This is a genomic window from Azospirillum brasilense, from assembly GCF_001315015.1.
Classification (GTDB): Bacteria; Pseudomonadota; Alphaproteobacteria; order Azospirillales; family Azospirillaceae; genus Azospirillum; species Azospirillum brasilense.
The window spans coordinates 2520603-2575264 of sequence record NZ_CP012914.1 but is presented as its reverse complement, the minus strand read 5'-3'; the positions used below and the strand labels follow the sequence as shown (position 1 = coordinate 2575264).

57 protein-coding genes, 1 tRNA gene and 1 other RNA gene (2 of these 59 cut by a window edge) are annotated in these 54662 nt (G+C 69.2%); 28 read left to right on the top strand and 31 right to left on the bottom strand.

Translation table 11 applies throughout. From position 1 onward, the window contains the following. Positions 1-897, bottom strand: the 5' portion of a protein-coding gene (locus tag AMK58_RS11940) for an extracellular solute-binding protein (protein WP_236778122.1). 915 nt of this gene lie to the left of the window's left edge; only the first 897 of its 1812 coding nucleotides appear in the window; the start codon lies at positions 895-897; its stop codon lies beyond the left edge, outside the window. A 230-nt stretch (positions 898-1127) separates the two neighbouring features. On the opposite strand from AMK58_RS11940, the gene aqpZ reads away from it, so the two are divergent. After that, a complete protein-coding gene (gene aqpZ, locus AMK58_RS11935) occupies positions 1128-1868 on the top strand; it encodes an aquaporin Z (RefSeq protein ID WP_035671367.1) in 741 nt (246 codons plus the stop codon). Between the two features lie 267 nt (positions 1869-2135). Here the strand turns inward: aqpZ and AMK58_RS11930 are convergent, their stop codons facing one another. Next, entirely contained in the window at positions 2136-2663 is a 528-nt protein-coding gene (locus AMK58_RS11930) for a hypothetical protein (RefSeq protein WP_035671369.1), read from the bottom strand. 18 nt (positions 2664-2681) lie between these two features. Continuing rightward, positions 2682-3464, bottom strand: a complete 783-nt coding sequence (hisN, locus tag AMK58_RS11925; protein ID WP_035671372.1) for a histidinol-phosphatase — start codon at positions 3462-3464, stop codon at positions 2682-2684. Between the two features lie 158 nt (positions 3465-3622). Here hisN and nudC point away from each other — a divergent pair, with 158 nt between their 5' ends. Next, complete coding sequence (gene nudC, locus AMK58_RS11920) at positions 3623-4576, top strand: NAD(+) diphosphatase (RefSeq protein WP_051140088.1); 954 nt, start codon at positions 3623-3625, stop codon at positions 4574-4576. 150 nt (positions 4577-4726) lie between these two features. Here nudC and AMK58_RS11915 read toward each other — a convergent pair whose 3' ends face one another. Together AMK58_RS11915 and AMK58_RS11910 are read right to left on the bottom strand one after the other, a co-directional pair. Further along, positions 4727-5611: a prephenate dehydratase gene (locus AMK58_RS11915; protein WP_035671375.1), complete on the bottom strand. Its 885-nt coding sequence runs from the start codon at positions 5609-5611 to the stop codon at positions 4727-4729. A gap of 14 nt (positions 5612-5625) precedes the next feature. Then, a complete protein-coding gene (locus AMK58_RS11910) occupies positions 5626-6414 on the bottom strand; it encodes a 3-deoxy-manno-octulosonate cytidylyltransferase (protein ID WP_051140089.1) in 789 nt (262 codons plus the stop codon). Between the two features lie 250 nt (positions 6415-6664). On the opposite strand from AMK58_RS11910, the gene AMK58_RS11905 reads away from it, so the two are divergent. The 5 genes from AMK58_RS11905 to recR all read left to right on the top strand — a co-directional run bounded on the left by AMK58_RS11905 (position 6665) and on the right by recR (position 10384). After that, positions 6665-7204, top strand: a complete 540-nt coding sequence (locus AMK58_RS11905) for a c-type cytochrome (protein WP_035671377.1) — start codon at positions 6665-6667, stop codon at positions 7202-7204. Positions 7205-7339: 135 nt separating this feature from the next. After that, positions 7340-7437: signal recognition particle sRNA small type (gene ffs, locus AMK58_RS11900), an RNA gene on the top strand. Positions 7438-7535: 98 nt separating this feature from the next. Further along, positions 7536-9401, top strand: coding sequence for a DNA polymerase III subunit gamma/tau (locus AMK58_RS11895; RefSeq protein ID WP_059398921.1), 1866 nt, complete (start codon positions 7536-7538; stop codon positions 9399-9401). 3 nt (positions 9402-9404) lie between these two features. Further along, positions 9405-9728 (top strand): YbaB/EbfC family nucleoid-associated protein, encoded by a 324-nt coding sequence (locus AMK58_RS11890; protein WP_014239409.1) that lies wholly within the window; start codon positions 9405-9407, stop codon positions 9726-9728. A 62-nt stretch (positions 9729-9790) separates the two neighbouring features. Continuing rightward, the gene (gene recR, locus AMK58_RS11885) at positions 9791-10384 is read left to right on the top strand and encodes a recombination mediator RecR (RefSeq protein ID WP_014239410.1); all 594 of its coding nucleotides are present in this window, start codon (positions 9791-9793) and stop codon (positions 10382-10384) included. Positions 10385-10544: 160 nt separating this feature from the next. Here recR and AMK58_RS11880 read toward each other — a convergent pair whose 3' ends face one another. Further along, a complete protein-coding gene (locus AMK58_RS11880) occupies positions 10545-11741 on the bottom strand; it encodes a phosphoglycerate kinase (protein ID WP_035671381.1) in 1197 nt (398 codons plus the stop codon). Between the two features lie 149 nt (positions 11742-11890). On the opposite strand from AMK58_RS11880, the gene AMK58_RS11875 reads away from it, so the two are divergent. The 4 genes from AMK58_RS11875 to AMK58_RS11860 all read left to right on the top strand — a co-directional run bounded on the left by AMK58_RS11875 (position 11891) and on the right by AMK58_RS11860 (position 15948). Further along, entirely contained in the window at positions 11891-12973 is a 1083-nt protein-coding gene (locus tag AMK58_RS11875; protein WP_035671384.1) for a class I SAM-dependent methyltransferase, read from the top strand. Positions 12974-13068: 95 nt separating this feature from the next. After that, positions 13069-14676: a CYTH and CHAD domain-containing protein gene (locus AMK58_RS11870; RefSeq protein ID WP_035671387.1), complete on the top strand. Its 1608-nt coding sequence runs from the start codon at positions 13069-13071 to the stop codon at positions 14674-14676. 11 nt (positions 14677-14687) lie between these two features. Further along, on the top strand, positions 14688-15311 hold the full coding sequence (locus AMK58_RS11865; RefSeq protein ID WP_014239415.1) for a ParA family protein: 624 nt from the start codon (positions 14688-14690) through the stop codon (positions 15309-15311). Positions 15312-15426: 115 nt separating this feature from the next. Then, positions 15427-15948: a DUF4405 domain-containing protein gene (locus tag AMK58_RS11860; protein WP_035671390.1), complete on the top strand. Its 522-nt coding sequence runs from the start codon at positions 15427-15429 to the stop codon at positions 15946-15948. Between the two features lie 17 nt (positions 15949-15965). Here AMK58_RS11860 and AMK58_RS11855 read toward each other — a convergent pair whose 3' ends face one another. The 3 genes from AMK58_RS11855 to AMK58_RS31775 form a co-directional block, all read right to left on the bottom strand. Further along, entirely contained in the window at positions 15966-16730 is a 765-nt protein-coding gene (locus tag AMK58_RS11855) for a methyltransferase domain-containing protein (protein ID WP_035671394.1), read from the bottom strand. 33 nt (positions 16731-16763) lie between these two features. Continuing rightward, a complete protein-coding gene (locus AMK58_RS11850; protein WP_155903394.1) occupies positions 16764-16928 on the bottom strand; it encodes a hypothetical protein in 165 nt (54 codons plus the stop codon). 150 nt (positions 16929-17078) lie between these two features. After that, entirely contained in the window at positions 17079-18548 is a 1470-nt protein-coding gene (locus AMK58_RS31775) for a sensor histidine kinase (protein WP_059398920.1), read from the bottom strand. A 157-nt stretch (positions 18549-18705) separates the two neighbouring features. Here AMK58_RS31775 and AMK58_RS11840 point away from each other — a divergent pair, with 157 nt between their 5' ends. Together AMK58_RS11840 and rfaE1 are read left to right on the top strand one after the other, a co-directional pair. Further along, positions 18706-19038, top strand: coding sequence for a hypothetical protein (locus tag AMK58_RS11840; protein ID WP_035671414.1), 333 nt, complete (start codon positions 18706-18708; stop codon positions 19036-19038). A 69-nt stretch (positions 19039-19107) separates the two neighbouring features. Continuing rightward, positions 19108-20553, top strand: a complete 1446-nt coding sequence (gene rfaE1 / locus AMK58_RS11835; RefSeq protein WP_059398919.1) for a D-glycero-beta-D-manno-heptose-7-phosphate kinase — start codon at positions 19108-19110, stop codon at positions 20551-20553. A gap of 68 nt (positions 20554-20621) precedes the next feature. On the opposite strand, the gene AMK58_RS11830 is transcribed toward rfaE1, so the two are convergent. Next, positions 20622-20780 carry an entericidin A/B family lipoprotein gene (locus AMK58_RS11830; protein ID WP_035671417.1) on the bottom strand — a complete coding sequence of 53 codons (159 nt, stop codon included), beginning with the start codon at positions 20778-20780 and terminating at the stop codon, positions 20622-20624. A 125-nt stretch (positions 20781-20905) separates the two neighbouring features. On the opposite strand from AMK58_RS11830, the gene AMK58_RS11825 reads away from it, so the two are divergent. The 3 genes from AMK58_RS11825 (at position 20906) to lpdA (ending at position 24125) form a co-directional block, all read left to right on the top strand. Continuing rightward, positions 20906-21787 (top strand): alpha/beta fold hydrolase, encoded by an 882-nt coding sequence (locus AMK58_RS11825; RefSeq protein WP_035671419.1) that lies wholly within the window; start codon positions 20906-20908, stop codon positions 21785-21787. Positions 21788-21871: 84 nt separating this feature from the next. Then, positions 21872-22516, top strand: a complete 645-nt coding sequence (locus tag AMK58_RS11820) for a hypothetical protein (RefSeq protein WP_035671421.1) — start codon at positions 21872-21874, stop codon at positions 22514-22516. 208 nt (positions 22517-22724) lie between these two features. After that, a complete protein-coding gene (gene lpdA, locus AMK58_RS11815; RefSeq protein ID WP_035671424.1) occupies positions 22725-24125 on the top strand; it encodes a dihydrolipoyl dehydrogenase in 1401 nt (466 codons plus the stop codon). Positions 24126-24204: 79 nt separating this feature from the next. Here the strand turns inward: lpdA and AMK58_RS11810 are convergent, their stop codons facing one another. From AMK58_RS11810 to fsa, 3 genes are read right to left on the bottom strand one after another with little or no spacing between them, the layout of a single operon-like run. Next, a complete protein-coding gene (locus AMK58_RS11810; RefSeq protein WP_059398918.1) occupies positions 24205-25164 on the bottom strand; it encodes a tyrosine recombinase XerC in 960 nt (319 codons plus the stop codon). 13 nt (positions 25165-25177) lie between these two features. Then, complete coding sequence (locus tag AMK58_RS11805) at positions 25178-25891, bottom strand: DUF484 family protein (protein ID WP_035671427.1); 714 nt, start codon at positions 25889-25891, stop codon at positions 25178-25180. Positions 25892-25901: 10 nt separating this feature from the next. Then, positions 25902-26558 carry a fructose-6-phosphate aldolase gene (gene fsa, locus AMK58_RS11800; RefSeq protein WP_014239434.1) on the bottom strand — a complete coding sequence of 219 codons (657 nt, stop codon included), beginning with the start codon at positions 26556-26558 and terminating at the stop codon, positions 25902-25904. An 88-nt stretch (positions 26559-26646) separates the two neighbouring features. On the opposite strand from fsa, the gene AMK58_RS11795 reads away from it, so the two are divergent. Next, positions 26647-28911, top strand: a complete 2265-nt coding sequence (locus AMK58_RS11795) for a primosomal protein N' (protein WP_079285219.1) — start codon at positions 26647-26649, stop codon at positions 28909-28911. Between the two features lie 195 nt (positions 28912-29106). Beyond that, the gene (locus AMK58_RS11790; protein WP_236778121.1) at positions 29107-29574 is read left to right on the top strand and encodes a cache domain-containing protein; all 468 of its coding nucleotides are present in this window, start codon (positions 29107-29109) and stop codon (positions 29572-29574) included. A gap of 74 nt (positions 29575-29648) precedes the next feature. Here AMK58_RS11790 and AMK58_RS11785 read toward each other — a convergent pair whose 3' ends face one another. After that, positions 29649-29972, bottom strand: a complete 324-nt coding sequence (locus AMK58_RS11785; protein WP_035671444.1) for a hypothetical protein — start codon at positions 29970-29972, stop codon at positions 29649-29651. A gap of 426 nt (positions 29973-30398) precedes the next feature. Between AMK58_RS11785 and AMK58_RS11780 the strand changes: the two genes are divergently transcribed. The 6 genes from AMK58_RS11780 to AMK58_RS11755 all read left to right on the top strand — a co-directional run bounded on the left by AMK58_RS11780 (position 30399) and on the right by AMK58_RS11755 (position 36488). After that, a complete protein-coding gene (locus AMK58_RS11780) occupies positions 30399-30968 on the top strand; it encodes a F0F1 ATP synthase subunit delta (RefSeq protein WP_014239438.1) in 570 nt (189 codons plus the stop codon). Beyond that, entirely contained in the window at positions 30968-32497 is a 1530-nt protein-coding gene (atpA, locus tag AMK58_RS11775; protein ID WP_035671446.1) for a F0F1 ATP synthase subunit alpha, read from the top strand. Before AMK58_RS11780 ends, atpA begins: the two co-directional genes overlap by 1 nt. A 72-nt stretch (positions 32498-32569) precedes the next feature. Further along, positions 32570-33460 (top strand): F0F1 ATP synthase subunit gamma, encoded by an 891-nt coding sequence (locus tag AMK58_RS11770; protein ID WP_035671449.1) that lies wholly within the window; start codon positions 32570-32572, stop codon positions 33458-33460. A 69-nt stretch (positions 33461-33529) separates the two neighbouring features. Then, the gene (gene atpD / locus AMK58_RS11765; RefSeq protein ID WP_014239441.1) at positions 33530-34969 is read left to right on the top strand and encodes a F0F1 ATP synthase subunit beta; all 1440 of its coding nucleotides are present in this window, start codon (positions 33530-33532) and stop codon (positions 34967-34969) included. Between the two features lie 90 nt (positions 34970-35059). After that, entirely contained in the window at positions 35060-35473 is a 414-nt protein-coding gene (locus AMK58_RS11760) for a F0F1 ATP synthase subunit epsilon (RefSeq protein WP_014239442.1), read from the top strand. A gap of 196 nt (positions 35474-35669) precedes the next feature. Further along, positions 35670-36488 (top strand): acyl-ACP desaturase, encoded by an 819-nt coding sequence (locus tag AMK58_RS11755; RefSeq protein ID WP_035671452.1) that lies wholly within the window; start codon positions 35670-35672, stop codon positions 36486-36488. A gap of 22 nt (positions 36489-36510) precedes the next feature. On the opposite strand, the gene AMK58_RS11750 is transcribed toward AMK58_RS11755, so the two are convergent. From AMK58_RS11750 to AMK58_RS11710, 9 genes are all read right to left on the bottom strand, one after another. Continuing rightward, positions 36511-37008, bottom strand: a complete 498-nt coding sequence (locus AMK58_RS11750; RefSeq protein WP_035671455.1) for an RNA pyrophosphohydrolase — start codon at positions 37006-37008, stop codon at positions 36511-36513. Positions 37009-37013: 5 nt separating this feature from the next. Next, positions 37014-38255: a divergent polysaccharide deacetylase family protein gene (locus AMK58_RS11745; RefSeq protein WP_059398917.1), complete on the bottom strand. Its 1242-nt coding sequence runs from the start codon at positions 38253-38255 to the stop codon at positions 37014-37016. Positions 38256-38272: 17 nt separating this feature from the next. Then, positions 38273-39685 (bottom strand): S41 family peptidase, encoded by a 1413-nt coding sequence (locus tag AMK58_RS11740; RefSeq protein ID WP_059398916.1) that lies wholly within the window; start codon positions 39683-39685, stop codon positions 38273-38275. Further along, complete coding sequence (locus tag AMK58_RS11735) at positions 39686-41110, bottom strand: murein hydrolase activator EnvC family protein (RefSeq protein ID WP_236778120.1); 1425 nt, start codon at positions 41108-41110, stop codon at positions 39686-39688. A gap of 13 nt (positions 41111-41123) precedes the next feature. Further along, positions 41124-42689, bottom strand: coding sequence for a 2,3-bisphosphoglycerate-independent phosphoglycerate mutase (gpmI, locus tag AMK58_RS11730; RefSeq protein ID WP_035671474.1), 1566 nt, complete (start codon positions 42687-42689; stop codon positions 41124-41126). Between the two features lie 137 nt (positions 42690-42826). Continuing rightward, on the bottom strand, positions 42827-43285 hold the full coding sequence (gene rlmH, locus AMK58_RS11725; protein ID WP_014239449.1) for a 23S rRNA (pseudouridine(1915)-N(3))-methyltransferase RlmH: 459 nt from the start codon (positions 43283-43285) through the stop codon (positions 42827-42829). 41 nt (positions 43286-43326) lie between these two features. Next, positions 43327-43707 carry a ribosome silencing factor gene (gene rsfS / locus AMK58_RS11720; RefSeq protein ID WP_051140093.1) on the bottom strand — a complete coding sequence of 127 codons (381 nt, stop codon included), beginning with the start codon at positions 43705-43707 and terminating at the stop codon, positions 43327-43329. Between the two features lie 56 nt (positions 43708-43763). After that, the gene (locus AMK58_RS11715) at positions 43764-44381 is read right to left on the bottom strand and encodes a nicotinate-nucleotide adenylyltransferase (protein ID WP_035671478.1); all 618 of its coding nucleotides are present in this window, start codon (positions 44379-44381) and stop codon (positions 43764-43766) included. A 117-nt stretch (positions 44382-44498) separates the two neighbouring features. Next, positions 44499-45779 (bottom strand): glutamate-5-semialdehyde dehydrogenase, encoded by a 1281-nt coding sequence (locus AMK58_RS11710; protein ID WP_035671481.1) that lies wholly within the window; start codon positions 45777-45779, stop codon positions 44499-44501. Between the two features lie 181 nt (positions 45780-45960). Between AMK58_RS11710 and AMK58_RS11705 the strand changes: the two genes are divergently transcribed. The 3 genes from AMK58_RS11705 (at position 45961) to AMK58_RS11695 (ending at position 48979) form a co-directional block, all read left to right on the top strand. Further along, positions 45961-46812: a c-type cytochrome gene (locus AMK58_RS11705; protein WP_051140092.1), complete on the top strand. Its 852-nt coding sequence runs from the start codon at positions 45961-45963 to the stop codon at positions 46810-46812. Positions 46813-46921: 109 nt separating this feature from the next. Beyond that, positions 46922-47665, top strand: coding sequence for a sulfite exporter TauE/SafE family protein (locus AMK58_RS11700; RefSeq protein ID WP_035671483.1), 744 nt, complete (start codon positions 46922-46924; stop codon positions 47663-47665). Between the two features lie 78 nt (positions 47666-47743). Further along, positions 47744-48979, top strand: a complete 1236-nt coding sequence (locus AMK58_RS11695; protein WP_035671485.1) for a lysozyme family protein — start codon at positions 47744-47746, stop codon at positions 48977-48979. Between the two features lie 8 nt (positions 48980-48987). Here AMK58_RS11695 and AMK58_RS11690 read toward each other — a convergent pair whose 3' ends face one another. The 6 genes from AMK58_RS11690 to rplU all read right to left on the bottom strand — a co-directional run bounded on the left by AMK58_RS11690 (position 48988) and on the right by rplU (position 53429). Continuing rightward, positions 48988-49557: a hypothetical protein gene (locus AMK58_RS11690; RefSeq protein ID WP_137165122.1), complete on the bottom strand. Its 570-nt coding sequence runs from the start codon at positions 49555-49557 to the stop codon at positions 48988-48990. Between the two features lie 51 nt (positions 49558-49608). Then, positions 49609-50292: an HAD family hydrolase gene (locus tag AMK58_RS11685; protein WP_059398914.1), complete on the bottom strand. Its 684-nt coding sequence runs from the start codon at positions 50290-50292 to the stop codon at positions 49609-49611. Beyond that, complete coding sequence (gene proB / locus AMK58_RS11680; protein WP_236778119.1) at positions 50289-51497, bottom strand: glutamate 5-kinase; 1209 nt, start codon at positions 51495-51497, stop codon at positions 50289-50291. Before proB ends, AMK58_RS11685 begins: the two co-directional genes overlap by 4 nt. Next, complete coding sequence (gene obgE, locus AMK58_RS11675; protein WP_035681373.1) at positions 51430-52653, bottom strand: GTPase ObgE; 1224 nt, start codon at positions 52651-52653, stop codon at positions 51430-51432. The genes proB and obgE overlap by 68 nt, the downstream gene beginning before the upstream one ends. A 146-nt stretch (positions 52654-52799) precedes the next feature. Beyond that, entirely contained in the window at positions 52800-53078 is a 279-nt protein-coding gene (gene rpmA, locus AMK58_RS11670; protein ID WP_035681371.1) for a 50S ribosomal protein L27, read from the bottom strand. A gap of 33 nt (positions 53079-53111) precedes the next feature. Then, positions 53112-53429, bottom strand: coding sequence for a 50S ribosomal protein L21 (gene rplU, locus AMK58_RS11665; protein WP_014239459.1), 318 nt, complete (start codon positions 53427-53429; stop codon positions 53112-53114). A 209-nt stretch (positions 53430-53638) separates the two neighbouring features. Here rplU and AMK58_RS11660 point away from each other — a divergent pair. After that, positions 53639-53728 (top strand) — tRNA-Ser (locus tag AMK58_RS11660). 69 nt (positions 53729-53797) lie between these two features. Here the strand turns inward: AMK58_RS11660 and AMK58_RS11655 are convergent. Beyond that, positions 53798-54640 (bottom strand): alpha/beta hydrolase, encoded by an 843-nt coding sequence (locus AMK58_RS11655; RefSeq protein ID WP_051140848.1) that lies wholly within the window; start codon positions 54638-54640, stop codon positions 53798-53800. After that, on the bottom strand, positions 54630-54662 hold the 3' portion of the coding sequence (locus AMK58_RS11650) for an ABC transporter ATP-binding protein (RefSeq protein ID WP_035681368.1). It continues 669 nt past the right edge of the window; only the last 33 of its 702 coding nucleotides appear in the window; the start codon falls outside the window, past its right edge — the gene reads right to left on this strand; its stop codon occupies positions 54630-54632. The genes AMK58_RS11655 and AMK58_RS11650 overlap by 11 nt, the downstream gene beginning before the upstream one ends.

Sequence of the window (54662 nt, the reverse complement as noted above, 5' to 3'; positions counted from 1 at the left end):
GATGCGGTTCACCCGGCCGTCCTTGGCGGCGGGGAAGTCGTAGCCGGTGGTCCAGCGCTGCGCCCGGTGCTCGGTGCGGAAGTCGTAGGCGCCGGCCTTGAAGGCTTCGAACATCACGTCGTCGTCGCGGTAGTAATCGACCTTCACGCTGTCGAAGTTGTAGAAGCCGCGCGCCGTCGGCAGGTCGCGGCCCCACCAGTCGGCCACCCGCTCGTAGGTGATCGAGCGGCCCGCATCGACCGCCTTGATGCGGTAGGGGCCGCTGCCCAGCACCGGCTCCAGCGTCGTCTTGGAGATGTCGCGGCCGTTGGCGGTCCACCAATGCTCGGGCTGGGGGGCGATGCTGGTGGCGAAGTCGATGATCGGCTTCATCTCCCCGGTGGTCTTCAGGGTGATCTTCAGCCGGTGCTCGTCCACCGCCTCCACCGCGGCGACGCGGTCGAGGAAGGATTTCAGGAAGGGGTTGCCGTGCGCCTGGATGGAGTCCCAGGCGAAGACCACGTCGCCGGCGGTCACCGGCACGCCGTCGTGCCAGCGCGCGTCCTTGCGCAGATGGAAGACGGCCCAGCTTTTGTCGTCGGGCAGTTCCACGCTTTCCGCCAGGGACCCGTAGGCTGCGTCCATCTCCCAGCCGGAGCCGACCATCAGCGAGTCGGCGATCAGCCCCAGCGTGCGCGGGGTGACGCCGCGCAGGATGATCGGGTTCAGGCTGTCGAAGCTGCCCTGAGCGGCCAGGGTGATCTGTCCGCCCTTGGGAGCCTCCGGGTTCGCGTGCGGGAAATGGGTGAAGCCCGGCTTGAACTCCGGCTCGCCGAACTGCTTCAGGGCCGGGACGGTGACAGTCTGCGCCTGGGCTCCGTTCGCCTGGATTGGCGCCGTCAGCGCAAGGAGAGCCAAGAAAGCAGTCATCCGGGCGGTAGCGAGAACTCGGCGCATCGTCGGTCCTGATGTGGTTGGGCCTGATGTGGTTGGCCTGGGATGATAAGGCGGATCAGCCCTAGCATGTACGCGCCTTGCGGCGCGTCAAGTCCGCGTACGCAACGGTATCTTACGCCCGTGCGCTGGCGCCGGCCCGTCCGGGGGCGCAAAAAAAGGCGGAAATGCGGCAAGCCCGACGAGGTGGTGACATGTCGATGTTCCGGCGCACGAGCGCGGAGTTTCTCGGCACCTTCTGGCTGGTCTTCGGCGGCTGCGGCAGCGCCGTGCTGTCCGCCGCCTTTCCGGAGGTCGGGATCGGGCTGACCGGCGTCTCCCTGGCCTTCGGGCTGACGGTACTGACCATGGCCTATTCGGTCGGCCACATTTCCGGATGCCACCTGAACCCGGCGGTCACGGTGGGGCTGTGGGCCGGCGGACGCTTCCCGGCCAAGGACATCCTGCCCTACGTCATCGCGCAGGTGGTCGGCGCCTTCCTGGCGGCGCTGGTGCTGTACGTCATCGCCACCGGCAAGGCCGACTGGTCGCTGGCCGCCAAGGGGCTGGCCGCCAACGGGTACGGGGAGCATTCGCCGGGCGCGTACAACCTCACCTCCGGCCTGCTGATCGAGGTGGTGCTGACCTTCATGTTCCTGATCGTCATCCTGGGCTCCACCGACCGGCGGGCACCCGCGGGCTTCGCGCCGCTGGCCATCGGTCTGGCGCTGACGCTGATCCACCTCATCAGCATCCCGGTCACCAACACCTCGGTGAACCCGGCGCGCAGCACGGGGCCGGCGCTGGTCGTCGGCGGCTGGGCGCTGCAACAGCTCTGGGCCTTCTGGGTGGCGCCGCTGGTCGGCGGGCTGCTCGGCGGGCTGGCCTACCGCGCGCTGGCCGAGGAGATGCCGCCGAAGCCCGCCATCACCGGCGAGGCCCGGCCGTCGGCCTGAGTCCTTCTTGACCGTTTCCCTTCGGGTCCCTCCCGACTCAGCGGACCGTGCCCCTCCGGCGCGGTCCGTTTTTTATGGAGATGTTCACCCTCCACCCGGCTCCACCCGATGGAAGTCACGGCCTTGTCGCGGGAACTTCGCGGGCGTCAACGGTTATTCTGGGCATCCGTTGACGCACTGGGAGTAGATGATGCGGCAGTTCGACCCCGATTCCAACCCGATGACCGACGAGGATTACGGCATCGTCCTCGGCCTGTTCATCGGCATTTACCTGGGGCTGCTGGCCGTCTCGCTGCTGCCCTGACCGGCGCGGGCCGTCTTCCAGTGGTCGGCCATGCGCTCCATGAGCTGACGGTAGCGGCGGTCGGACCGCATCATCCGGCGCACCGCCTTGCCGTTGCGCGGGTCGGCGAGCATCCATTCCTCGGCGGCCATCTGGTGCTCCGGGTGGATGGACAGCATGTAGATCGCCGCCTGCTCCGGCTGCGTCACCGCCTCTTCCTTCAGCCCCTCCAGGATCGCCCCGACATAGAGCGGCAGGACGTTGCGGAAGTCCTCAGGCCCGGTGCCGTCCTGGCTGGAGACATCGTCTCCGGCGCCCATCAGGGCGCGGCGCTCCTCCGCCGGCAGGGCGAAGAAGGCGTCCAGCCCCAGCAGCAGGTCGCAGACCGTCTTCTTGCGGACCATCCAGTTCGCCCCGCCCGACACCCGGCCGGCCAGCGAGTGCAGGAAGGGGCGCAGCTTCTCCGGCGAGGTCTCGAAGACGGAGCGGGCGGGCGTGGCGATGGTTGCCATGAACGTGGTTCTCCTGTCTCAGCCGGCCAGGGCGGCCAGCGTCTCGCGGTGGGTGCGGGCGTCGCCCGCGGCGACCACGCGCCCGCTGGAGGTGGCGTCGAGCGGCCGCCCGTCCCAATCGGTCATCAGCCCGCCGGCCCCGGTCACCACCGGCACCAGCGCCGCGAAGTCGTAGAGCTTCAGCCCCGATTCGACGACGAGGTCGTAATAGCCCGCCGCCAGCAGGCCATAGCTGTAGCAGTCGCCGCCATAGACCGACACCTTGGCAGTCCCCGCCACCCGGCGGAAGGCGTCCTGGTCCGCTCCGGGGAACAGGTCGGGCGAGGTGGTCCCCAGCGTCGCCGCGGCCAGCCCTCCGGCGCAGGCGCGCACGCGGGCCGGCTGGCCGTTGAACAGGGTGGGGCGGCCCTCGACGCCCAGCCAGCGGTCCCGGACGATGGGCTGGTCGATGACGCCGAGCACCGGGCGCCCGCGGTGCAGCAGGGCGATCAGCGTGCCGAAGATCGGACGGCCGGTGATGAAGGACTTGGTGCCGTCGATGGGGTCGATCACCCAGACCCATTCGGCGTCCAGGTTCTTGGTCCCGAACTCCTCGCCATAGATACCGTCGTCGGGGCGCTCGGCCTCGATGATGGCGCGGATGGTCCGCTCCGCCTCGCGGTCGGCGATGGTGACGGGGGAGGCGTCGGCCTTGTCGTCCACCGCCACCGGCGTGCGGAAATATTGGCGGATGACCGGGCCGGAGGCGTCGGCCAGACGCTCCGCCAGGGTCACCAGGGGGGTGGGGCAGGGTTCGGTCATGGTCGCTCCGCCGGATCGCGCGTGGTTGGGACGAGGGCGGCATCCTAGTCGGGCGTTCCGTCGGCGCAAACCATCAAAGAGGGAGGAGGGCAATGAAGGAGGAGGGTTGCGCGGGACGCCGCTTCCCCGTTTCGCGGGCTTGTGGCAGCCTCTTCGCCATGCACGACCGCTCCTCCCCACCCGACCGCCCGAACGCCGGCCCGAACGCCGCCCCGAACGCCTATGCCGGCATTCCGCTCGATCGCGCCGCCGTGCGCCGCAAGGACAAGGACTGGCTGAAAGACGCCTGGGCCTCGCCGGACGCGCGCCTGCTGCCCGTGGCGAAATCGCGCAACTTCGTGACCGGCGACGCCGACTCGGCCCACGCGGTCGCCGTCGCCTGTGGTGGCGATTGGGGGGTGGAGCCGGTCTTCCTCGGTCTGCTGGACGGTGTTCCGCACTTCACCGTGGACCTGACCGGCCTGGAAGCGCCGGAGGAGCATCCGGCCCTGGCCGGGCTCGGCCGTTTCGAGGACCTGCGCGCCGTCGGCCCGGTGATGGAGGCGACGGAGGCCGGGCTGTGCGCCTACGCCCGCGGCATCACCTGGTGGAACGCCCGGCACCGCTTCTGCGGCGTCTGCGGCTCCGTCGCGGCGGGTGCCGAGGGCGGGCATGTGCGCGTCTGCACCAACCCGGATTGCGCCACCCACCATTTCCCGCGCACCGACCCGGCGGTCATCATGCTGGTCCATGACGGTGCCGGGCGGATGGTGCTGGGCCGCAACTCCCGCTTCCCGCCGGGCATGCATTCGGTGCTGGCCGGTTTCGTCGAGCCGGGCGAAAGCCTGGAGGACAGCGTGCGGCGCGAAGTGCTGGAGGAGGTGGGGCTGGAGGTCACAGACATCCGCTACCACTCGTCGCAGCCCTGGCCCTTCCCGTCCTCGCTGATGCTGGGCTTCAGCGCGCGGGCGGTGACCCTGGACATCCAGACCGACCTGGAGGAGCTGGAGACGGCCCACTGGTTCGACCGCGAGTTTCTGCGGACCTTCACGCCCAGCGAGGAATTCCGCCTCGCCCGCCCCGACAGCATCGCCCGCCGCCTGATCGACGAGTGGATCGCCGAGGGGGAGTGAGGGAGACGGCGGGTCGCTTGCCCCCTCCCTGACCCTCCCCCGCTCTCGCAGGGGAGGGGATAAAGATCCCTCTCCTGCGCAGCGGGGGAGGGAAGGGGCCCGCGGCGAAGCCGTGGGAAGGGTGGGGGCAAGCGCCGCTCGCCCCTTTCCTCAATCCTCGCCGATGCGCTGGCTTTCCTGATAGCGGAAGGGGTTGGCGGGGTAGACGCCCAGGATCTTCACCTCGCCCGCGCGGGCGAAGAAGGCCAGCTCCTCCAGCGCCAAGCGCAGGGAGCGCTCCTCCGGATGGCCCTCCACATCGGCGTAGAACTGGGTCTGGGTGAAGTGCCCGCCGACCATGTAGCTTTCCAGCTTCGTCATGTTGATGCCGTTGGTGGCGAAGCCGCCCAGCGCCTTGTAGAGGGCGGCCGGCACGCTGCGCACGCGGAAGACGAAGGTGGTGATGATCTTGGCCCCGGTCCCTTCGGCGGGCAGCGGCGGGGTCTTCGGCTCGCGGGACAGGATCAGGAAACGGGTGGTGTTGTGCTCCGCGTCCTCGATGCCGCCCTTCAGGATGTCCAGCCCGTAGATGTCGGCGGCCAGCGAGGAGGCGATGGCGGCGTGCTGCGGGTCGCCCAGCTTGGCGATCTCAGCGGCGGCGCCCGCGGTGTCGGCGTGGGAGATCGCCGTCAGCCCCAGCTCCCGCGTCATGTTGCGGCACTGGGATAGCGCCTGGATGTGGCTGCGCACCGTCTTCAGCCCGGCCAGAGTCGCGCCCTTCGGGGCGAGGAGCTGGTGGTTCACCCGCTGGAAATGCTCGCCGATGATGTGCAGGCCGCCTTCGGGCAGCAGATGGTGGTTGTCGGCCACGCGCCCGGCGATGGAGTTCTCCACCGGGATCATGGCGAGCGCCGCGCGGCCCTCGCGCACGGCGGCGAAGGCGTCCTCGAACGTGGCGCAGGGCAGCGTCGTCATCTCCGGAAAGACCGTCCGGCAGGACAGGTCCGAATAGGCGCCGGGCAGGCCCTGGAAGGCGATCACGTTCGAGGTCGTCATCGGGAGGTCTTCTTTTAAAGGGAGGTGCGCTTGGCGAGGATCGCGCGGGCGCGCTCCAGGTCGGCGGGAGTATCGACGCCGAGCGGAACCGCGTCAACGACGGCGGCATCGATGCGCATCCCGAAGGCCAGCGCGCGCAGCTGCTCCAGCCGCTCCCGCTGCTCCAGCGCCGAGGGCGGCAGCCGGACGTAGCGCTCCAGAGCGGCGCGGCGGTAGGCGTACAGCCCGATGTGGTGGAACAGCGGCCCGTCGCCCCACGGGGCGGTGGCGCGGCTGAAATAGAGGGCGCGGCCCCGCCGGGCGCCGGGCGGCAGCTCCAGGATGGCCTTCACCACGTTGGGGTCGGTGCGCTCCTCCTCCCGCGTGATCTCGACCACCAGCGTGGCGATGTCCACCTGGGGGTCGGACAGCGGGGCGAAGGCGGCGCGCACCACGGCGGGTTCGATGGTCGGCAGGTCGCCCTGCACGTTCACCACCGCGTCGTACTTCCCCTCCGGGTCAAGCAGGCTGACCGCCTCGAAGATGCGGTCGGAGCCCGAGGGATGATCGGGCCGGGTCAGCACGGCCGTGCCGCCCGCCGTCTCCACCGCCGCGGCGATCTCCGGTTCGGCGCAGGCGACCACCACCGGGCCGATCTCCGCCTCCATGGCGCGGCGCCACACCTGCACGATCATCGGCGCGCCGCCGATGTCGGCCAGCGGCTTCCCCGGCAGGCGGGTGGAGGCCATGCGGGCGGGAATGACCACGATGGGATTTGAGGGCGGCGGGTTCGCCGTGCCCCGGGTGTCTGCGCTGGCGTTCATGTCGGCGTTCATGATGGAACGGCCCCCTGTCGCATCGGAAAGGTGGCGCGGGTGAACCATGGATCGCCCTTTGCGTCAAGCGGCGTCACTCCAATATTCAACTGGCCAACAGTCGGGGAACCGATATTCCTGTGGCAAGGGAGGGGGCCGAAGCGGTGACAAGCCGCCGCGGTCACGCTATCGTGCGGCGGAGAACCAGCCAGCCCTGGCGACGGGCCCGCGGCACGACAAAAAAGGGGAACAAGACGTTATGAGCATGGAGTGGAACAAGATTTTCGGCGCCGTGCTGCTGGCGGGTCTGATCGCCATGTTGGCCGGCTTCGCCGCGGAAGTTCTGGTGCACCCGAAGACGCCTGAGAAACCCGCCTATGTGGTCGCCATGCCGGAGGGCGCCGCTCCGGCCCCCAGCGGTGGCGCCGCCCCGTCCGGCCCCGCCGAGATCGCCCCGCTGCTCGCCAAGGCCGACGCCGCCGCCGGCCAGTCCGCAGCCAAGGCCTGCGCCGCCTGCCACAGCTTCGACAAGGGCGGCCCGAACAAGGTCGGCCCGAACCTCTACGGCATCGTCGGCGCCCCGCACGGCCATCTGGACGGCTTCGCCTATTCCGACGCCATCAAGGGCAAGGCCGGCCCCTGGAACTACGACGAGCTGAACCACTTCCTCTACGACCCGAAGGCCTACGCGCCGGGCACCAAGATGACCTTCGCCGGCGTCAAGAAGGACCAGGACCGGGCGAACATCATCGCCTATCTGCGCTCGCTGTCCGACAGCCCGGCGCCGCTGCCGCAGTAACCCGCGGCGGTTCCATCCGGGAAACAGGCAAAAGCCCCGCGGTCCGCCGGACGCGGGGCTTTTTCGTTCCGCCTCAAACGGAAAGCCCGCAGATTGGCCTTGCATATGACGGCCCTATCGCCGATATAGGGCGCGGGAGGCTGGCGGCGGACGAGTCCCTCGCCAACCCGGTCAGGTCCGGAAGGAAGCAGCCGTAACGAGTTTCGGCTCGGGTCGTTCGTCCAGTCTCCCACCTTCCCCATAAAATCCGGCAGCGAATTCAAACGGCGACAGCCCCGTGCCGTGACGCTATTCTGCGCTCCGTCGTGAAGCCGATTACCGGGCCAGCCGCGTGACCGATACCACCGTTGCCGATGCATCCTCTTCCGTTTCCGGAGCGTCCGGGGGCCTTGCCTACCGGGTTCTGGCGCGGAAATACCGTCCGAAGAGCTTTGCCGAACTGATCGGGCAGGATGCGCTCGTCCGCACCCTGACCAACGCCATCCATTCGGGCCGCATCGCCCAGGCCTTCATGCTGACCGGCGTGCGCGGCGTGGGCAAGACGACCACCGCCCGCATCATCGCTCGCGCGCTGAACTGCACCGGGCCGGACGGCACCGGCGGGCCGACGGTGACGCCCTGCGGCGTCTGCGACAACTGCCGCGCCATCGCCGAGGACCGCCACGTCGACGTGATGGAGATGGACGCGGCCAGCCACACCGGCGTGGACGACATCCGCGAGATCATCGACGGCGTGCGCTACGCCCCCGTCTCGGCGCGCTACAAGCTCTACATCATCGACGAGGTCCACATGCTCTCCAAGAGCGCGTTCAACGCGCTCCTGAAGACGCTGGAGGAACCGCCGGCCCATGTGAAGTTCGTCTTCGCCACCACCGAGATCCGCAAGGTGCCGGTGACGGTGCTCTCGCGCTGCCAGCGCTTCGATCTGCGGCGCGTCGACGCCCAGGTGCTGAAGGAGCATTTCACCCGCATCACCGGCCTGGAGGGGGCGGGGATCGAGCCGGACGCAGCATCTCTGATCGCGCGGGCCGCCGACGGGTCGGTGCGCGATGGCCTGTCGCTGCTCGATCAGGCCATCGCGCTGGCCGCCGGCACGGTGACCGCGCAGCAGGTGCGCGACATGCTGGGTCTGGCCGACCGCAGCAAGGTGATCGACCTGTTCGAGGCCGCCGTCTCGGCCAAGCCGGCAGAGGCGATGGACCTGCTGTCCGACCTGCACCGCGTCGGCGCCGATCCGGTGGTGATCCTCCAGGACCTTCTCGACCTGGTGCACAACCTGACGCGGCTGAAGGTCGTGCCGGACAGCGCCAATGACCCCGGCCTGCCGGAGGCGGAGCGCACCCGCGGCGCCGCCCTGTCGGCGAAGCTCGGCATGCCGGCGCTGACCCGCGCGTGGCAGCTCCTGCTGAAGGGGCTGGGCGAGGTGCAGGCGGCCCCGGTGCCGCAGCAGGCGCTGGAGATGGTCATCGTGCGGCTGTCCTACGCCGCCGATATGCCGACTCCGGGCGACCTGATCCGCCAGTTCCAGAATTTGCAGAACGGTGGCGGGCAGGGTGGACAAAGCGGTGGCGGTGCCCCGCGTGGCCCCGGTGGCGGGCCGGTGGCGGTTGGCGGCTCCGCCGTGCGCGCCGTCGCTCACCAGGCGCAGCCAAGCCAGCAGCCGAGCCCCCAGCCCGTGCAGACCGTCGCCGTGGCCGTCGCCGTGGCGGACGAGGAGCGCGTGGCGATGCCGCGCGACTTCCGCACGCTGGTCCAGGTCTTTGCCGAGAAGCGCGAGGGCGCGCTCTACGGCCATCTGACCGGCAGCGTCCATCTGGTGCGCCTGGAGCCGGGGCGGCTGGAACTGCGCCTGACGACTCTGGCCCCATCGACCCTGCCGAATCGCGTCGGCCAGCTGTTGACGGAATGGACCGGCCAGCGCTGGGTCGTCATCGTCTCGGACGCGCCGGGCGAGCCGACGCTGATCCAGCAGGAGCAGGCCGCCCAGCGGCGCGCGCTGGAGGAGGCGGAGGCGCATCCGGTGGTGCGCGCCGTACTGGACGCCTTTCCCGGCGCGAAGATCACCGATGTCCGCGACCTCAAGGCGGCGGTCGAGGCCGAGCCCCAGGTTGCGGATGACGGGGAGAATCCCGACCTTATGGTCATGCAGCAGGACGACGGGGTTTATTACCCGCTCGACGATGAAGGAGATTTCTGACCCATGAAGAACCTCGGCCAGATGATGAAGCAGGCCCAGCAGATGCAGGCCAAGATGCAGGAGATGCAGGCCCGCCTGGGCGAGGTCGAGATGACCGGCCAGTCGGGCGCCGGCATGGTCAACGTGACGGTCAACGGCAAGGGCGAGATGAAGAAGATCAAGCTCGACAAGTCGATCGTCGATCCGGAGGACATCGAGGTCCTGGAAGACCTGATCATCGCCGCCTTCAACGACGCCAAGGCCAAGGTGGAGCAGCACGTCGCCAACGAGACCCAGAACCTGATGGGCGGGATGAAGCTGCCGCCGGGCATGAAGCTGCCGTTCTAAGCGTTGCAAGGCCGGGCCGCAGGGTCGGCCCGGCCACCCTTTTTAAAAAAACGAAGCCGTGAATGATCGGACCTGAAATCGAGCGCCTGATCCAGCTCCTGTCCAAGCTGCCGGGGCTGGGGCCGCGGTCGGCGCGGCGGGCGGCGCTGCACCTGATGAAGCGCCGCGACAGTCTGCTGGTGCCGCTGTCCGAATCCATGGCGCTTGCGGCGGAGGCCATCCGCAACTGCTCGGTCTGCGGCAACCTCGACAGCCGCGACCCCTGCTCCGTCTGTTCCGACCACAGCCGCGACCGCTCGACCATCTGCGTGGTGGAGGACGCCGGCGACCTCTGGGCGCTGGAGCGCACGCGCGCCTTCCACGGCACCTACCATGTGCTGGGCGGCACGCTGTCGGCCTTGCAGGGGGTGGGGCCGGACGATTTGAACATCCCGTCCCTGGTGGAGCGCGCGAAGGACCCGGCGGTGACCGAGGTCATCCTGGCGCTGAACGCCACGGTGGACGGGCAGACCACCGCCCATGTGGTGACCGACCGCCTGTCCGGCAGTGGGGTTTCCGTGTCCCGTCTGGCCCATGGCGTGCCGGTGGGCGGGGAACTGGACTATCTCGATGACGGGACGCTGACCGCGGCGCTGAAGGCGCGGCGGCCTTTGTAGGAAGGTGTTTGTGGGGGAGGTCTTGCCCCCTCCCTAACCCTCCCCCGCTTCGCAGGGGAGGGGATGAAGCTCCCTCTCCTGCGAAGCGGGGGAGGGAAGGGGCCCGCGAAGCGGGAAGGGTGGGGGCCCGTTCCGACCACCCACCCATTCCCCCAAACCCTTACTTCTTCTTCAGCGCGGCGACACCCGGCAGCTCCTTGCCTTCCAGCCATTCCAGGAAGGCGCCGCCGGCGGCGGAGATGTAGGTGAACTTCTCCTCCACACCGGCGTGCGCCAGCGCCGCGACGGTGTCGCCGCCGCCGGCCACCGACAGCAGGCCGCCTTCCGACGTGCGCTCGGCGACGAGGCCGGCGACGGCGTTGGTGCCGCCGTCGAAGGGCTGGATCTCGAAGGCGCCCAGCGGGCCGTTCCACACCACCGTCTTCGCACCCTGGAGCTTCAGGCCGAGGAACTCGACCGTCTTGGGGCCGACGTCCAGCGCCATCTCGTCGGCGCCGATGCCGTCCGCCGGGACGGCGCGGTTGGCCGCACCGGCCTTGAACTCCTTGGCGACGATGAAGTCCTTGGGCAGCAGCAACTCGCAGTTGGCGGCCTTGGCGGTCTCCATGATGGCACGGGCCTGATCGGCCATGTCCTTCTCGCAGAGCGAGGCGCCGACATCCACGCCCTGGGCGAAGAGGAAGGTGTTCGCCATGCCGCCGCCCAGCGCCAGCATGTCGACCTTCTTCACGAGGTTGCCGAGCAGGTCCAGCTTGGTGGAGATCTTGGCGCCGCCGACGACGGCAGCCACCGGACGCTCCGGCTTCTCCAGCGCCTTGGTCAGCGCCTCAAGCTCGGCCTGCATCAGGCGGCCCGCGGCGGCCGGCAGATACTGGGCGACGCCCTCGGTCGAGGCGTGGGCGCGGTGCGCGGCGGAGAAGGCGTCGTTGACGTAGAGGTCGCCTAGAGCGGCGATCCGCTTGGCGAAAGCCGGATCGTTCTTTTCCTCTTCCGCGTGGAAGCGGGTGTTCTCCAGCAGCACGATGGCGCCCGGCTGGACACTGTCGATGGCGGCCTTGGCCTTGTCGCCGACGCAATCCTCGCCGAAGGCGACGGTCTGGCCGACGGCGGCGCTCAGCGCGTCCAGCACGTTGCGCAGCGAGTTCTTGGCGTCCGGGCCGTTCTTCGGGCGACCGAAGTGCGACAGCACCACGACCTTCGCACCCTTCTTCGCCAGCTCGGTCAGAGTCGGCGCCAGACGGTCGATGCGGGTCGTGTCGGAGACCTTGCCGTCCTGCATCGGGACGTTGAGGTCGGCACGCACCAGCACCGTCTTGCCGTTCACGTCGAGGTCGTCGATGGTGTTGAACTCGGTCATGGCTGCTGTCCCTGCGGGTTGAACTTTTGCCGGGCAATCCAGCACAGGGACGCCCGCTTTGCAACGGCCCGCGTGGGCGACCGGTTGCCCCATGCGGCGAAAAGACAGGGCTCTGGGCGGGCGGGACCGCCGATCCCATCTCTATCTTCATGAACAGACTCACCTCGCCGTCCTCCGCCCGGCTGGCCCCCCGGCTGGCTTATGCGGCCAGCCAGTCCGCTCGCGTCGCCTGGTTCCTCGGCCAGTACATGATGGCCGCGCGGATCGGCCGACGGATCACCGGACCGCCGCGGACCACCCCGCCCGGCGGGCGTCCGGTGCCCGGCACCCGCGCGATTTTGGAGGAGTTGCGCGCCCTGCTGGCCCGCGACCTCGCCAACATCGAGGCGGGCTACTACCGGCTGCCGCACGATCTGATGCCCGACCCGCGCCGGCTGCTGACCGACGCCGCCGCCTTCTTCCGCGACGTGCCGGAGGTGTCGCGCCGCCGCCGCGACCACGCGGCGGTGGAGGTGCGCGCCAACCCGCCGCCCGGCAGCGGGGGGCTGCCCGCCTACTACCGCCAGAACTTCCATTACCAGACCGGCGGCTACCTGACCGAAGAGAGCGCCCGCCTCTACGACCATCAGGTGGAGGTGCTGTTCGGCGGCGGGGCCGATGCCATGCGCCGTCAGGTCCTGGTGCCGATCTTCGAACATTTGAAAACGCGCCGCAGCACGGACTGCCGCCTGCTCGACGTGGCCGCCGGGACAGGGCGCTTTCTGACCTTCGTGAAGGACAACCACCCGCGTCTGCCGGTCACCGCGCTCGACCTCTCCCCGGCCTATCTGCGCGAGGCGCGGCGCAACCTCGCCCCCTGGGCGCGCAGCAGCGCGCTGGTCCAGGCGGCGGCGGAGGCGATCCCGCTGGCCACCGGGTCGCAGGACATCGTGACCTGCATCTACCTGTTCCACGAACTGCCGCCGAAGATCCGCGCCCAGGCCGCCGCCGAGATGGCCCGCGTGCTGAAGCCCGGCGGCATCCTGGTCTTCATGGACAGCGTGCAGTACGGCGACAACCCGATGATGGACGGGCTGATCGACCGCTTCCCGCAGTCCTTCCACGAGCCCTTCTACGCCCATTACGCCCGCGACGACCTGCCCGTCCTGTTCGCCGCCGCCGGGTTGCGCCTGCGTGAGACGTCGCTGGCTTACATGTCCAAGCTCCTGGTGCTGGAAAAGACGGACCCCTGATTGCGGGGACTGCAACAAAAGCGTCATGGTTCTGTAACTTGACCGTGGCTGGGGCCTGTGCAAAACGGGGACCCACCGGAAACGACGGGGCACGAATGGTGGTCGAAGCGGAGTCCAACCGGGAAACCGAGCTGAAGCTGGCCGTCAGGGCCGAAGACATGGCGAAGCTCCGGTCCTGCCCGGCGGTCGCATCCCGTGCCAAGGGAAAAGCCGGCACCAAGACCCTGGAAAGCACCTATTACGACACCGCCGACCGGCGTCTGGCCGGGCGTCTGGTGACGTTGCGCGTGCGCAAGGTTGGCAACCAGTTCCTTCAGACGGTCAAGGGCGCGCCGGAACGCGGCGAGCTCGGCCGGGCGGAGTGGGAGCATCCGGTCGCCGGACCGGCCCCCGACCTGTCGGCCATCGAATCGCAGGAGGCGCTGGACCTGCTGGGCTTGGTCGGCGCGGCGGAGCTGCAGCCGCTCTTCACCACGCTCATCCAGCGCACCGTGCGCGTGGTGACGATGGGCGAGGGCGAAACCGCCAGCCGCATCGAGGTCGCCTTCGACAGCGGCGAGATCCGTGGCCCGGACGGCGCCTCCATCCCGGTGTCGGAGGTGGAGCTGGAGCTTCTCGAAGGCTCCGCCGCCGTCCTCTACGATCTGGCGCTGGAGCTGGCCCAGGCCGCTCCGCTGCGGCTCGACCCGCGCACCAAGGCGGAGCGCGGCTACGCGCTCGCCGACGGCACGGTGGACAGGGTGGTCAAGGCGGGCAAGCTGGAGCTGGACGCCGGCACTACGGTGGAAGGCGCGCTGGCCCGCATCCTGCGCTCCTGCATCGGCCACATGTTGGCGAACGAGGCCGTCACCCTGATCGGCGAGGACGCGGAGGGCGTCCACCAGATGCGCGTGGCGCTGCGCCGCCTGCGCTCGGCGCTCGCTTTGTTCAAGGACTTCATCCCCGCCGAGTCCTACGCGTGGCTGGTGGGGGAGGTGAAGTGGCTGGGCGGCAGCCTCGGCCCGGCGCGCGATTGGGACGTCTTCCTGGACGAACTGCTGGAGCCGGTGAAGGAGTCCTTCCACCGCGCCGATGGCCACGGCAAGCCGCTCCAGGAGGACATCGACGCGCTCGCCGCCGCGGCGCGCGCCCGCCGCGACCGCGCCTACGAAGGGGTGCGCGCGGCCATCCGGTCCGAGCGCTACACCACCTTCCTGCTGAAGTTCGGCGCCTGGGTCGAGTCGCGGGGCTGGCGCGACCAGCCGGTCAGCGAGCACTCCGCCCGGCTGTTCGACCCGGTGGAGGATCTGGCCGACCATCTGCTGTCGCGCCGCGCCAAGAAGGCCCGCCGCGCCGGCCATGGCTTCGCGAGCCTGTCGGTGACCGAGCGGCACGAGCTGCGCATTGCCCTGAAGAAGCTGCGTTACGCGGCGGAATTCTTCCGCAGCCTCTACGACGACAAGCCGGCCCGCCGCTACATCCAGGATCTCTCGGCCTTCCAGGACGCGCTGGGCCACCTGAACGACGTGGCGACGGCGACCCGCCTGCTGCACGAGCTGCACGACGACGGCAGCCGCCCCGAGCCGGGCGAGCCGCGCGCCGCCGGCATCGTCATCGGCTGGCACGCCCGCGGCGTGGCGGAGTCCGAACCGGCGCTCCGCGGCCTGTGGAAGGAGTTCGCCGACGCGAAAGCCTTCTGGTCAAAGCCCGACCGGGAGGGGTAATCTTCCCGCCCATGCGGACCATCCTCGTCGCCAACATCAAGGGCGGTTGCGGCAAGACCACGATCGCCACTCACCTCGCCGCGGCCTGCGCCGCCGCGGGTCACAGCACGGCGCTGGCCGACGTGGACCGCCAGCGCTCCTCGCTCGGCTGGCTGGCCCGCCGCCCGGCCACGGCCTCCGCCCTGGTCGGTCTGGACTGGGCCAAGGACCTGTCCGACGCGCCGAAGGGCATCCAGCGGCTCGTCATCGATGCGCCGGCCGCGCTGAAGACCAAGCAGATCGAGGATCTGGTGCGGATGGCCGACGTCGTCGTGCTGCCGGTGCTGCCCAGCGCCTTCGACGAGCAGGCGACGCAGCGCTTCCTCGGCAAGCTGGAGGAGCTGAAGTCGATCGCCAAGAACCGCAAGTCGGTGGCGGTGGTCGGCAACCGCCTGCGCGCCCGCACCAAGGCGGCGGACCGGCTGGACCAGTTCCTCGGCGGGGTCGGGCACAGCGTGGTGACTCGCCTGCGCGACAGCCAGATCTACGCCGACGCCGCGGCCTCCGGCCTCAGCCTGTTCGACCTGACCGGCAAGCGCGCCGCCGAGCACCGCGCCGACTGGGAACCGCTGCTGGCCTACATCGAGAAGGCGTGAGCGGGGAAGGCGCCGTTACAGTCTGTTACGTTCGAGGGTGGTGCGGGACATCAAGCGGTTACAATCCGGCCCCATTTTGGCCGCATTCCGTTCAACCCGCGAGCCATTCCCACCCATGCCCTCCATCTCCTCCACCATCACCCGGCAGATCGTCACGCCGGTGACCATCGTCCTGTTCGTCGTCTCCACGGTGACGGGACTCATGCTGCTGCTGCACTGGAACGGCAATCTGGTGCGCTTCTCCCACGAATGGCTCAGCGTCGGCTTCTCCGCCATCGGCCTGTGGCATCTGGCGCGCAACTGGACGGCCTTCCTCCAGTATTTCAAGCGCAACGTGGCCCTGTCGGCCTTCGTGGTCAGCGTCGCCGGCTCGCTGGTCTTCACGGCGATGACCGGGACCCCGGCTTCCACCGGCGGGCCCGGCGCGATGATGCGGGCGGTGGCGAACGCCCCGCTGGCGACGGTGGCGCCGGTCTTCGGGCTGGACGCCGACAAGGCCATCCAGGCGCTCAAGGCCGCCAACATCGAGGCGCAGCCCGGCGAGTCGCTGTCGGCCATCGGCACCCGCGCCGGGATGAACGCGGTGGGCGTGGCGAACATCCTCACCGCCGCCAAGCAAACCAAGCCGGCGTCGTAACGCTTTGGAGCCCCCGCCTACACCCGCGCCACGAGGAACAGCCGCTTGAAGGGAAACAGCGTGCGGCCGTCGGGGCGTCGGGGATAGGCGGCGTTCAGCCGGGCGCGGTAGGCCGCCAGGAAGGCGTCCAGCTCCGCGCCCGCCAGCGTGTCGAGGACGGGCAGCAGCGTCGTGCCGCGCGTCCATTCCAGGACCGGGTCGTCGCCCTCCAGAACCTGGAGATACTCGGTCTCCCAGAGGTCCAGGCGGCGGGTGAGCGGGGCGAGCCAGTCGTAATAGACGTCGGGCGCGTGCACCGGTGCGGTGCGCAGGACGGGCGCCAGCCGCTCGGCCCAGGGGCCGTCCGCCGCCGTCTCGTACAACAGGCGGTGCGAGGGCGCGTCGAAGTTGCGGGGCATCTGCACGGCCAGAACCCCGCCGGGGGCCAGCGCCCGCAGCAGCTCCGGGAGCAGCCGCTCGTGCCCGTCCAGCCATTGCAGGGCGGCGTTGGAGATCAGCAGATCGACCGGCCGGTCAGGGCGCCAGACCCCAAGGTCGGCCTGGAGCCAGCGCACGCGGGACGGCGTGGTCCGCGCGCGCTCCAGCATGGCGGGGGAATTGTCCACCCCCAGCACCTCGGCCTCCGGCCAGCGTTCGGCCAGCCGACGGGCGAGCTGCCCGGCCCCGCAGCCGAGATCGACCACCGTGCGCGGGGTCAGGGAGGGCAGGGCCGCCACGAGGTCGTGGGCCGGGCGGCGGCGCCAGGACTCGAACCGTGCGTATTGTTCGGGGTCCCACGGCATGCCCGGCCTCCACCGGTTGAAGGGGTGTCGCGGTTATTGCTGCTCGCGCTGGCGGGCGATCTGCTCGTCCATGTGGTTGTAGTGCTTCGTGACCATCATGAAGATCGTCCCGATGCAGCCGATGGCCAGCAGCCAGCCGCCATAATAGAACGCCGTGTCCGCCGCGCGCGACGCCGCCAGCAGGCCGATGAACGCCATGAAGCCCAGGATCCCCCCGGTGATCCACTTGCCCGTGCCTTCCAAAGTCCCGTTCCCTTCCTTCGCTGCCGGTCCCGCGCGGGGCGTGCGCCCGGCGGGATGCCGACGGGTTGACCGTGCCGCGAATTCTGGTGGAGCGGGCGCCGGAAATCAATCCGGGATGGGCGAATCCGATGTGGGCATTTCGCCCACCCGGCCGGCGCCCTCCACGACGAATCCGGGGGGAAGCTCCAGCGCGAAGACGGTGCCCGCCGCGGTGCTCTCCACCAGCCGCAGGTCGCCGCCATGGGCCCGCAGCACCTCCCGCGCGATGGCGAGGCCCAGCCCGACGCCGCCCGCCCGCGCCGAGCCGGCGAAGGGCTGGAACAGGTTGTCCCGCGCCCGCGGCGGCAGGCCCGGCCCGTCGTCGGCGACCAGCAGGAGCAGCCCGCCGCCGGGCCGCGTCTCTGCCGTCACCGTCACCGCTCCGGCCCCCGCCTGCGCGGCGTTGCGCCCCAGATTGACCAGCGCGCGGGAGAGCTGGGCGGCGTCGGCGCGGACGGTCAGTCCCTCCGGCACCCGGTTGTCCCAGCGCAGTTCCGCCCGTTCCCCATCCGGGCGCACGACGTCCGGGCGCAGGGCGGCCAGCGCGGTGGTCCCGGCCTCCTCGACCAGCGGGCGCAGCGGCAGCTCGGTCCGCGCCAGGGGCAGCAGGCCGTCGCGGGTGTAGGTCATCGTCTGGCCGCACAGCTCCACCGCCCGGTCGATGGAGGCCATCAGCCGCGGCGTGACCCGCCGCACCTCCGGATCGGCGCTCTCGGCCAGCCGCTCCGACAGCAGGGCGGCGGTGGACAGGATGGCGCGCAGGTCGTGGTTGATCTTGGCGACCGCGGTGCCCAGCGCGGCCAGCCGCTCGCGCTGGCGCAGCGCGCTGCGGATGGTGGCCTGCATGTCGGCCAGCTCGCGCTCCGCCACGCCGATCTCGTCGGTGCGGGCGCTGGGCTGGAAGGGCGGCGTGCCGTCCGGGTCGCGGCGGATGGCGACCAGCCCCTCGGTCAGGCGGCGCATCGGCCGCACCAGCAGCCGGGTCAGCGAGACGAAGACCAGAACCGCCGCGATCAGCGAGATCGCCACCGACAGCGCCAGGATGCGGCCCGAGAAATCGACCATCGCCTGGATCATCGGCCGCTCGTCGATCACCATCTCGACCTGGAAGGCGGGGTCCTTGGGCGACGGCCCGATCACCCGGATCACCCGGTCGCGCCGCTGGGCCAGCGCCATGAAGGCATCGGCGGCCAGCCGCGGCGCCATGGTGGCTCGCAGGTCGAAGACGGCGTCCACCGTCGGCGGCATGGAGCGGGACAGCATGTAGACGCGGCTGTCCGGCCGGATCAGCTCCACCGCGTGGGCGCCGACATGGGCGAGCAGCTCGTTCTGAAGCTCCATCGCCACCATCATGTCCGGCGTCGCCTCCACCGACAGGGCGGCGAGGTGGGCGGCGGCCAGCCGCTCCTCCAGATAGGTCAGGCGGTAGCGCGCGATGGACGGCGTGTAGATCAGCACCTCGGCCAGCAGGACGAACAGCACGGTCAGCACCAGCAGCTTGGCCGACAGGCTGCGCGTCACGGAGGGCAGGGGCATGGGCGGGATGTCCGGATGCGGGGGAAGCCGGAAGATAGGTCAAGCGGGGGTGGCTGCCTAGCCGACGCGGGGCGGCTGCGGGGTTTTGTCCGGTTGAGGGGGCGGCGGCGCCGGTCCATACTGGAACCTCCGAGCAGCCCGAAAAGGAGGGCAGGCCATGTCCATCCTGAGATTCGAAGCGGTCCTGCAGACCGACCGGACCGCCGCGCTGATGGCGGCGGCCGACGGCATCACCGGCAACGGCGGCTGGATCGTCGACCACACGCTGTTCTCCGACGTGATGGCGGTCATCGCCTTCTGCGTTCCCGCCAACCGGACGACGGCGCTGGGCGAGGCGCTGGCCGCCGTCGGCATTCTGGTCAGCCCATCTCTGCCGCCCTCCCTCCCGGGGACCGGCGAGGCGGCGGAGCGGGAGGTGCAGGGGCAACTGACCCTGACTTTCGCCAAGGGCACCGGCGACCTGCGCCACGAGGTGCCGGCCTTCGAATGACCGCCGCGCTCGTTCCGGGGCCGCGCTCCCCTCTGGCGCGCCACTTCCAAGATTGGTAGTAGAACCGGCATGAGCGACCTTGCCCGTCACATCGACTCCCTGTCCCGCGCCAGCGTGCTGTGCGTCGGCGACGTCATGCTCGACCGATTCATCTACGGGTCGGTCGACCGCGTGTCCCCCGAAGCGCCGATCCCCGTTCTGCGGATCGAGCGCGAGACGGCCATGCTCGGCGGTGCCGGCAACGTGGCCGCCAACGTCATGGCGCTGGGCGCCGGCTGCCGCTTCGTGTCGGTGGTGGGTGAGGACGCGGCGGGGCTGGAGCTGGTCCGCCTCGTGGCGAAGGAGACAGGCGACGGCGGCGGGCTGGTCGCCGAGCCGGGGCGCCAGACCACGGTGAAGACCCGCTTCATCGGCGGGCGCCAGCAGCTCCTGCGCGCCGACGCCGAGACCATCGCCGCCATCGGGTCGGAGGAGGAGGTGATGGTCGCCGCCCGCACCGGCCTGCTGACGGTGGGCGCGGTGATCCTGTCCGACTACGGCAAGGGCGTGCTGACCGACGCTCTGGTGGCGCAGCTCATCCAGGCGGCGCGCGAGGCCGGGTTGCCGGTCGTGGTCGATCCCAAGGGCGACGATTTTGGGCGCTACCGCGGGGCCAGCGTGATCACGCCCAACCGCAAGGAGCTGATCCAGGCGACGGGGATGCCCGCCGACAGCGACGCCGAGGTCGAGGCCGCCTGCCGCTTCCTGCTGGAAACCTGCAGCATCGACGCGGTGGTCGCCACGCGCAGCGAGCGCGGCATGTCCGTGGTGACCCGCGATGGCGCCACCCATCTGCCGGCCAACGCGCGCGAGGTCTTCGACGTGTCGGGCGCCGGCGACACGGTGGTGGCGACGCTGACCTCCGCCCTGTCGGTGGGGGTGGAGCTGACCGACGCGGCGCGGCTGGCCAATCTGGCCGCCGGGATCGTGGTGGGGAAGGTCGGCACCGCGGTGGTCCGCGCGCCGGAGCTGCTGTCCGCCCTGCACGAGCAGGAATGGCGCAGCGGCGAGGAGAAGGTCGACACGCTGGAGCAGGCCGTGGAGCGCGCGGCGCGCTGGCGTGCCCGCGGCAAGCGGGTGGGCTTCACCAACGGCTGCTTCGACCTGCTGCACCCCGGCCATATTTCGCTGCTGAACCAAGCCAAGGCGGCCTGCGACGTGCTGGTGGTGGGGCTGAACAGCGACGCCTCGGTGAAGCGGCTGAAGGGCGAGACGCGTCCGGTGCAGACCGAGACGGCGCGGGCGACGGTGCTCGCCTCGCTGGCCTGCGTCGATCTGGTGGTGATCTTCGGCGAGGACACGCCGGAGGAGCTGATCCGCGCCCTGCGGCCCGACGTGCTGGTGAAGGGGGCGGACTACACCGTCGCCACCGTGGTCGGCGCCGGATTCGTGCAGAGCTACGGCGGCAAGGTCGTGCTGGCCGACCTCGTGGACGGCCAGAGCACGACCAACACCATCAAGCGCATGCAGCGCTGAATTCGGGGTGCTGAATTCGGGGCGCTGAAACCCCGGGGCCGAAGCTCCGGCGTTTCAGCGCCGCGCGATCACATCTTCTTCTGGACGCTGTCCGACGAGCGCTCCATGGCGCGGCCGCCGGCCTGCACGTCCTCGCCCATGCCCCCGACGGTGTTGCAGGCGGCGAGGCTGGTGGTCAGGGCGGCACCCAGGGCGGCGAAAAGGACGAGCTTCTTCAGGCTACGCATGGCATTTTCCTCTTGAGGTCGAAAACAATCGGCTGAAAAACGCGAGAAACCCGCCAAAGGTTTCCGAAGCCTCGCCGTGCGGAAGGACAGTTCTCCACACTCAAACGGATAGGGGGAGGGCGCGCATGTTCGAAGGGTTCACCCGCCACCGCATCGCCACCGACGGCGCCGAGATCCACACGCTGGTCGGCGGCGAGGGGCCGCCGCTCCTTCTGCTTCATGGGTTTCCGCAGTGCCACGCCCTGTGGAACCGGGTCGCGCCGCGGCTGGCCGAGCGCTTCACCGTGGTGCTGACCGACCTGCGGGGGTACGGCCAATCGTCGAAGCCGCCGGGCGATTCCGCGCACGAGACCTACTGCAAACGCGCCAACGCGCGCGATCAGGTGGCGGTGATGGCGGCGCTGGGCTTCGACCGCTTCCGGCTGGCCGGGCACGACCGCGGCGCGCGGGTGGCCCACCGGCTCGTCCTCGACCATCCCGGCCGGGTCGAGCGCGTTGCCTTCCTCGACGTGGTGCCGACGCTGGAGGTCTTCGCCCGCATCGACCAGCGCATGGCGACCGCCTATTATCACTGGTTCTTCCTGATCCAGCCGAACCATCTGGCGGAGCGGCTGATCGGGTCGGACCCCGACTTCTACCTCGGGCAGGTGCTCGGCTCCATCGGCAGCAGCGCCGACATCTTCGAGCCGGAGGCGATGGAGGCCTACCGCACCGCCTTCCGCGACCCCGCCACCGTCCACGCCATGTGCGAGGACTACCGCGCCGCCGCCGGCATCGACCTGGAGCACGACCGCGAGGACCGGGCGGCGGGCCGCAAGGTGGAATGCCCCGCCCTGTTCCTGTGGGGCCGCAACAGCGCGGTCGGGCGCCTCTACGACGACCCGCTGGGCATCTGGCGCGGCTACGCCCCGGCCATCGAGGGTCATGTGATGCCCGCCGGCCACTTCATCCCCGAGGAGGCGCCGGAGGAGACGGCGCGGGCGCTGCTGGATTTCTTCTCCGGCTGATCCTCACGCCGCGCGTGGCGGATCCGTCCCTTTGCCGAGGCCCGGACCTTCGTCCGGCCCGGCATCGAGGAAGGAGACACCACTATGCGCTGCCAGCAGTTTCTGACCACCATCCAAGGTTGCGTCGCCAACGGCACCATCAACGGCCCGCGGGCCACGGTGCTGGCCCAGAACGCCAACATCCGCGGCGGCTGGGAGGGCTGGCTCCAGGCTGAGATCGCACACGGTTTCCTGAATGTTGCGGGCAACTGGACCTGCGACCGGGAATGGGCCTATCCATCCACCAACGTCGCGAATCCCTATCTGACCTACACGACGGTCGGCGGCCCGGCCTGGGGAGTCTCCAACAACGCCAACGCCGCCGCCCGCGCCGACTTCTACCTGCGCCGCAATGCCGGGGTGGCCGACGACGTCTACATCGAACTGAAGTGCATCCTGCCCGCCCACGCCACGCCCATCCAGGACGCCTGGAACCGCTTCAACGCCGACGTCGTGAAGCAGCAGACCCTGCGCGGCGGCAACGCCGGCCTGAACTACGTCTCGCTCCTGGCGACCTTCGGCACCTTCCAGGCCGCGGACGTGGCGGGACCCAACCCGAACCTCGGCTGGTACTGGGCGGGCGGGCGCACCGCCTATGTGTACGATGTGGCGAACAATCAGGTCACCACCCTGGCGAACGTCGCCCAGGGCGGCGCGGCGCGCCTGTTCCTGATCGCCGTTTCGGTGTGACGCGGGCCGGGGCGCGAGCCCCGGCTCCTTCCGTTCCGGCATGGGTTCCGGCTGTTCCCATGCCCGTCCTTCAACCCGGCATCCCTCCCCCCGGACGAACTGTCCCGTTGCCAGTTGGCGTGAGCGGCGGCATAAATCGGCGCGCGGCCCTCCCCGCTGGACGGGAAGGCTTTTGGCAAACACAAAAATGGCGGAAGGAAAGCCCCCAATGGCTGAAAGCACTTTCGACGTCGTCGTGGTCGGCGGCGGTCCCGGCGGGTATGTCTGCGCGATCCGTGCGGCGCAGCTCGGTTTCAAGGTCGCCTGCGTCGAGAAGCGCAGCGCGCTGGGCGGCACCTGCCTGAATGTGGGCTGCATCCCCTCCAAGGCGCTGCTCGCCGCGTCGGAGAAGTTCGAGGAGGCCAAGCACGGCCTCGCCAAGTTCGGCATCAAGGTCGGCGGCGTCGAGCTGGACCTGCCGGGCATGCTGTCCCACAAGGACAAGGTCGTCAAAGAGAACACCGGCGGCATCGAATTCCTGTTCAAGAAGAACAAGATCGCCTGGCTGAAGGGTGCCGGCCGCATCACCGCCCCGAACACCGTCGAGGTCGAGGGCGTGGGCACCATCACGGCGTCCAAGGCCATCGTCATCGCCACCGGCTCGGAAGTCACCCCGCTGCCGGGCATTGAGATCGACGAGCAGAAGATCGTCTCCTCCACCGGCGCCCTGGAGCTGCCGGAGGTGCCGAAGCGCCTCGTCGTCATCGGCGGCGGCGTGATCGGGCTTGAGCTGGGCTCGGTCTGGGGCCGCCTCGGCGCGCAGGTCACCGTGGTCGAGTTCCTGGACCGCATCCTGCCGACCATGGACGGCGAAGTGTCCAAGCAGATGCAGCGCATCCTGGGCAAGCAGGGCATGACCTTCAAGCTCGGCTCCAAGGTCACCGCCGCCAAGGTCACCAACACCGGCGTCACCCTGTCGGTCGAGCCCGCCGCGGGCGGCACCGCCGAGGAGGTCGAGGCCGACGTGGTGCTGGTCGCCATCGGCCGCCGCGCCTTCACCAACGGCCTGGGTCTCGACGCCGTCGGCGTGGAGATGGACAACCGCGGCCGCGTGAAGATCGGCAAGCATTTCGAGACCAACGTACCGGGCATCTACGCCATCGGTGACGTGGTCGAAGGCCCGATGCTGGCTCACAAGGCCGAGGAGGAGGGCGTGGCGCTCGCCGAGCTGCTGGCCGGCCAGGCGGGCCACGTCAACCACGACCTCGTCCCCGGCGTCGTCTACACCTGGCCGGAAGTGGCCGCGGTCGGCAAGACCGAGGAGGAGCTGAAGGCCGCCGGCGTCGCCTACAAGGCGGGCAAGTTCCCCTTCACCGCCAACGGCCGCGCCCGCGCCAGCGGCACCACCGACGGCTTCGTGAAGATCCTGGCCGACGCGCGCACCGACAAGGTGCTGGGCGTCCACATGGTCGGCCCGAACGTGTCGGAGATGGTCGGCGAGCTGGGTGTGGCGATGGAGTTCAGCGCCTCCGCCGAGGACATCGCCCGCACCTGCCACGCCCACCCGACCCTGTCGGAAGTGACCAAGGAAGCCGCCCTCGCCGTGGACGGCCGCGCCCTGCACATCTAAGGCGCGTCTCTCTCCTCTCCCTCCCCTGCGAAGCGGGGGAGGGCCGGGGAGGGGGCAATGCACCTCCCTCCCTCCGAATCTACGGCGTCTTCTTCGCCCGCGGGTGCGCCGAGCGGTACACCTGCATCAGCTGCTCGCTCTCCACGTCCGTGTAGCGCTGCGTCGTCGACAGCGAGGCGTGGCCCAGCAAATCCTGGATCGCCCGCAGATCGCCGCCGTCCGCCAGCAGATGCGTGGCGAAGCTGTGCCGCAGCGCGTGCGGCGTCGCGGTTTCCGGCAGCCCCATCAGCCGGCGCAGGTCGCGCATCCGCCGCTGCGCGATGGCCGGGGCGAGCTGCCCGCCGCGCACCCCGACGAACAGCGGGGCGTCCGGCCCCTGGCGGTAGGGGCAGGCGTCCATGTAGGCGCGCACCGCCTCGGTCACCGCCGGCAGCACCGGGACGATCCGTTCCTTGTTGCCCTTGCCGGTGACCCGCAGCGTCTCGCCCAGCGGTGCCTCGCGGCGCGTCAGGTTCAGCGCTTCCGAGATGCGCAGGCCGCAGCCGTAGAGCAGCGTGAACAGCGCCCGATCGCGCTTGCCGACCCACGGCTCGTCCGGCTCCTTCTCCGATTCCTCCAGCAGGCGGTCGGCGTCCAGCACGGTCAGCGGCTTCGGCGCCGGGCGCTTGATGCGCGGGCCGGAGAAGGTGTTGATCGCCGGGTTGTGCAAACGCCCGTCGCGGTCCAGCCAGCGGAAGAGGTTGCGCACCGACGACAGGGCGCGCGACCGGCTGTTGGAGCCGATCCCTTTCATGGCGAGGTGGGACAGCCAGGAGCGGAAGTCGGTGACGGTCAGCGCGGCGAGGTCGTTCATCGACGGCGGCTTCGCCTGATAGCCGGTGATGAACTCCAGGAAGGTCGCGACGTCGCCGATGTAGGCGGTCAGCGTGTGGGGCGAGACGTTGCGCTCGCTCTCCATCCAGCGGCGCCAGTGGACCAGCACGTCCTGCACGTCGGGCTGGGCGGCGAAACCGAGGACGGGGTTCTGTTTTCCGGTCATGCGTTCCGTGGGGTCAGGCCGGCAGTTCGAGCCAGCCGCGGATCACCCGCTCGACCACGCGGGCGAGGAAGCCGACCAGCTCGGTGCCCTGGCCGCCGTGGAAGCTGTCCGGCTCGCGGCTGCCGAAAGCCAGCATGCCGTCCGGAGTCTCGCTGGACACCTGGAGGCGGATCAGGACCTCCGACCGCACCAGCCCGGCGCCGGGGCCGTACAGCTCCGGGTCGCCCTGGATGTCGGCGTTCAGCGCCACGTCGGCTTTGCCCAGCCAGCGGTCGACGGTCCCCGGCGCGACCACCCGCACGCCGGAGGTCTGGACATGCGGGGTGTCCTGGCCGTTCGATTCGACGATCAGGCAGGCGACGTCCAGGTCGAGCAGCACCGCCAGATCGGTGGTGATGGTCTGGATGAGCTGCTCGAAGCTCTGGGCGTCGAGGAGGAACAGCACCGCCGCGTGGATGCGGTTCTGGCTGTTCATGTTGGCGCGCGAGGTGCCGATCAGCTCGCGCTGCTGGTCCTTCAGCAGGCGGACCTCGCCGCGCAGCCGCTCGACCATGTAGGCCTGTAGGTCCACCACCCCGCGCCCGCGGTCCTGCGACGGCGGGGTCAGGTGGTGGACCAGATCGCCGTGATGGACCAGGAAGTCGGGATGGTCCCGCAGGTAGGCGTGCACCTCCTCGGCGGTCGGCGCGTCCTTCCTCTGGGGGGTGTGTCCCGGCTCCCGGCCCATGCTGCCGTCCTCAGAGGATGGACTGGCCGGTCTTCTGCCAGTCGGCGACGAACTGGGCGAGGCCCTTGTCGGTCAGCGGATGGTTGAAGAGCTGCTTCAGCACCGACGGCGGGGCGGTGACGACATGGGCGCCCAGGCGGGCGGAGTCGACGATGTGGATCGGGTTGCGGATCGAGGCGACCAGCACCTCGGTCTTGAAGTAATCGTAGTTGCTGTAAATCTCCACGATGTCGGCGATCAGGCCCATGCCGTCCTGCCCGATGTCGTCCAGGCGGCCGACGAAGGGCGACACGAAGCTGGCGCCGGCCTTGGCGGCCAGGATCGCCTGGGCCGGGGAGAAGCACAGCGTGACGTTGACCATCGTCCCTTCGGAGGACAGCGCCTTGCAGGTCTTCAGGCCGGCCGGGGTCAGCGGAACCTTGACCGTGACGTTGTCGGCGATCTTGGCAAGCTTCTTTCCTTCCGCCAGCATGGTCTCGAAGTCGGTGGACGCCACCTCGGCGCTGACCGGGCCGTCCACCACATCACAAATTTCGGCCACGAGGTCGAGGAAGCTGCGACCGGTCTTGGCGACGAGGGAGGGGTTGGTGGTAACACCGTCCAGCAGGCCGGTGTCGGCCAGATCGCGGATCTCGGCGATGTCGGCGGTGTCAACGAAGAACTTCATGACCTGGAATCCATACTTGCTGAGGAAGACCGTGCCCTGTTTCCCGGGATTCGCTGCCCGGCGTCGCGGCCAGGGGGCACTCTAGCCGATGCGTGAAAATTCCGCCAGATCCGGGGCCAAATCCGGGGCCGCTTCCGGAGATTCCGCGCAGGCTCTTCTGCCGGGCACGGTGCCGCCGGACGCGGACCCGCGCGTCCGCGTGCTGCTGCCGCTGCCGCTGCGCGAGGCCTACGACTACCGCGTGCCCGCCGGGATGACCCTCGTCCCCGGCGATTACGTGGAGGTTCCGCTCGGGCCGCGCCGCGTGCTCGGCGTGGTGTGGGGCGACGGCGCCGGAGTCGTTGAGGCAACCCGGCTGAAGCCGGTGGTGCGCCGCTTCGACGTGCCGCCGATGCCGGAGGTCGAGCGCAAGTTCGTGGAGTGGGTTGCCGCCTACACCATGACGCCGCCGGGGCATGTGCTGCGCATGGCGATCAGCGTGCCGTCGGCGCTGGAGCCGGCGAAGGCCATGCTCGCCTACCTGCGCAAGCCGGACGCCGAACCGCCGCCCGGCTTCAAGATGACCGAGCCGCGGCGGCGCGTGCTGGCCCTGCTGGACGACGGCCCGCCGCGCACCCCGGCGGAGCTGGCGGAGGAGGCCGGCTGCGGCGTCACCGTGGTGCGCGGGCTGGCCGAGGCCGGGCTGCTGGAGCCGGTGCTGCTCCAGCCGACCAAGCTCGGGCGGCCCGACTGCCACCGCCCCGGCCCCACCCTGTCCGCCGACCAGGAGGCCGCGGCGGCGGACCTGCGCGCCCGCGTCGAGTCCGGCGTCTATTCCACCGTGCTGCTCGACGGGGTGACCGGCTCCGGCAAGACGGAGGTCTATTACGAGGCGATCGCCGCCGCCCTGAAGGCGGGCAAGCAGGCGCTGGTGTTGCTTCCGGAAATCGCCCTGTCGGCGCAGTGGCTTGAGCGCTTCGCCCGCCGCTTCGGCGCGCCGCCGGCGGAATGGCATTCCGAGCTGACCGGGGCGCAGCGCCGCGACACCTGGAGGGCGGTGGCCAACGGCGAGGTGCCGGTGGTGGTCGGCGCCCGCTCCGCCCTGTTCCTGCCCTACAAGAACCTGGGCGTCATCATCATCGACGAGGAGCACGACTCCGCCTACAAGCAGGAGGAGGGGTCGATCTACCACGCCCGCGACATGGCCGTCGCGCGGGCGCATCTCGGCGGCATCCCCACCGTGCTGGTCTCCGCCACGCCGTCGCTGGAGACCAAGGTCAACGCCGACAGCAACCGCTACGCCCGCATCGAGCTGCCGGGCCGCCACGGCGGCGCCGTGCTGCCCGACGTGGAACTGGTGGACCTGCGCAAGGACCGGCCGCCGGCGCGCCACTGGCTGGCCCCGTCGCTGAAGAAGGCCATCGAGCAGACGCTGGCGGAGAAGGAGCAGGTGATGCTGTTCCTCAACCGCCGCGGCTACGCCCCGCTGACCCTGTGCCGGGCCTGCGGGCACCGCCTGCAATGCCCCAACTGCACGGCCTGGCTGGTCGAGCACCGGCTGGCCCGCAAGCTCCAGTGCCACCATTGCGGCCTGTCGCAGCCGCTCTCCCCGACCTGCCCGGAATGCGGCGAGGAGGGCACCTTGGCCGCCTGCGGCCCCGGCGTGGAGCGCATCGCCGAGGAGGTGGCGGAGCTGTTCCCCGACGCCCGCGCCGCCATCATGGCGTCGGACACACTGTTCGGTCCCCGTGCCATCCAGGAGATGGTCCGGCGGATCGCCGACCATGAGCTGGACATCCTGATCGGCACCCAGGTCATGGCGAAGGGCCACCATTTCCCCATGCTGACACTGGTCGGGGTGGTCGACGCCGATCTGGGGCTGGCCGGCGGCGATTTGCGGGCGGGGGAGCGGACCTACCAGCTCCTCCATCAGGTGGCCGGGCGCGCCGGGCGCGGCGAGCGGCCGGGGCGGGTGATGCTGCAGACCTACATGCCCGAGCATCCGGTGATGCAGGCGCTGGCCGCCGGCGACCGTGACGGCTTCTACCAGCTGGAGGCGGAGATGCGGCTGGAGGCCGGGATGCCGCCCTTCGGACGGTTGGCCGCCCTGATCGTGTCGGGGGAGGACGCGGCGGCGGTGGAGAAGCTGTCCATCGCGCTGGGCCGCGCCGCGCCGCGCAGCGACACCGTCGCCGTGCTGGGCCCCGCCCCGGCGCCGCTCGCCCTGCTGCGGGGGCGGCACCGGCGGCGCCTGCTGCTGAAGGCGCCGCGCACCGTCCAGGTGCAACCCTTGATCGCCCGCTGGCTGGAACAGGTGGACATTCCGCCCAACGTGCGCGTGCAAGTGGACGTTGATCCCTACAGCTTCCTGTAGAGATGCCGCGCCCGCCAAGAAACGTCGGACTCTTGTAAAGGGGGGCTGCGACCGATTGTCCCTGCGCGCTCCGCAGGGCACCTGTGACGTTTGGTCCGTTGCGGCCGGCGGGTCATGGTATTACCAGAGTATGGAAGTCATCTTTCGCCGAGCGATCTCATGTCCAGGCTGCGCGGTCGTTTCCACCTCCCTACCTTGCTGACGGTTCTTCCGGTTCTCGCGCTGCTGGCGATCATCGCCCTGGCGGCGGGCGTGCCCGCCCAGACCCGGGGGACGGAATCGGACGCCAAGGCGCTCCTCGACAAGACCAGCGGCTATCTGCGCCAGCACGGCGCGGAGGGTGCGGCGGACGCCTTCGCCCAGCGGGATGGCGCGCTGATCGACCGCGACCTCTACCCGATGCTGATCGACCGCGACGGCGTGATGGTGGCCCACGGCTGGACGCCGTCGCTGAACGGCGTGAACCTCAAGGACCTGAAGGACGTTGACGGCAAGCCCTTCATCCAGGAGGCACTGGACATCGTGGCGGAGCGGGATGCGGGCGCCGTCAGCTACAAATGGACGGACCCGCTGTCCGGCCAGATCGCGCCAAAGACGATGATCGTACGCCGCATCGTCCTGGGCGGCGAGCCCTATCTGCTGTCGGTCGGCGTCTATCGCTGACCGGGTTCCCCGATGGGCGATCCGGCAGTCCGGCGGCGGCCGAATCGGACTTTTCCGAAGGGTGAAAAAGAGGCTCAGAGCACCGAGACGGAGCGGTCGGCCCGCGGACGGGGCCGCCAGATCGACAGGCATTCGGCGGCGCTGCTTCCCGACCCGATGCCGTACCAGCCGGAGCGGTCGTTGAAGGACAGGCTGTAACGCCCGCGCCCGTCGCGCTCGAACCGGAAGACGGGACGGTCCACGCCGGGCAGGAGGACAAGGAGCCGGTCATGCTCCCGGCCCGTTTCGCGGATGACCCCGGCCCAATGGCCAAGGCGCAGCTTCGGATCGGCCACCGCCTCGAACTCGTTGAGGTCGGCGGGGGTGAAGCGGGCGCAGGAGAAGGCGACGACGGTCATGATTGGCCTGGGTTTGTCCTGTCAGACGGGCTGTGAGGCGACCGTGCGCGTGAATGGTTAAACGGGTGTTAAACGGGGCGTTAGGTCACAGTCTGGTCTCTAGGACCGCCGCGCGGCGGGCTCTGGAAATCCGGCCTCGGGACGGGCCTCGGGGAGGGCAGGTCCTTCAGATGCCAAGGTGATCCGTTGCGGTTGTGAAGTGGTATGCCCATTTCCAGCACCCGCCGCCAAGAACGGACCCCACGCCGCAGGGGCGCAAAACGCCGCACGCAAGCCGCGTGCAAATTGTCCAGACCCCGTTGCGCAGGGCCTAATCCTGTGATATTGGACCGCTCGCTTTCGCGGGCTGGGCCGTCGCGATGTGGGTTTTGCCCTATTTAAGGCCCTGAAAATTCACCGTCTACCGAACTCAATTCGAGGGATCAGGTGGCAATCGAAGGTACAGGCGTTTCCGAACTCGCTACGCGCTACTCCATCGCGCTGTTCGAGCTTGCGGACGAGAACAAAGCGTTGGATCAGGTCGCGAGCGATCTGGTTGCGCTGAAGCAAATCCTGGCTGAGAGCGCCGACCTTCGCCGCCTCGTCCGCAGTCCCGTGATCAGCCGCGCCGACCAAGGCCGGGCGATGGCCGCGGTTCTGGACCGCGCCGAAGTGTCCGATCTGACCAAGCGCTTCATCGGGCTGGTGGCCAAGAACCGCCGCCTGTTCGCGCTGGAAGGCATGATCGAAGGCTATCTCGCCGAACTGGCCCGTCGTCGCGGCGAAGTGACCGCCCAGGTCACCTCCGCCCAGCCGCTGAGCGACGCTCAGCTGGCCGCGGTCACCGACACGCTGAAGGCGTCGATCGGCTCCAAGGTGTTGGTCAACACCTCGGTCGATCCCGCGCTGATCGGGGGCATGATCGTTAAGTTCGGCTCGCGCATGGTCGACACCTCGGTGCGCACGAAGCTGAACAAATTGCAACTCGCCATGAAGGCCTCAGGGGGATCAGTCTGATGGATATCCGCGCCGCAGAAATCTCTGCGATCCTCAAGCAGCAGATCGCGAATTTCGGGACCGAGGCGGACGTCGCCGAGGTCGGTCAGGTCCTCTCCGTGGGTGACGGCGTCGCCCGCGTGCACGGCCTGGACAACGTGCGCGCCGGCGAGATGGTCGAGTTCCCCGGTGGCATCAAGGGCATGGCGCTGAACCTCGAGACCGACAACGTCGGCGTCGTGATCTTCGGCACCGACAGCGAGATCAAGGAAGGCGACACCGTCAAGCGCACGGGCACCATCGTGGACGTGCCGGTCGGCAAGGGTCTGCTGGGCCGTGTCGTGGACGGCCTGGGCAACCCGATCGACGGCAAGGGCCCGCTGGTGGACGTCACCCGCACCCGCGTCGAGGTCAAGGCCCCCGGCATCATCCCGCGCAAGTCGGTGCACGAGCCGATGCAGACCGGCCTGAAGGCCGTCGACAGCCTGGTTCCGATCGGCCGCGGCCAGCGCGAGCTGATCATCGGTGACCGCCAGACCGGCAAGACCGCCGTCGTCATCGACACCTTCCTGAACCAGAAGCCGATCAACCAGGGCGACGACGAGAGCAAGAAGCTCTACTGCATCTACGTCGCCGTCGGTCAGAAGCGCTCCACCGTCGCCCAGATCGTCAAGACCCTGGAAGACGCCGGCGCCCTGGAATACTCCATCGTCGTCGCGGCCACCGCGTCGGAGCCGGCCCCGCTGCAGTTCCTGGCGCCCTACACCGGCTGCACGATGGGCGAGTACTTCCGCGACAACGGCATGCACGCCCTGATCGTGTACGATGACCTGTCCAAGCAGGCCGTCGCCTACCGTCAGATGTCGCTGCTGCTCCGCCGTCCGCCGGGCCGCGAAGCCTACCCCGGCGACGTGTTCTACCTCCACAGCCGCCTGCTCGAGCGCGCCGCCAAGATGGGCGACGCCCACGGCAACGGCTCGCTGACCGCCCTGCCGGTCATCGAGACGCAGGCCGGCGACGTGTCGGCCTACATCCCGACGAACGTGATCTCGATCACCGACGGCCAGATCTTCCTCGAGACGGGCCTGTTCTATAAGGGCATCCGTCCGGCCATCAACGTCGGCCTGTCGGTGTCGCGCGTCGGCTCCGCCGCCCAGATCAAGGCGATGAAGCAGGTCGCGGGCACCATCAAGATGGAGCTGGCCCAGTACCGCGAGATGGCCGCCTTCGCGCAGTTCGCCTCGGACCTCGACGCCGCCACCCAGCGCCTGCTGGCCCGCGGCGCCCGTCTGACCGAGCTGCTGAAGCAGCCGCAGTTCCAGCCGCTGCCGGTCGAAGAGCAGGTCGTGTCGATCTTCTCGGGCGTGAAGGGCTATCTCGACAAGATCAAGGTCGAGGACGTCAACCGCTTCGAGCAGAAGTTCCTCGCCGAGGTCCGCTCCAAGGGGGCCGACATCCTGGCGACGATCCGCAACGAGAAGCAGATCACCTCTGCGACCGAGGAGCGCCTGAAGGCCTTCCTCGACAACTTCTCCAAGGTGTTCGTCTGATCGACGGCGGGGGCGCAGTCCCTGCGCCCCGTCCGTCAACCCGAACGACCCCGAGCGGAATGAAGGGCCGGCATGCCTAACCTCAAGGACCTAAAGAACCGGATCGCCAGCGTCCAATCGACGCGGAAGATCACCTCGGCGATGAAGATGGTCGCCGCCTCCAAGCTCCGCCGTGCGCAGGAGCAGGCGGAAGCCGGTCGTCCCTACGCCGAGCGCATGGGCCGCATGCTGGCCTCTCTCGCGGCCAACGTGCAGGACTCGGGCAACGGCCCGAAGCTGATGACCGGCACCGGTTCCGATCAGGTGCATCTCCTCGTCATCATCAGCTCCGACCGCGGCCTGTGCGGCGCCTTCAACGGCGCCATCGTCCGTGAGTCCCGCCGCCAGATCCTGCGCCTCCAGTCGGAAGGCAAGACGGTCAAGCTGCTCACCGTCGGCCGCAAGGCCCGCGACCAGCTGCGCCGCGAGTTCGGCTCGCTGATCGTCGAGACCTACGAGGATGTGGGTCGCCGCAAGCTGTCCTTCGCCGACGCCGATGTCGTCGCGCAGAAGGTTCTGGCGATGTACGACGCGGGCGAGTTCGACGTCTGCTCGGTGATCTTCAACAAGTTCAAGTCGGCGATCTCCCAGATCGTGACCGTCCAGCAGCTCGTTCCCTTCGCCGTCGAGGCGCAGGCGGACGAGGAGGCCGCGGGCGCCGAGGTCAAGGCGATCTACGAGTTCGAGCCCGACGAGGAGCAGATCCTCGCCGAGCTGCTGCCGCGCAACCTGTCGATCCAGGTTTATCGCGCCCTCCTGGAAAGCGCCGCGTCCGAACAGGGCGCCCGCATGACCGCGATGGACAACGCGACGCGCAACGCCGGCGACATGATCAACAAGCTGACGATCACCTACAACCGCACGCGCCAGGCCTACATCACCAAGGAGCTGATCGAGATCATCTCCGGCGCCGAGGCGGTTTAACGGCGCAGCGTTCGCGGTCGATACGACGGCACATCCGACAATTATCGAGTTCCGAGGGAGCTTTACTCCATGGCCACCACCACCCAGGCGACGAACGCCGTCGGCAAGATCACGCAGGTCACGGGCGCCGTTGTCGACGTCCAGTTCGACGGCGAGCTGCCGGCCATTCTGAACGCTCTGCACACCCAGAACGACGGCAAGGTCCTCGTGCTCGAGGTTGCCCAGCACCTCGGCGAGAGCACCGTCCGCGCCATCGCCATGGACAGCACCGACGGCCTGGTCCGCGGCGCCGAAGTGACGGACACCGGCGCCCCGATCGCCGTGCCGGTCGGCCCGGCCACCCTCGGCCGCATCATCAACGTGATCGGCGAGCCGATCGACGAGCGCGGCGACGTCGGCGCCGAGCGCACCCTGCCGATCCACCGTGCGGCCCCGGACTTCGTCGAGCAGTCGACGGACGCCGAAGTGCTGATCACCGGCATCAAGGTCATCGACCTGCTGGCTCCCTACGCCAAGGGCGGCAAGATCGGCCTGTTCGGCGGCGCCGGCGTGGGCAAGACCGTGACCATCATGGAGCTGATCAACAACGTCGCGAAGGCGCACGGCGGCGTGTCCGTGTTCGCGGGCGTGGGCGAGCGCACCCGTGAGGGCAACGACCTCTACCACGAGATGATCGAATCGGGCGTCATCAAGCTCGACGGCCCGGGCTCCAAGGTGGCCCTGGTGTACGGCCAGATGAACGAGCCGCCGGGCGCCCGCGCCCGCGTCGCCCTGTCGGGTCTGACCCTCGCGGAGTACTTCCGCGACGAGGAAGGCCAGGACGTGCTGTTCTTCGTGGACAACATCTTCCGCTTCACGCAGGCCGGTTCGGAAGTGTCGGCTCTGCTGGGCCGCATCCCGTCGGCGGTGGGTTACCAGCCGACGCTGGCCACCGACATGGGCGCCCTGCAGGAGCGCATCACCTCCACGAAGAAGGGGTCGATCACCTCGGTGCAGGCCATTTACGTGCCCGCCGACGATCTGACCGACCCGGCCCCGGCCACCTCCTTCGCCCACCTGGACGCCACCACGGTGCTGTCGCGCTCGATCGCCGAAATGGCGATCTTCCCGGCGGTGGACCCGCTGGACTCGACCAGCCGCATCCTGGACCCGCGCGTCGTCGGTGAGGAGCACTACACCGTCGCCCGTTCGGTGCAGCGCGTCCTCCAGACCTACAAGTCGCTGCAGGACATCATCGCGATCCTGGGCATGGACGAGCTGTCGGAAGAGGACAAGCTGGTCGTGGCCCGCGCCCGCAAGATCCAGCGCTTCCTGTCGCAGCCGTTCCACGTCGCCGAGGTGTTCACCGGCACCCCGGGCGTGCTCGTCAGCCTGGAAGACACCATCAAGGGCTTCAAGGGCATCGTGAACGGCGACTACGACCACCTGCCGGAAGCGGCCTTCTACATGGTCGGCACCATCGACGAAGCCATCGCCAAGGCGAAGAAGCTGGCCGCCGAAGCCGCCTGATCAAGGTCGGCTGAGGTTCGGTAACGAGGCTAACCCTCTCCTCCGCCCGCGCGGGGGAGGGGGTTCTTATGAAGAGGCACCAGGAAACCCATGGCCGATAAAGTCGAATTCGAGCTGGTCTCTCCGGAGAAGCTGCTGACCTCGCAGCCCGTCGACATGGTCGTGGTGCCGGGTTCGGAAGGTGACTTCGGCGTCCTCGCCGGCCACTCGCCGATGATTTCGACCGTCCGTCCGGGCGTGATCGACGTCTACGAGGCCGACCGCGTGGTCGACCGGGTGTTCGTCGCCGGCGGATTCGCCGAGGTGACCGAGACCCGCTGCACCGTCCTGGCCGAGGAGGCCATCGCGGTCGCCGAGATCGACCGCGCCAAGGTCGAGCAGCAGATCCGCGACCTGGGCGAGGATCTGGAAGACGCCAAGTCCGACGACGAGAAGGCCCGCGTGGAGGCGAAGATCGCCATCGCCCGCGCCAAGCTCGACGCGACCGGCGCGACCACGCACTGACACCGGGGTCGGCCCGGCGGCGACCGCCGGCTGGGCCGTTTCCGTTGCATTGCGCCTTCGCAGCCATACATAGTATCCCGCAAGGGATCGAACGCCTCCCGGCCCGTCCGTCGAGGCGTTTTTGTTTTTATCGTCCTATTCTCCGTCAGAGCGTGGAACAACCGGCCCGGAACGGCGGCCGCAGCGGGAGTGGAGTGTGGCGTTGCACTGGAAATACGAAGAGCTTCCCTGGGATCAACTGGACCACAGCAAGGTCGATCCCGATCTCGTTCCGCTCATCAAGGCGGCGGCCCTGGTGGAGTTCAACGCCGACGACTACACGGCCTATCTCTGCAACGTCTTCCACGACGATCCCGAGTTCCAGGAGGTCGCGCACGGCTGGGCGGTCGAGGAGGTCCAGCACGGCCGCGCGCTCGGCAAATGGGCGGAGCTGGTCGATCCGACCTTCAACTTCGACCGGGCCGTCGAGCGCTTCCGCGCCGGCTACAAGGTGCCGATCGACCTCGCCGCCTCGGTCCGCGGCTCGCGGACCGGCGAGATGATCGCCCGCTGCATGGTCGAGACCGGCACCAGCAGCTACTACGCGGCCATCGGCGACTCGACGGACGAGCCGGTCCTCAAGCTGATCTGCAAGAACATCGCCGCCGACGAGCTGCGCCACTTCAAGCTCTTCTACACCTACACGAAGAAGTATCTGGAGCTGGAGCAGCTCAACAAGTTCCAGCGTCTCAAGGTGGCGCTGTCGCGCATCGGCGAGTCGGAGGACGACGAGCTGGCCTACGCCTACTACGCGGCCAACGCGCCGGAGGGCGAGCCCTACGCGCACAAGACCTACAACCAAGCCTACATGCGCCGCGCCTACGGCCGCTACCGGCCCAAGCATGTCGACCGCGCGGTGGCGATGGTCTTCAAGGCCTGCGGGCTGAAGCCGCACACCCGCTTCTACAGCGTCGCCGCGCGTGGCGCCTGGTGGCTGATCGAAAGCCGCGCCAAGCGGCTGGCCAAGGTCGCCTGAACAGGACGGGACGCGGCGGGGGTCATCCCCGCCGCAGCGTCGCAATGACCGAGGCGAACTCCGCCAGCACCGACTCGTAGACCGGGCGCTTGAAGGGCACGATCAGGCCGGGCAGATCGTCGGCGTCGACCCATGTCCAGGCGTCGAATTCCGGATGCTCGGTGGCGAGGTCGATGTCACTGTCCGCGCCGGTGAAGCGGGCGGCCAGCCAGACCTGCTCCTGACCGCGCCAGCGGCCCTTCCAGACCTTGCCCAGCAGATGGTCGGGCAGGTCGTAGCGCAGCTTTTCCACCGTCTCGCCGAGGATCTCGGCCTTGTCGGTGCCGATCTCCTCCTTCAGCTCGCGCAGGGCGGCCTCATGCACGCCCTCGCCCTCGTCGATCCCGCCCTGGGGCATCTGCCAGGCATCCTTGCTGTCGCAGCGCCGGGCCACGAAGACCTGTCCGCGGTCGTTCAGCAGCATCACCCCCACGCAGGGGCGGTAGGGGAGGGACTCGCGGTCGATGGGCTTCTTGCTCATGCGCTTTATTGCTTCTGCATGTTGGCCACGGCGGAGACCGGCACGATGGCGATGCCGCGATCAGCCAGCCCGGTGAGCCACAGGTTGATCCGTTCGATGGTGCTGGGGTAGGGCGCGCCGATGCCCACCGCGGCCCCGTTGGCCTTGGCGATGGCCTCCAGCTCGGCAAGCTGGTCGTCGATGGCGCCGCGCGACAGGTCGCGGTCGATCACCCGGTCGGCGAAGGCCCGCGGCACGCCGGCTTGCCCCGCCAGGGTTCCGGCGACGCTGCGCGGGTTGGCGCGGGCGTCCAGGACCATCAGGCCGCGCGCCTTCATCGCCGCGATGACCGGGTTCACCGCGTCGGGGTTGGTGGTGAATTTGCTGCCCGTGGTGCTGGTGATGCCGACATAGCCGACCGCCTTGCCCAGCGACCATTCCAGCCGCTCCATGTTGCGCTCGGGCGGCAGCATGCTCAGCAGGGCGTTGGGGCCGGGATCGTTGCGCGGGTAGTCCTGCGGCTCCATGGGGATGGAGAGCATCACCTCGTGCCCTTTGCCGCGGGCGCGCTCGACCCAGTTGTCCAGCCGGTCGGCGTAGGGGACGAAGGCCAGCGTGATCGTCGGCGGCAGCTTCTGCAGGGCGTTGCCGGTGGTCACGCCGGAGATGCCCATCTCGGCCAGCACGATGGCGATGCGCGGCCGGCGGTCGGCGGCGGGGAAGGGGCGGGCGTAGACCTGCCAGGGCTTGCGCCCGTCTTCGGCGATGCGCGGCAGCGGGCCGTTGCGCGAATCCTCGACCAGTCCAGGGACCGGCGCCGGTGTCAGGGTGACCGGCTCGTTCACGGCCACGGCGAGCGGCGGCGGGGGAACCGCGACGACGGGCGGCGGAGGTGCCGCCGGGGAGGCCGCAGGCGGAGCCGGTTGGGCGGGAACCGTCGCCGCGGCGGGCGGTGCCGCTGGCGGTGTTGGCGCTTGCGCGCCCTTCACCGCCACTTCGACGCTGGGAATGGCGGCCTGCCACGCCTCGGTGGTGTGGGTCGCGTTCATCGCCAGCCAGCCGGCCAGCCCGCCCAGCCCGAGGGCCAGCGCGGCGTAGGCGCCGAGCAGCCTCCTGGTGAGCGGCGAGAGGGGGCGTCGCTCCTTGCGGGCGCGCGGAGCGTCGTCGGAATCGCCGCCCTTCCGGCGTCGGAGGCGGGCCAGCAGGCCGGGTCCGGAACGTTCCCGTTTCGCGGGCTTCAGGCGGCCCAGAAGGGCGGCAGCGTTCACGGACCCGTTCCCTCCCCTCAGTGCGCGCGGGCCTGGAACAGGGCGACGCCCCGCAGCAGGTCGAGCGCGCGGGCCAGCTGGTAGTCGAAGGGCGGCTGGTTGGGCGCACCCTCCCCATTCTCCGCGGACGGTGCCGCCGGGGCGTTGCCATTGGCGGGAGCCGGGGTAGCACCAGGGGCCGCGCCCGGAGCCGCACCCGGAGCCGGTGCGTTGCTGGCGCCCGGCGCCGGGGCCGGCTGGGTGGTGGCCGGGCGGGGGGCGTCCGGGTTGCGCAGCGCGCCGCGCAGGTCGCTCTCGCGGCGGCGGATCAGACCCTGGTCGGTCTCCTCGACGCGGGCCGGGTGCACCTCGATGTCCGGGGTGATGCCCAGCGCCTGGATCGACTTGCCCGACGGCGTGTAGTAGCGCGCCGTGGTCAGGCGCATGGCGCCGTGGCCGGGCAGCGGGATGATCGTCTGGACCGAGCCCTTGCCGAAGGACTGGGTGCCGAGGACGAGCGCCCGCTTGTGGTCCTGCAGCGCGCCGGCGACGATCTCCGATGCCGAGGCCGAGCCGCCGTTGACCAGCACCACGATCGGCAGGCCCTTGGCGAGGTCGCCGGGCTTGGCGTTGTAGCGCGTGCCCTCCTCGGCCTTGCGGCCGCGGGTGGAGACGATTTCGCCCTTCTCCAGGAAGGTGTCGGAGACCGAGACCGCCTGGTCGAGCAGGCCGCCGGGGTTGTTGCGCAGGTCGAGGACGTAACCCTTCAGCTTGTCGCCGAGCTGCTGCTGGATCGAGGCGATGGCCTTCTCCAGCCCTTGCTGCGTCTGCTCGTTGAAGCTGGTGATGCGGACGTAGCCGATGTCGCCCTCGGTGCGGTAGCGGACCGACTGCACCTTGATGACGGCGCGGGTCAGCGTGACCTCGAACGGCTCGCCGGCCTCGCCGCGGCGCACGGTGACCTTGATGTCGCTGCCCACCGGGCCGCGCATCTTCTCCACCGCCTCGTTCAGCGACAGGCCCATCACCGCCTCGCCGTTGAGCTGGATGATCAGGTCGCCCGGCTGCAGCCCGGCGCGGAAGGCCGGCGTCTCGTCGATGGGCGACACGACCTTGATCAGGCCGTTCTCCATCGTCACCTCGATGCCCAGCCCGCCGAACTCGCCGCGGGTCTGAACCTGCATGTCCTGGAAGCTCTTGCGGTTCAGGTAGCTGGAATGCGGGTCGAGCGAGGTGAGCATGCCGTTGATGGCGGATTCGATCAGCTGCTCGTCCGTCGTCGACTCGACATACTCGGCGCGCACGCGCTCGAAGACGTCGCCGAACAGGTTGAGCTGGCGGTAGGTCTCGGAACTGTTGCCGGTGCTGTTCACCTGCGCGGTGACGGTGGCGACGCCGGCCCCCAGAAACACCAGGGCCGCGGCGGTGGCGGCACGCTTGACTATCCTCATCTACCCTTGTCCTTTCCCCTCCGGGGCGCCGAAACCGCGCTGTGGATTGATCGGCTGTCCGTGACGTCGAAGCTCGAAGTAAAGATCGGGTGACCCGTCGGCGGGCATCAGGCCGATGGGTTCCCCCGTGGCCACGCGCCGTCCGACGGCCGTGTCGATGCGGCCAAATCCAGCGATGAGACTATGATATCCGTGGCTGTGTTCCACGATCAAGATTTGGCCATAGCCGCGGAACGGCCCGGCGAAGACGATCGTTCCGGCCTGCGGCGACACCACCGTCGAGCCGGCGCGGGCCTGGATGGTGACGCCCCGGCTGGTCGCGCCGTAGCGGTCGGCCTCGCCGTAGCGGACGGTCACCCGGCCGCCCACCGGCAGGCGTTCCCCGGTGGGCGGGCTGGGCGCGGCGCGGGCGGTTTCCGTCTCGGCCCTGGCCCGCTGTTCGCTAGCCCGCTGGTCCGCGAGTTTCTGTTCGGCGGCCCGCTGTTCCGCCGCCTTTTGTTCCGCCAGCTTCTGTTCGGCCGCCTTCTGCTCCGCGGCCCGCTGCTCGGCGAGGCGGCGTTCGGCTTCGCGGCGCTCCGCCTCCAGCCGCTCGGCCTCGCGCTTGGCCGCCATGGCGGCGGCGGCGCGGCGTTCGGCCTCGATGCGGTCCATCAGCTGGCGCAGGTCGGCGGCCTGACCGGTCAGCCGGGCGGTGCGCTGGGCAATCTGCTGCCGCTCCTCCTCGGTCTGGCGCGACAGCTCCTCGCGCCGAGCGACGAGCTGGCCAATCTCTTTCTGGCGGTCGATCAGGGTGAGGCGGGCGGCGTAGGTGCGGCTGCGCTGGGCCTGCAGCGCCTCGCGCGTCTCGGCCAGCCGGGTCAGCGCCTGGGCCAGCGCGTCGGCGCGGGCGCGCAGGGCCGGCACCGTGTCGCGTAGCAGCAGGGCGGAGCGCAGCGTGTCCACCGGCCCGTCCGGGCGGGCCAGCGCCGCTTCCGGGGGGATGCGGGCGACGCGTTGCAGGGCGGCGAGCAAGGCGGCGATCTGCTGCCGCTCGCCCTCCAGCTTTTCGGCCTGGTTGCGCTCCTGCGTCTCCAGCGCGGTCAGGGACTCTTCGAGATGAGCGAGTTCGTCCTCCTGCGCCCGTTCCTGGTCGGCGAGGCCGACCAGCCGGTCGCGCAACTCGTCCAATTCCTTCTGGAGCGTCTGCGACTGGCGGTCGAGTTGCCGTTGCAGGGCCTTGTCGGTCTGGAGATCCTGCTCGACCCGCTTCAGCGTCTGGCCGGGGGACTCGGTCTGCGCTGCGGCGGCGGCGGAGATGACGAGAAGGGCGACGGTCAGCAGGGCCGGTCGCCAAGAAAGCGCCCGTCTCCGCCCGGCACCTTGCGGAACGGAGACGGGGAGGGGGAGCAGAGCAACACCCGCCGGATGATCGCGCCCTGCGCCCATGCCCGGTTCCGCCTTATTCCGCAGCGGCCCGCGCGCTGGCGCGGTCGATCAGGCTCTTGCCGGTCATCTCCGCCGGCTGCGGAAGCTTCATCAGGTCGAGCAGCGTCGGGGCGATGTCGGCAAGACGCCCGCTGCGGATCGCCGACACCCCGGCGGGGCCGTTCACCAGCACCAGCGGCACCTTGTCCAGCGTGTGGGCGGTGTGCGGGCCGTTGGTCTGCGGATCCTTCATCAGTTCGCAGTTGCCGTGGTCGGCGGTGACCAGCATCACGCCGCCCTGGGCGCGCACGGCGGCCTCCAGCCGGCCCAGGCTGGCGTCCACCGCCTCGACCGCCTTGATGGCGGCGGACAGGATGCCGCTGTGGCCGACCATGTCGGGGTTGGCGTAGTTGATGACCACCAGATCGTACTTCCCGCTGTCCACGGCGGCGACGACCTTGTCGGTCACCTCGGCGGCGGACATCTCCGGCTGGAGGTCATAGGTCGCGACCTTCGGCGACGGCACCAGGATGCGGTCCTCGCCCGGATACACGCGCTCCTCGCCTCCGTTGAAGAAGAAGGTGACGTGCGGGTACTTTTCCGTCTCGGCGATGCGCAACTGGGTCAATCCGGCCTCGCTGACCACTTCGCCCAGCACTTTGGTCAAGGATTTCGGCGGAAAGATGGTCGTCATCAGCTTGGCGAGCGTGGACGAGTACTCGACCATGCCGACAGCGGCGGCCAGCTTCGGCACCGAGGCGCGCTCGAACCCGTCGAAGGCCGGATCGACGAAGGCGGCCAGGATCTCGCGGGCGCGGTCGGCGCGGAAGTTCGCCATCAGGATGGCGTCGCCGTCCTTCATGCCGGTGTAGCCGTCGATGACGGTCGGCAGGATGAACTCGTCGTGGGTGCCGGCGGCGTAGCTTTGCTCGATCGCCTGGATCGGGTCGGCGGCCGTCTCGCCCTGGGCGCTCACCAGGGTGGCGTAGGCCTTGGCGACACGGTCCCAGCGCTTGTCGCGGTCCATGGCGTAGTAGCGCCCGCTGACCGTGGCGACGTTGACGCCGGGCAGGGTGTGCACGTCGGCCATGAACTCGGCCATCTGGTCCTTGGCGCTCTGCGGCGGCACGTCGCGGCCATCGGTGAAGGCGTGGATCTCGACCGGGACGCCCTCATGGGCCAGCACGCCGGCCAGCGCCGCGATGTGGTCCTGGTGCGAATGGACGCCGCCCGGCGACAGCAGGCCCAGGATGTGGCAGCGACCGCCCGAGGCCAGCAGCGTCTTGGCGAGGTCGTTCAGCGCGGCGTTGCGCTCCAGTTCGCCCTCGACGATGGCGTGGTCGATCATCACCAGATCCTGGCGGACGACGCGGCCGGCGCCCAGATTCATGTGACCGACCTCGGAGTTGCCCATCTGGCCCTTGGGCAACCCGACCTCCTCCTCGCTGGCCTCCAGGAAGGCGCGCGGCTCCGACGACCACAGGCGGTCCCAGTTGGGCGTGTTGCCCTGGGCGATGGCGTTGTCCTCGCGCTCCTCGCGGTAGCCCCAGCCATCCAGGATGCACAGCACTACGGGTCGGGGACGATTGGTCTCGGTCATCACAGTCCTCATACGCCTGTCACGGTCGGGTTGCGGGTCTCGGTCGAACGGTCTGACGCCAGTCTTCTTGTGGCCGGGTTCTTATTGCCTTGGACCGGATCAGAAAATGGCATGCCTGCGCACGCGCACAATGGGAGTCATGCACGGTGATAGGGGTGTCCGGCCAGAATTTGCTGGGCACGGTAGATTTGCTCCGCCAACATGCCTCGCACCAGCATATGCGGCCATGTCATGGCGCCCAAGGCCAAAAGGAAATCGGCGCGCGCACGCACGGCGTCGCCGTGGCCGTCGGCCCCGCCGATGAGAAAGGCGATGTCGCCCGCCCCCTGGTCCCGCCAGCCGCCGATCTTGGCGGCGAAGGCTTCGCTGGTGATGGTCTTGCCGCGCTCGTCCAAGGCCACGACGATGGCCCCGGCGGGGATGGCGGCCAGAAGCAACTCCGCCTCCTGCCGCTTCAGCTCGTCGGAGGCGAGGCGTTTCTTCACCTCGACTTCGCGCAACGTCAGCGGCCAGGAGAGGCGGCCGGCATACTCGTCATACAGGTCGCGCGCCGGACCGGTCCGTGACCGCCCAACCGCGGCAAGCCACAGACGCATCGGTCCGACTCCCGTTCGTCACCCGTCCTGAGCGTTGTCCGTCAGGCGCTCATGCGCTCGGCGGAGGGCCGCGGCGTCTCCAGACCCCACATCTTCTCGATGTTGTAGAAGGTCCGGACTTCCGGGCGGAACAGGTGGATGATGACGTCCCCGGCGTCGACCAGAACCCAGTCGCACTGGTTCAGGCCCTCGACCTCGACGCCGCGCAGGCCGGCCTGCTTCATGCGGTCGGCCAGCTTCATGGCCATGGCGGCGATGTGCCGGGTGTTGCGGCCCGACGCCACGATCATGTAGTCGGCGATGGTGGTCTTGCCGGCAAGGTCGATGACGACGACGTCCTCGGCCTGATCGTCGTCCAGGGACTTCTCGACGAGCGCCTTCAGTTCGTCCGGCTGGGGAACGGGAACGGGCGCGGGCCGCACAACGGGCGCGGCCGGTTCGATGAACGTGTTGATGGTACCTACCTCGCGATACAGGGTCACGACCCGCTGGCGCGTGCCCGGCGGATCGCCGTCGCCGAAGCCGGATGCAGAGGGTTGCGGAGGAAAATCCAGGCCGGTGTTTTCGAACCGGCCAACCCCTTGGCCTCGTGCATGCTCACCCGGCGACGGGCATAGCGCTGAGCGGCCATGCCACCAAGCGCTCCCATAGAATAAGTTGGACGGGCGAGAACTGCAACCGGCACCAGCCGGAAGATGCGCGTCCAATGCCGCCAGCGGGGGATTTGCCGAAGATTGTCCGCCCCCATCAGCCAGACGAAGCGCGTTTTGGGGAAGCGGAGCGTGAGCTTGGCCAGCGTGTCGGCGGTGTAGCGGGTGCCAAGCTCGCGCTCGATGGCGGTGACCCGGATGGCCGGATGGCGGGCGGTGCGCCGGGCCTCCTCCAGCCGCTCGGCGAGCGGCGCCATGCCCCGCACCGGCTTCAGCGGGTTCTGCGGGCTGACCAGCCACCACACCTGATCCAGCCCCAGCGCCTTCAGCGCGTACAGGCTGATGTGCCGGTGCCCGGCGTGGGCCGGGTTGAAGGAGCCGCCGAGCAGCCCGATGCGCAGGCCGGCGTGGAGCGGGCCGGCGTAGCGGTGGGGGGGTGTCGCCATGCTTGCCCCCTCCCTAACCCTCCCCCGCTTCGCAGGGGAGGGAATCAATCCCCCTCCCTCGCCGAAGGCGGGGGAGGGTCGGGGAGGGGGCAGACGTAAGCTCCAGGGCCGTAAACCTCACGGCCGCGTCTGGCCATCGCCGCGCACGACATACTTGTAGCTGGTCAGCTGCTCCGCCCCGACCGGGCCGCGGGCGTGGAACTTGTCGGTGGAGATGCCGATCTCCGCGCCCATGCCGAACTCGCCGCCGTCGGCGAACTGGGTGCTGGCGTTCCACAGCACGATGCCGCTGTCGATGCGCTGGAGGAAGCGCTCCGCCGCCGCCGGATCCTCGGTCACGATGGCGTCGGTGTGGTGGGAGCCGTGGCGGTTGATGTGGTCGATCGCCCCGTCCACCCCGTCTACCACGCCGCAGGCGATGATGGCGTCGAGATACTCGGTGTCCCAGTCCTCCGCCGTCACCGCCGTCACGCGCGGGTCGGCGGCCTGGGCGGCGGCGTCGCCGCGGACGGCGCAGCCGGCGTCCAGCAGGTCCTTCACCAGCACCGGCAGGACGGCGTCGGCGATCTTGCGGTCGACGAGCAGCGTTTCGGCGGCACCGCAGATCGAGGTGCGGCGCATTTTGGCGTTCATCACCACCTTGCGCGCCTTCTCCGGGTCGGCCCCGGCATCGACATAGACGGTGTTGTTGCCGTCGAGATGCTTGATGACCGGGATGCGGCTCTCTTCGGCGATGCGCTGGATCAGCGACTTGCCGCCGCGCGGGACGATCACGTCGATGAAGTCGCGCATGGTCAGCATGTGGCCGACCGCCGCCCGGTCCGTGGTGGGGACGAGCTGGATCGCCGCCTCCGGCAGCCCGGCGGCGCGCAGCCCGTCGGCCAGACAGGCGGCGATGGCGCCGGACGAGCGGATGCTCTCCGACCCGCCGCGCAGGATCGCCGCGTTGCCCGACTTCAGGCAGAGGCCGCCGGCGTCGGCGGTCACGTTGGGGCGGCTCTCGTAGATGATGCCGATGACCCCCAGCGGCACGCGCACGCGCTGGATGGCCAGCCCGTTGGGGCGGGTCCATTCGGCGATGACGCCGCCGATGGGATCGGGGAAGTCGGCGATGTCCTCCAGCCCCTTGGCCATCGCCTCGATGCGGGCGTCGTTGAGGGCGAGGCGCTCGATCATGGGACCGGCGAGGCCGCGTTCCCGGGCGGCGGCGACATCCGCGTCGTTGGCCGCCTGGATCTCCGCCTTGCGGGCGCGGATCGCGGCCGCCGCCGCCCGCAAGGCCTGATCCTTCGACGGGCTTGGCACGGTCGCCAGCTCCGCGGCGGCGGCGCGGGCGGCGCGGCCGAGGGCGAGCATCTGATCGTGCAAGGCGTCGGTGGTCTCAAGCAGGGCGGACATCGGTCTCACTCCAGTGGCGTTCGCCAATTGAAAAGGGCCGGAACCATAGCCGATCCTGTGTTTCCGCGAAAGCCATGCCGGCTAAGCCGAAAAGCTGAGTGGAATACTCAACATTCAGCCTGGGCCGCGGATTGTTGCGTGGTTAGCGTGCCGTCATGCAACATCGGTGAGGGAGCCTTTCATGAACCGGCTGGTCCGCCGCGGCGCCGCCGTGGCCGTTGGAATGGTGTGCCTGGGGGGATCGGTCTGGGCGGAAACACCATTGGAGCGGGGACGCGCCCTGGTCAACGGCATCGTCGCCTGCGGCAACTGCCATACGCCGCAAGGGCCGAACGGCCCGGTCGCGGGACGGGAGATGGCCGGCGGGACACCCTTCGTCGAGGACCCCTTCACCGCCTACGCCTCCAACATCACGCCGGACCCGGAGACGGGGATCGGGCGCTGGACCGACGAGCAGCTCGTCACCGCCATCCGCGAGGGCCGGCGGCCCGACGGCAGCCTGATCGGCCCGCCGATGCCCTTCGGCTTCTACCGCGGCCTGTCGGACGGTGACCTGCGCGCCATCGTCGCCTATCTGCGCAGCGTGCCGCCGGTGCGGCATTCTGTCCCGAAGTCGGAGTACCGCATGGCGCTGCCCGCCGCCTATGGCCCGCCGGTCGGGACGGTGGCGGAGGTGCCGCGTACGGACCCGGTGACGTACGGCGCGTACATGGCCGGCCCGCTCGGCCACTGCATGGAGTGCCACACGCCGATGCTGCCGGACGGGCGGCTCGACACGACCCGCATGGGGGCCGGCGGACGCAACTTCACCGGGCCGTGGGGCAACGCCGTGTCCCGCAACATCACGCAGGACAAGGAGCATGGGCTGGGCACTTGGACCGACGCGGAGATCGGCAAGGCGATCACCGAGGGTGTACGTCCCGACGGCAGCCGGCTGAGCCCGCCCATGGGCTATCACTATTACAAGGCCATGAGCGAGGGCGAGCTGGTCGCCCTGGTCGCCTACCTCCGTACGCTTCCTCCGGCCCGCTGAACCAACAACAGCGCCATGTGAATTACCGCACCGCCGAAAACGCAGTACCGTAAGCGTTGCCGAGAGGGCATAGTCCGCGGGCTTTTTCCACCCGCCGGACCGTGGCCCCATGCTGACCCTGCTGCTGATCGTCTCCGCCTTCTTCGCGGGCGTGCTCAACGCCGTGGCCGGTGGCGGCAGCTTCCTGACCTTCCCGGCGCTGATCATGGCCGGCGTCCCGCCGCTGAACGCCAACGCGACGAGCACGGTGGCGGTGTCGCCGGGCGCGCTGGCCAGCGCCTACGGCTATCGGCGGGAGCTGGGGCGGATCAAGGAGGTCAGCCTCCCGGCCTTCCTCGGCGTCAGCCTGATCGGTGGGCTGCTGGGCGCGCTGCTCCTGCTGTGGACGCCGCAGCGGGTGTTCGAGGCGGTCATCCCCTGGCTGCTGCTGTTCGCGACGGTTCTGTTCGCCTTCGGCCCGAAGGTGTCGGCCTACATCCGCCGCAACTTCAAGGTCGGCCACGGCACGGTGCTGATCGTGCAGTTCTTCATCGCCATCTACGGCGGCTATTTCGGCGGGGGGATCGGCATCCTGATCCTGGCGACGCTGGGCGTCTTCGGCCTGACCGACCTGCACGCGATGAACGGGCTGAAGGCGCTGGTTTCGGGCTGCCTCAACGCGGTGGCGGTGGTGGCCTTCGCCTTCGGCGGTGCGGTCTATTGGACCGAGGCGCTCATCATGATGGTGGCTGCCGTGGCCGGCGGCTATGCCGGGGCCGCCGTCGCCCGCCACATCCCGCCGCCGATCCTGCGCAAGTTCGTGATCCTCGTGGGCGTGGCGATGACGGTCTATTTCTTCGTCACGAAGGGGTGATGCGCCATGCGTCGCGCGGTTGAAGAGGGAATAAATTCTTTGCATGCTCGGTGACGGACACGGAACACGTGCGACCGGATGGGGGCTGGCCAGCGGGCCGGCCCTTTTTCTTTGGTGGAGTCCAGCGAAGACCCGTCCGACGATGCCGGGCCTTCCACCGACACGAAGAATGCTGCGGGCGACGAAGAGTTCGACGCGGCGTCGATGCCGGCCACCGAGTCCGTTTCCGACGACAAGGCCGACGGACTGCCAAATCCCGCGGACGCCTTGAATCACCTGATCGAGGACCCACGCTATCGGTCGGACCAGGAGTATGCCGATTACGTCACGCGCCAGTTCGAGCGGGTCTATGGCACCGACGGGGAAACCGACGCTACCGGACGTCTGATCGTCGATGGCGATTTCTCACGGTTCGAGCCGTTCGCGGATCGGTCCTCGGCCACGGATGACGACGCCGATGGAGTGGGCACCGATGGAATGGACGCGGCATCCGGTTTCTCGGTGAGGGACAAGGCGGGGCGGTCCGGTGCACCGTCACGGGTCGAGGATGCCTACGAGATCGAGAGCTGGCTGCGCGACCGCAGGATCGACGTGGCGGAGAATTCCAAGCCGAAGACGGCAACGGATGCCGTGACTGTGGATGAAAGCAAAAATCCGGACATTCCGGAATTGCCCAATTTCAAAGTCGAATATTTCAAGAAGCAGCCCGGAGCGTGGAGGAATTTCAACGAGGCCCTCGCGCGGGTGCCGAACCTGTCGCCGAACCAACGGCTGATCTACGCGGAAATCTTCGCCATGGAAGGCGGAATGACGACGCATCCGGGGTCGGGAGCGGCAAGCGGGATCACGCAGGATATTCTGGATCGGGCGAAGGAGGATCTGCCGGGTCTCGAAAAGGTCCGGAAACCCGATCAACTGACGGTGGGGCAGCGCGCGGCGATTTACCCTTACTATTTCGACGATGTGCTGCGGACCGTCGGTGGCCGGAAAGCGCTGGACGAGATCGGAAACGACGAAGCGGCGGCGGCCTTCGCCGACACCCTGTTCCGGTTCGGCCGGAGCCGAGGAACGGAGATCATCCAGGATGCGATGAACCGGGTGTTTCGGGAGAATGGCTATCCTGAAATGCCGAAAGACAGGCAAATGGGGCAGGGGACTCTTGCGGCCTATTCCTATCTCGCAACGGATGATGGCTTGGCTAAGAGGCTTTCATATTATCTTTTTGGCAGGAGGGTGGAGCATTTAAGGAATCAAAGAAATGATGAGAGGGATCGCTCTGGATATTTTGCATTTCCAAGAAGAAATCATAAATAACAGCACCTTCAATAAGGCGGTGAATACCACTCGAAGACGATCCATCGGCCATCGCCTTCCTTCCGCAAGTTATAGGTTGTGCCCATCTTGACGGGGTCCTTGTCGGGTGGTGGGCAGCCGTAGCTCCAGCACGAGCGCTTGCTCAGGGTGATCTGGACATCGCCGGCTTTGCACGTCGGTTCCAGATCATCGTTGAGGCAGCGTCTCGGGATGTCCCGTGGCGTGAGCCGGCGCGCCATGACGACCCGGTAAAGCGTGGTGCCTTTGCCTCGTCCGTCCATGTACTCCGCTCGTATTTTTCTTCCGGTCGCGAGCGTGCAGAGGGCGTTTATGGCATGGTCGAAGCACGCGAGCAGGGTTTCCAACGTGCAGATGGGGCTGATCAACTGGCCGATGCAGCGGCTGCTCGACTCGGCGTCGGTGGGTCCCATCCGGTGCCAGCGGTTGGGCGGGTCCACAGGCGGCACGTCCGGGTCCTTTCCCGCCGCCGGAAACGCCCATAAGGCGATGAGGACGGTAAGAAACGCGCGCGTCGCGGGGTGCGGCATGGTTCGGCAATCGAATGCAAGGGTGTGCATCCGGATCATGTCATGCCGTGGTTGCGGCGTCGCGTGCCGACCGGCAGCGCGTCAATCCGCCGCCATGCGCTCCGCGACGCCGCAGAGGCCATCCCAGTCCAGCGCCGCCGGGTCCTCCACCACATGGTCGGCGGCCTCGAACAGCAGGTCGGCGTGCTGGGGCCAGGCGATGGTCAGCATGCCGGCGGCCCTGGCGGCGCGGGCGCCGGTCGGGCTGTCTTCGATCACCGCGCAGGCCGCGGGCGGCACGCCGAGGCGGGCGGCGGCGGTCAGGTAGGGCTCGGGGTCCGGCTTGCCCTTGCTCACGTCGTCGCGGCTGAGGCCGAACAGGAAATGCGGGCTTCCCATGTGGCGCAGGTTGGCCTCCACCACGCGGCGTCCGCTGTTCGACACGCAGGCCTGCAGCAATCCCCGCTCCGCGAAGGCGTCGACCAGCGCCAGGGCGCCGGCCCGCGCCTCGACCTCGGCGATGCGTTCCAGATAGAGGTCGGTGATGGCGTCCGCCCATTCCCGGAAGGTCAGGGCCATGGGCCGGGCGGCGTGCAGCCGGGCGTACAGTTCGGGGAAGGCGACGCCCAGCGTGGCCGCGTAGTCCGTGTCGGACATAACATGGCCATGCAGCCGGCAGACCGCGATGGTGGCGCGCTGGTGCCACGGCTCGCTGTCGAGCAGCGTGCCGTCGATGTCCCACAGGATGGCCTGGAGAGGCGGGCGGCCCACGATCGAAACGCTCACCGCACCACCAGATCGTCGCGGTGGATCATCTCGTCGCGGCCCCGGTAGCCGAGGATCTCCTCGATCTCGTGGCTCTTGCGGCCGGCGATGCGGCGGGCGTCCTCGGCGGCGTAGGCGGTCAGGCCGCGCGCCACCTCGCGCCCGTCCGGCGCCTTGACCACCACCACGTCGCCGCGCTCGAAGTCGCCCTCGACGGCGCGCACCCCGGCGGGGAGCAGGCTGGCCCCGCGGGCGAGCGCCGACAGCGCGCCGGCGTCCACCGTCAGCGCGCCGTGGGCGTTCAGGTTGCCGCCGATCCACGCCTTGCGGGCGGAGGAGGGGGAGGCCGCGGGCAGGAACCACGTGCACAGCGCGCCGCCCTGCTCGGGCCGCTGCTCCAGCGCGGCCAGCGGGTTCATGCGCTTGCCCTTGGCGATGACCATGCGGCAGCCGGCGGCCAGCGCGACGCGGGCCGCGACGATCTTGGTCACCATGCCGCCGGAGCTGTAGCCCGGCGGCGGCTCGCCCGCCATGTTCTCGATGTCGGAGGTCAGTTCCTGGACGACCGGGATGTGCCGGGCGTCAGGGTCCTTGCGCGGGTCGGCGGTGTAGAGGCCATCGATGTCCGACAGCAGGACCAGCGTGTCGGCGCTGATCATCTGGGCGACGCGGGCAGCCAGACGGTCGTTGTCGCCGAAGCGGATCTCCGCGGTGGCGACCGTGTCGTTCTCGTTGATGACGGGGACGGCGCCGAGCTTAAGCAGCGTGTCGATGGTGGCGCGGCCGTTGAGGTGGCGGCGGCGCTCCTCCGTGTCCTCCAGCGTCACCAGCACCTGGGCGACGGTCAGGCCGTGGCGGGCCAGCGTCTCCTGATAGGCGGCGGCAAGCCGGATCTGGCCGGTGGCGGCGGCGGCCTGCTTCTCCTCCAGCCGCAGGGCGCGCCCGACGAGGCCGAGATGCTCGCGCCCGCAGGCGACGGCGCCGGAGGTGACGATCACCACCTCCTGGCCGCGCTTGCGGCAGGCGGCCACGTCGTCGGCCAGCGCGTCCAGCCACTCGCGGCGCATCCGGCCGGTGGCGCTGTCGACGAGCAGGGCGGAGCCGATCTTGACGACCAGCCGCCGCGCATCGAGCAAGGTGGGGAGCAGAGAGGAGGTATCAGCCTTTGGCGTTGTCGTCGCCGTTGCCGCTGTGCTCGGTGTCGTCACCGTCATCGTCGCCTTCATCGTCCCAGTCATCCCCGTCCGAGTCGGAGTCCGGCTCTTCGGGGAGATCGTCGTACTCGCCCGTCTCCTCGTTCCAGCCGGCATACTCGTCGTCCATCTTCTGGCCGACCGGGGCCCGGGGGATGGAGCGCGTGACCGGAGCCTGGATGACGTCGGGCTCCTCTTCCTTGGACTGTTTGATGAGCGTGAGCAAGCGGTAAAGCACCGCCTGGACGCCCTGGCCGGTGGCGCCGGACAGAACCATCACCTCCGCACCCGACGCCGCCTCAAGCGCCGCCTTCTTCTCCGCGACCTCTTCGTCGAGCAGGGCGTCGGCCTTGTTCAGACCGATGATCTCCAGCTTGTCGGCGAGGTTGCCGCCATAGGCGACCAGCTCGTTGCGGATGGTGGTGTAGGACTGGACCACATCCTCCGCCGTGCCGTCGATCAGATGGAGCAGCACGCGCGTGCGCTCCACATGGCCGAGGAAGCGGTCGCCCAGCCCGTGCCCCTCGTGCGCGCCCTCGATCAGGCCGGGGATGTCGGCGATGACGAACTCCTCGTCGCCCGCGCGGACGACGCCCAGGTTGGGGGCCAGCGTGGTGAAGGGGTAGTCGGCGATCTTCGGGCGCGCCGCGGTGGTCGCGGCCAGGAAGGTGGACTTGCCGGCGTTGGGCAGGCCGAGCAGGCCGGTGTCGGCGATCAGCTTCAGCCGCAGCCAGACCCAGCGCTCCTCGCCCGGCCAGCCGGGATGCGACTTGCGCGGGGCGCGGTTGGTCGGGGTCTTGTAATGGGCGTTGCCGAAGCCGCCGTCGCCGCCCTTCAGGATGACGACGCGCTGGCCGGGCTCCGTCAGGTCGAGCAGGACGGTCTCCTGATCCTCGTCGAGGATCTGGGTGCCCACCGGCACGCGCAGGACCACGTCCTCGCCCCTGGCGCCGTTGCGGTTGGCGCCCATGCCGTGGTTGCCGCGCTGCGCCTTGAAATGCTGCTTGTAGCGGTAGTCGATCAGCGTGTTGAGGCCGTTCACGACCTCGATCACGACATCGCCGCCGCGGCCGCCGTTGCCGCCGTCCGGTCCGCCATACTCGATGAACTTCTCGCGGCGGAAAGCGATGGCGCCGGGGCCGCCGTCGCCGCTTTTCAGATACACCTTGGCTTGATCGAGGAACTTCATCGGGGACCGTGCCGGCCAATCTACCGTTTGCGCACCGTCCTCCAACCGTGGGAAGGGGGCGGTGACCACCACATCAACAAAAGAAAATCGGGGGCCGGTTGCCCGAACCCCCGATTATCCCAACACACCGTACGGGCCGGACGAGATTACTCGGCCGCGACCGCCTGGACCTCGACCGCCTCGATGGCGACGTAGGTGCGCCCCTGGGCGCTGTGCTTGAAGGCCACCACGCCGTCCGTCTTGGCGAACAGGGTGTGGTCCTTGCCGATGCCGACGTTCTCACCGGGGTGGAACTTCGTGCCGCGCTGGCGGACGATGATGTTGCCGGCGACGACGTTCTCGCCACCGAAACGCTTCACGCCGAGGCGGCGGCCAGCGGAGTCGCGGCCGTTGCGCGAAGAGCCGCCTGCTTTTTTATGGGCCATGGGGAGTTACTCCTGTGACTGGTCGGCGGCCGTTCAGGCGGCGCCGTTGATCCCGGTGATGCGCAGGACGGTCAGGTCCTGGCGGTGGCCGTTCTTACGGCGGTAGTTCTGGCGGCGCTTCTTCTTGAAGACGATGATCTTCGGACCGCGATCCTGGGCGACGATCTCGGCGGTCACAGCAGCGCCGGCAACCGTCGGGGTGCCAAGGGTGGTGCTGCCGCCGTCGCTGACCATCAGCACGTCGTTGAGCGTGATGGAAGCGCCGGCCTCGGCCTCGAGCTTCTCAACGCGGATCACGTCGCCATTGGCGACCTTGTACTGCTTGCCGCCGGTGCGGATCACTGCAAACATCGTCGTCACTGCCTATCTCAAAACAAACGGAAGGGCCGCTCGCCCACCGTTTGAGGTGCAAGCCCGTTCGTGAGAGCGGGGATTTAACCGATGGGCCACCGGGAGTCAACAGTCATGGTGGCATTTTCCCGTTCATTTTCCTGCAAACAAGGGCTTGCATCCCCCCAGGCTTTTGGGTAGGTTCCGCGCCACCCCGGAAACGGGGCAGCGGATGGGTGGCAGAGCGGTTGAATGCACCGCACTCGAAATGCGGCATACCCGCAAGGGTATCGGGAGTTCGAATCTCCCCCCATCCGCCACTCTCATTCGAGCGAACGCTCAAACGAAAAAAGCCTTCCCGACCGGGAAGGCTTTTTTCGTTTCCGGCATCAGCTGTCCTTGAGCATCGCCAGCGCCGCCTCGAACAGCAGGCTGCCCGGTTCGGCGAAGCGGTCGACCACGCTGAAATGATCGGCGCCCGGCTCCACGATCTCCCGCACCGCGTTGCCCTGGGCGGCCCAGGCCAGGGCGTAGTCGGCCTGCTGGCGGTGCATCGCATCGGTCTCAAGGCCGCCCAGCGCTGGCATCAGCAGCGGGGCGGGGGCGGGAACGGCGTGGATCGGGCTCAGCCGCCGCGCCGAGTCGGGATCGAGCCGCAGCTGCTCGTTCACCTCGAAGCCGAGCATCGGCTCCAGGTCGTAGAGGCCGCTGATCGGAATGCCGCCGGCCACGCGGTCGCGGTTCTCCGAGACCAGCTTCGCCGTCAGGTGGCCGCCCGCCGAATGGCCGGACACCACCACCCGCCGCGGATCGCCGCCGAAATCCGCCGCGTTGGCGAACACCCAGTCCAGCCCGGCCTGGGCGTGGCCGCACAGTTCGTCCATCGTCACGTCCGGGCACAGGCCGTAGCCGAGAAGGACGACCGCCACCCCGCGCTCCACATAGGGTGCTGCGATGAAGGAGTGCAGGTCTTTCGACAGGGCCCGCCAGTAGCCGCCATGGATGAAGAGCAGCACCGGCGCGTTCCTGCCGGCGGGGAAGACGTCGGCGCGCTGGCGCGGGTGCGGGCCGGTGGAGACGTCGTAGCGTCCGCCGAGCCGGGCGCGCACCGCCTCGCTCTCCGCCTGCCAGCGGGTGAAATAGGCCGGGTGCTCCGGCACCAGCTTGCGGAAATTGTACTGGCGGTCGATCTCGGCGGCGGTCATGCCGCTGTACAGAGGGTCAGACGCCAAGATAGCGCTCCTTCAACGTGGG

Coding starts and splice junctions, on each gene's coding strand:
- aqpZ (WP_035671367.1), top strand. CDS start 1,128: ATGTCGATGTTCCGGCGCACGAGCGCGGAGTTTCTCGGCACCTTCTGG.
- AMK58_RS11930 (WP_035671369.1), bottom strand. CDS start 2,663: ATGGCAACCATCGCCACGCCCGCCCGCTCCGTCTTCGAGACCTCGCCG.
- hisN (WP_035671372.1), bottom strand. CDS start 3,464: ATGACCGAACCCTGCCCCACCCCCCTGGTGACCCTGGCGGAGCGTCTG.
- nudC (WP_051140088.1), top strand. CDS start 3,623: ATGCACGACCGCTCCTCCCCACCCGACCGCCCGAACGCCGGCCCGAAC.
- AMK58_RS11915 (WP_035671375.1), bottom strand. CDS start 5,611: ATGACGACCTCGAACGTGATCGCCTTCCAGGGCCTGCCCGGCGCCTAT.
- AMK58_RS11910 (WP_051140089.1), bottom strand. CDS start 6,414: ATGAACGCCAGCGCAGACACCCGGGGCACGGCGAACCCGCCGCCCTCA.
- AMK58_RS11905 (WP_035671377.1), top strand. CDS start 6,665: ATGAGCATGGAGTGGAACAAGATTTTCGGCGCCGTGCTGCTGGCGGGT.
- AMK58_RS11890 (WP_014239409.1), top strand. CDS start 9,405: ATGAAGAACCTCGGCCAGATGATGAAGCAGGCCCAGCAGATGCAGGCC.
- recR (WP_014239410.1), top strand. CDS start 9,791: ATGATCGGACCTGAAATCGAGCGCCTGATCCAGCTCCTGTCCAAGCTG.
- AMK58_RS11880 (WP_035671381.1), bottom strand. CDS start 11,741: ATGACCGAGTTCAACACCATCGACGACCTCGACGTGAACGGCAAGACG.
- AMK58_RS11875 (WP_035671384.1), top strand. CDS start 11,891: ATGAACAGACTCACCTCGCCGTCCTCCGCCCGGCTGGCCCCCCGGCTG.
- AMK58_RS11870 (WP_035671387.1), top strand. CDS start 13,069: ATGGTGGTCGAAGCGGAGTCCAACCGGGAAACCGAGCTGAAGCTGGCC.
- AMK58_RS11865 (WP_014239415.1), top strand. CDS start 14,688: ATGCGGACCATCCTCGTCGCCAACATCAAGGGCGGTTGCGGCAAGACC.
- AMK58_RS11860 (WP_035671390.1), top strand. CDS start 15,427: ATGCCCTCCATCTCCTCCACCATCACCCGGCAGATCGTCACGCCGGTG.
- AMK58_RS11855 (WP_035671394.1), bottom strand. CDS start 16,730: ATGCCGTGGGACCCCGAACAATACGCACGGTTCGAGTCCTGGCGCCGC.
- AMK58_RS11850 (WP_155903394.1), bottom strand. CDS start 16,928: ATGGCGTTCATCGGCCTGCTGGCGGCGTCGCGCGCGGCGGACACGGCG.
- AMK58_RS31775 (WP_059398920.1), bottom strand. CDS start 18,548: ATGCCCCTGCCCTCCGTGACGCGCAGCCTGTCGGCCAAGCTGCTGGTG.
- AMK58_RS11840 (WP_035671414.1), top strand. CDS start 18,706: ATGTCCATCCTGAGATTCGAAGCGGTCCTGCAGACCGACCGGACCGCC.
- rfaE1 (WP_059398919.1), top strand. CDS start 19,108: ATGAGCGACCTTGCCCGTCACATCGACTCCCTGTCCCGCGCCAGCGTG.
- AMK58_RS11830 (WP_035671417.1), bottom strand. CDS start 20,780: ATGCGTAGCCTGAAGAAGCTCGTCCTTTTCGCCGCCCTGGGTGCCGCC.
- AMK58_RS11825 (WP_035671419.1), top strand. CDS start 20,906: ATGTTCGAAGGGTTCACCCGCCACCGCATCGCCACCGACGGCGCCGAG.
- AMK58_RS11820 (WP_035671421.1), top strand. CDS start 21,872: ATGCGCTGCCAGCAGTTTCTGACCACCATCCAAGGTTGCGTCGCCAAC.
- lpdA (WP_035671424.1), top strand. CDS start 22,725: ATGGCTGAAAGCACTTTCGACGTCGTCGTGGTCGGCGGCGGTCCCGGC.
- AMK58_RS11810 (WP_059398918.1), bottom strand. CDS start 25,164: ATGACCGGAAAACAGAACCCCGTCCTCGGTTTCGCCGCCCAGCCCGAC.
- AMK58_RS11805 (WP_035671427.1), bottom strand. CDS start 25,891: ATGGGCCGGGAGCCGGGACACACCCCCCAGAGGAAGGACGCGCCGACC.
- fsa (WP_014239434.1), bottom strand. CDS start 26,558: ATGAAGTTCTTCGTTGACACCGCCGACATCGCCGAGATCCGCGATCTG.
- AMK58_RS11795 (WP_079285219.1), top strand. CDS start 26,647: ATGCGTGAAAATTCCGCCAGATCCGGGGCCAAATCCGGGGCCGCTTCC.
- AMK58_RS11785 (WP_035671444.1), bottom strand. CDS start 29,972: ATGACCGTCGTCGCCTTCTCCTGCGCCCGCTTCACCCCCGCCGACCTC.
- atpA (WP_035671446.1), top strand. CDS start 30,968: ATGGATATCCGCGCCGCAGAAATCTCTGCGATCCTCAAGCAGCAGATC.
- AMK58_RS11770 (WP_035671449.1), top strand. CDS start 32,570: ATGCCTAACCTCAAGGACCTAAAGAACCGGATCGCCAGCGTCCAATCG.
- atpD (WP_014239441.1), top strand. CDS start 33,530: ATGGCCACCACCACCCAGGCGACGAACGCCGTCGGCAAGATCACGCAG.
- AMK58_RS11760 (WP_014239442.1), top strand. CDS start 35,060: ATGGCCGATAAAGTCGAATTCGAGCTGGTCTCTCCGGAGAAGCTGCTG.
- AMK58_RS11750 (WP_035671455.1), bottom strand. CDS start 37,008: ATGAGCAAGAAGCCCATCGACCGCGAGTCCCTCCCCTACCGCCCCTGC.
- AMK58_RS11740 (WP_059398916.1), bottom strand. CDS start 39,685: ATGAGGATAGTCAAGCGTGCCGCCACCGCCGCGGCCCTGGTGTTTCTG.
- AMK58_RS11735 (WP_236778120.1), bottom strand. CDS start 41,110: ATGGGCGCAGGGCGCGATCATCCGGCGGGTGTTGCTCTGCTCCCCCTC.
- gpmI (WP_035671474.1), bottom strand. CDS start 42,689: ATGACCGAGACCAATCGTCCCCGACCCGTAGTGCTGTGCATCCTGGAT.
- rlmH (WP_014239449.1), bottom strand. CDS start 43,285: ATGCGTCTGTGGCTTGCCGCGGTTGGGCGGTCACGGACCGGTCCGGCG.
- AMK58_RS11715 (WP_035671478.1), bottom strand. CDS start 44,381: ATGGCGACACCCCCCCACCGCTACGCCGGCCCGCTCCACGCCGGCCTG.
- AMK58_RS11710 (WP_035671481.1), bottom strand. CDS start 45,779: ATGTCCGCCCTGCTTGAGACCACCGACGCCTTGCACGATCAGATGCTC.
- AMK58_RS11705 (WP_051140092.1), top strand. CDS start 45,961: ATGAACCGGCTGGTCCGCCGCGGCGCCGCCGTGGCCGTTGGAATGGTG.
- AMK58_RS11700 (WP_035671483.1), top strand. CDS start 46,922: ATGCTGACCCTGCTGCTGATCGTCTCCGCCTTCTTCGCGGGCGTGCTC.
- AMK58_RS11695 (WP_035671485.1), top strand. CDS start 47,744: ATGGGGGCTGGCCAGCGGGCCGGCCCTTTTTCTTTGGTGGAGTCCAGC.
- AMK58_RS11690 (WP_137165122.1), bottom strand. CDS start 49,557: ATGCACACCCTTGCATTCGATTGCCGAACCATGCCGCACCCCGCGACG.
- proB (WP_236778119.1), bottom strand. CDS start 51,497: ATGAAGGCGACGATGACGGTGACGACACCGAGCACAGCGGCAACGGCG.
- obgE (WP_035681373.1), bottom strand. CDS start 52,653: ATGAAGTTCCTCGATCAAGCCAAGGTGTATCTGAAAAGCGGCGACGGC.
- rpmA (WP_035681371.1), bottom strand. CDS start 53,078: ATGGCCCATAAAAAAGCAGGCGGCTCTTCGCGCAACGGCCGCGACTCC.
- rplU (WP_014239459.1), bottom strand. CDS start 53,429: ATGTTTGCAGTGATCCGCACCGGCGGCAAGCAGTACAAGGTCGCCAAT.